55 protein-coding genes and 2 pseudogenes (2 of these 57 running past the window's edge) are annotated in these 56241 nt (G+C 70.0%); 33 read left to right on the top strand and 24 right to left on the bottom strand.

Annotated elements, in window-relative coordinates:
• The 5 genes and pseudogenes from M3Q35_RS05670 to M3Q35_RS05690 all read right to left on the bottom strand — a co-directional run.
• Positions 1-235, bottom strand: the beginning of a protein-coding gene (locus M3Q35_RS05670; RefSeq protein WP_273940564.1) for an ABC transporter substrate-binding protein. Its footprint begins 1418 nt before the window's first position; only the first 235 of its 1653 coding nucleotides appear in the window; the start codon lies at positions 233-235; the stop codon falls past the left edge of the window.
• Positions 232-1242 carry an ABC transporter ATP-binding protein gene (locus M3Q35_RS05675; RefSeq protein ID WP_273940565.1) on the bottom strand — a complete coding sequence of 337 codons (1011 nt, stop codon included), beginning with the start codon at positions 1240-1242 and terminating at the stop codon, positions 232-234. The genes M3Q35_RS05670 and M3Q35_RS05675 overlap by 4 nt, the downstream gene beginning before the upstream one ends.
• Complete coding sequence (locus tag M3Q35_RS05680; protein ID WP_273940566.1) at positions 1239-2096, bottom strand: ABC transporter ATP-binding protein; 858 nt, start codon at positions 2094-2096, stop codon at positions 1239-1241. The genes M3Q35_RS05675 and M3Q35_RS05680 overlap by 4 nt, the downstream gene beginning before the upstream one ends.
• A gap of 266 nt (positions 2097-2362) precedes the next feature.
• A pseudogene (locus M3Q35_RS05685) lies at positions 2363-3238 on the bottom strand (ABC transporter permease); the annotation flags it as partial.
• Positions 3239-3241: 3 nt separating this feature from the next.
• A complete protein-coding gene (locus tag M3Q35_RS05690; RefSeq protein WP_273940567.1) occupies positions 3242-4216 on the bottom strand; it encodes an ABC transporter permease in 975 nt (324 codons plus the stop codon).
• Between the two features lie 205 nt (positions 4217-4421).
• Between M3Q35_RS05690 and M3Q35_RS05695 the strand changes: the two genes are divergently transcribed.
• Complete coding sequence (locus M3Q35_RS05695) at positions 4422-5375, top strand: zinc-dependent alcohol dehydrogenase (RefSeq protein WP_273940568.1); 954 nt, start codon at positions 4422-4424, stop codon at positions 5373-5375.
• Here the strand turns inward: M3Q35_RS05695 and M3Q35_RS05700 are convergent.
• Entirely contained in the window at positions 5356-6108 is a 753-nt protein-coding gene (locus M3Q35_RS05700) for a GntR family transcriptional regulator (RefSeq protein WP_273940569.1), read from the bottom strand. The two genes, M3Q35_RS05695 and M3Q35_RS05700, sit on opposite strands and share 20 nt — an antisense overlap.
• A 120-nt stretch (positions 6109-6228) precedes the next feature.
• On the opposite strand from M3Q35_RS05700, the gene M3Q35_RS05705 reads away from it, so the two are divergent.
• From M3Q35_RS05705 to mgrA, 3 genes are all read left to right on the top strand, one after another.
• Positions 6229-7152: an aldo/keto reductase gene (locus tag M3Q35_RS05705; protein ID WP_273944265.1), complete on the top strand. Its 924-nt coding sequence runs from the start codon at positions 6229-6231 to the stop codon at positions 7150-7152.
• Positions 7153-7219: 67 nt separating this feature from the next.
• Positions 7220-7876: a Crp/Fnr family transcriptional regulator gene (locus M3Q35_RS05710; protein ID WP_273940570.1), complete on the top strand. Its 657-nt coding sequence runs from the start codon at positions 7220-7222 to the stop codon at positions 7874-7876.
• A 40-nt stretch (positions 7877-7916) separates the two neighbouring features.
• On the top strand, positions 7917-8897 hold the full coding sequence (mgrA, locus tag M3Q35_RS05715) for an L-glyceraldehyde 3-phosphate reductase (protein ID WP_273940572.1): 981 nt from the start codon (positions 7917-7919) through the stop codon (positions 8895-8897).
• Between the two features lie 252 nt (positions 8898-9149).
• Here mgrA and M3Q35_RS05720 read toward each other — a convergent pair whose 3' ends face one another.
• Positions 9150-9977, bottom strand: coding sequence for a glycosyltransferase family 2 protein (locus tag M3Q35_RS05720; protein WP_273940573.1), 828 nt, complete (start codon positions 9975-9977; stop codon positions 9150-9152).
• A 249-nt stretch (positions 9978-10226) separates the two neighbouring features.
• Between M3Q35_RS05720 and M3Q35_RS05725 the strand changes: the two genes are divergently transcribed.
• From M3Q35_RS05725 to M3Q35_RS05765, 9 genes are all read left to right on the top strand, one after another.
• The gene (locus M3Q35_RS05725; protein ID WP_273940574.1) at positions 10227-11042 is read left to right on the top strand and encodes a glycosyltransferase family 2 protein; all 816 of its coding nucleotides are present in this window, start codon (positions 10227-10229) and stop codon (positions 11040-11042) included.
• Positions 11039-13042, top strand: coding sequence for a glycosyltransferase family 2 protein (locus M3Q35_RS05730; RefSeq protein WP_273940575.1), 2004 nt, complete (start codon positions 11039-11041; stop codon positions 13040-13042). The genes M3Q35_RS05725 and M3Q35_RS05730 overlap by 4 nt, the downstream gene beginning before the upstream one ends.
• A 136-nt stretch (positions 13043-13178) precedes the next feature.
• Complete coding sequence (locus tag M3Q35_RS05735) at positions 13179-13508, top strand: hypothetical protein (RefSeq protein WP_273940577.1); 330 nt, start codon at positions 13179-13181, stop codon at positions 13506-13508.
• A gap of 23 nt (positions 13509-13531) precedes the next feature.
• Complete coding sequence (locus M3Q35_RS05740; protein WP_273940578.1) at positions 13532-14743, top strand: lipopolysaccharide biosynthesis protein; 1212 nt, start codon at positions 13532-13534, stop codon at positions 14741-14743.
• Positions 14744-14754: 11 nt separating this feature from the next.
• A complete protein-coding gene (locus M3Q35_RS05745; RefSeq protein WP_273940579.1) occupies positions 14755-15558 on the top strand; it encodes a hypothetical protein in 804 nt (267 codons plus the stop codon).
• Complete coding sequence (locus tag M3Q35_RS05750; RefSeq protein ID WP_273940580.1) at positions 15519-16466, top strand: hypothetical protein; 948 nt, start codon at positions 15519-15521, stop codon at positions 16464-16466. The genes M3Q35_RS05745 and M3Q35_RS05750 overlap by 40 nt, the downstream gene beginning before the upstream one ends.
• Positions 16463-16990 (top strand): acyltransferase, encoded by a 528-nt coding sequence (locus M3Q35_RS05755; RefSeq protein WP_273940582.1) that lies wholly within the window; start codon positions 16463-16465, stop codon positions 16988-16990. The genes M3Q35_RS05750 and M3Q35_RS05755 overlap by 4 nt, the downstream gene beginning before the upstream one ends.
• Positions 16987-17202, top strand: coding sequence for a hypothetical protein (locus M3Q35_RS05760; protein WP_273940584.1), 216 nt, complete (start codon positions 16987-16989; stop codon positions 17200-17202). The genes M3Q35_RS05755 and M3Q35_RS05760 overlap by 4 nt, the downstream gene beginning before the upstream one ends.
• Before the next feature lie 18 nt (positions 17203-17220).
• A complete protein-coding gene (locus tag M3Q35_RS05765; protein ID WP_273940586.1) occupies positions 17221-17373 on the top strand; it encodes a hypothetical protein in 153 nt (50 codons plus the stop codon).
• Here the strand turns inward: M3Q35_RS05765 and M3Q35_RS05770 are convergent.
• The gene (locus M3Q35_RS05770) at positions 17363-20407 is read right to left on the bottom strand and encodes an ATP-binding protein (protein WP_337960627.1); all 3045 of its coding nucleotides are present in this window, start codon (positions 20405-20407) and stop codon (positions 17363-17365) included. The genes M3Q35_RS05765 and M3Q35_RS05770 overlap by 11 nt on opposite strands.
• Entirely contained in the window at positions 20350-20808 is a 459-nt protein-coding gene (locus M3Q35_RS05775; RefSeq protein WP_273940587.1) for an AfsR/SARP family transcriptional regulator, read from the bottom strand. Before M3Q35_RS05775 ends, M3Q35_RS05770 begins: the two co-directional genes overlap by 58 nt.
• A gap of 148 nt (positions 20809-20956) precedes the next feature.
• Between M3Q35_RS05775 and M3Q35_RS05780 the strand changes: the two genes are divergently transcribed.
• Positions 20957-21658 (top strand): hypothetical protein, encoded by a 702-nt coding sequence (locus M3Q35_RS05780; protein WP_273940588.1) that lies wholly within the window; start codon positions 20957-20959, stop codon positions 21656-21658.
• On the opposite strand, the gene M3Q35_RS05785 is transcribed toward M3Q35_RS05780, so the two are convergent.
• Complete coding sequence (locus tag M3Q35_RS05785; RefSeq protein WP_273940590.1) at positions 21642-23303, bottom strand: methyltransferase; 1662 nt, start codon at positions 23301-23303, stop codon at positions 21642-21644. The two genes, M3Q35_RS05780 and M3Q35_RS05785, sit on opposite strands and share 17 nt — an antisense overlap.
• A gap of 16 nt (positions 23304-23319) precedes the next feature.
• A complete protein-coding gene (locus M3Q35_RS05790; RefSeq protein WP_273940591.1) occupies positions 23320-24474 on the bottom strand; it encodes a 4-hydroxybenzoate 3-monooxygenase in 1155 nt (384 codons plus the stop codon).
• A 258-nt stretch (positions 24475-24732) separates the two neighbouring features.
• Here M3Q35_RS05790 and M3Q35_RS05795 point away from each other — a divergent pair, with 258 nt between their 5' ends.
• Both M3Q35_RS05795 and M3Q35_RS05800 read left to right on the top strand, forming a co-directional pair.
• A complete protein-coding gene (locus M3Q35_RS05795; protein WP_273940592.1) occupies positions 24733-26094 on the top strand; it encodes an NAD-dependent succinate-semialdehyde dehydrogenase in 1362 nt (453 codons plus the stop codon).
• Positions 26095-26189: 95 nt separating this feature from the next.
• The gene (locus M3Q35_RS05800; protein WP_273940593.1) at positions 26190-26738 is read left to right on the top strand and encodes a hemerythrin domain-containing protein; all 549 of its coding nucleotides are present in this window, start codon (positions 26190-26192) and stop codon (positions 26736-26738) included.
• A gap of 100 nt (positions 26739-26838) precedes the next feature.
• On the opposite strand, the gene M3Q35_RS05805 is transcribed toward M3Q35_RS05800, so the two are convergent.
• Positions 26839-27411: an HAD family acid phosphatase gene (locus M3Q35_RS05805; protein ID WP_273940595.1), complete on the bottom strand. Its 573-nt coding sequence runs from the start codon at positions 27409-27411 to the stop codon at positions 26839-26841.
• A 158-nt stretch (positions 27412-27569) separates the two neighbouring features.
• Positions 27570-28202 (bottom strand): envelope integrity protein Cei, encoded by a 633-nt coding sequence (gene cei / locus M3Q35_RS05810; protein WP_273940597.1) that lies wholly within the window; start codon positions 28200-28202, stop codon positions 27570-27572.
• A 321-nt stretch (positions 28203-28523) separates the two neighbouring features.
• Between cei and M3Q35_RS05815 the strand changes: the two genes are divergently transcribed.
• From M3Q35_RS05815 to M3Q35_RS05835, 5 genes are all read left to right on the top strand, one after another.
• Positions 28524-29246 (top strand): G1 family glutamic endopeptidase, encoded by a 723-nt coding sequence (locus M3Q35_RS05815; protein WP_273940598.1) that lies wholly within the window; start codon positions 28524-28526, stop codon positions 29244-29246.
• Positions 29247-29390: 144 nt separating this feature from the next.
• The gene (locus M3Q35_RS05820; RefSeq protein ID WP_273940600.1) at positions 29391-30422 is read left to right on the top strand and encodes a glycoside hydrolase family 18 protein; all 1032 of its coding nucleotides are present in this window, start codon (positions 29391-29393) and stop codon (positions 30420-30422) included.
• A 214-nt stretch (positions 30423-30636) separates the two neighbouring features.
• A complete protein-coding gene (locus M3Q35_RS05825; protein WP_273940601.1) occupies positions 30637-30876 on the top strand; it encodes a hypothetical protein in 240 nt (79 codons plus the stop codon).
• Positions 30877-31104: 228 nt separating this feature from the next.
• Complete coding sequence (locus tag M3Q35_RS05830; RefSeq protein WP_273940602.1) at positions 31105-33552, top strand: AfsR/SARP family transcriptional regulator; 2448 nt, start codon at positions 31105-31107, stop codon at positions 33550-33552.
• Between the two features lie 60 nt (positions 33553-33612).
• On the top strand, positions 33613-34137 hold the full coding sequence (locus M3Q35_RS05835; protein WP_273940603.1) for a MarR family winged helix-turn-helix transcriptional regulator: 525 nt from the start codon (positions 33613-33615) through the stop codon (positions 34135-34137).
• Between the two features lie 22 nt (positions 34138-34159).
• Here the strand turns inward: M3Q35_RS05835 and M3Q35_RS05840 are convergent, their stop codons facing one another.
• Entirely contained in the window at positions 34160-34771 is a 612-nt protein-coding gene (locus M3Q35_RS05840; protein ID WP_273940604.1) for a helix-turn-helix transcriptional regulator, read from the bottom strand.
• A 172-nt stretch (positions 34772-34943) separates the two neighbouring features.
• Between M3Q35_RS05840 and M3Q35_RS05845 the strand changes: the two genes are divergently transcribed.
• The 3 genes from M3Q35_RS05845 to M3Q35_RS05855 are packed head-to-tail and all read left to right on the top strand — an operon-like array spanning position 34944 to position 38812.
• A complete protein-coding gene (locus M3Q35_RS05845) occupies positions 34944-35354 on the top strand; it encodes a PaaI family thioesterase (RefSeq protein ID WP_273940605.1) in 411 nt (136 codons plus the stop codon).
• Positions 35351-36436: a cytochrome P450 gene (locus tag M3Q35_RS05850; RefSeq protein WP_273940606.1), complete on the top strand. Its 1086-nt coding sequence runs from the start codon at positions 35351-35353 to the stop codon at positions 36434-36436. The genes M3Q35_RS05845 and M3Q35_RS05850 overlap by 4 nt, the downstream gene beginning before the upstream one ends.
• 54 nt (positions 36437-36490) lie before the next feature.
• A complete protein-coding gene (locus M3Q35_RS05855) occupies positions 36491-38812 on the top strand; it encodes an AfsR/SARP family transcriptional regulator (protein WP_273940607.1) in 2322 nt (773 codons plus the stop codon).
• A 113-nt stretch (positions 38813-38925) separates the two neighbouring features.
• Here the strand turns inward: M3Q35_RS05855 and M3Q35_RS05860 are convergent, their stop codons facing one another.
• Together M3Q35_RS05860 and M3Q35_RS05865 are read right to left on the bottom strand one after the other, a co-directional pair.
• Positions 38926-39090, bottom strand: coding sequence for a LuxR C-terminal-related transcriptional regulator (locus M3Q35_RS05860; protein WP_273940608.1), 165 nt, complete (start codon positions 39088-39090; stop codon positions 38926-38928).
• Positions 39041-39577 (bottom strand): hypothetical protein, encoded by a 537-nt coding sequence (locus tag M3Q35_RS05865; RefSeq protein WP_273940609.1) that lies wholly within the window; start codon positions 39575-39577, stop codon positions 39041-39043. Before M3Q35_RS05865 ends, M3Q35_RS05860 begins: the two co-directional genes overlap by 50 nt.
• Before the next feature lie 122 nt (positions 39578-39699).
• On the opposite strand from M3Q35_RS05865, the gene M3Q35_RS05870 reads away from it, so the two are divergent.
• Positions 39700-40212, top strand: coding sequence for a M15 family metallopeptidase (locus tag M3Q35_RS05870; protein WP_273940611.1), 513 nt, complete (start codon positions 39700-39702; stop codon positions 40210-40212).
• Positions 40213-40231: 19 nt separating this feature from the next.
• Here the strand turns inward: M3Q35_RS05870 and M3Q35_RS05875 are convergent, their stop codons facing one another.
• On the bottom strand, positions 40232-40510 hold the full coding sequence (locus M3Q35_RS05875; protein ID WP_273940612.1) for a DUF3040 domain-containing protein: 279 nt from the start codon (positions 40508-40510) through the stop codon (positions 40232-40234).
• A 229-nt stretch (positions 40511-40739) separates the two neighbouring features.
• On the opposite strand from M3Q35_RS05875, the gene M3Q35_RS05880 reads away from it, so the two are divergent.
• A complete protein-coding gene (locus M3Q35_RS05880; protein ID WP_273940613.1) occupies positions 40740-41264 on the top strand; it encodes a lytic polysaccharide monooxygenase auxiliary activity family 9 protein in 525 nt (174 codons plus the stop codon).
• A gap of 42 nt (positions 41265-41306) precedes the next feature.
• On the opposite strand, the gene M3Q35_RS05885 is transcribed toward M3Q35_RS05880, so the two are convergent.
• Positions 41307-41987, bottom strand: coding sequence for a TetR/AcrR family transcriptional regulator (locus tag M3Q35_RS05885; RefSeq protein WP_273940614.1), 681 nt, complete (start codon positions 41985-41987; stop codon positions 41307-41309).
• Between the two features lie 121 nt (positions 41988-42108).
• Between M3Q35_RS05885 and M3Q35_RS05890 the strand changes: the two genes are divergently transcribed.
• Together M3Q35_RS05890 and M3Q35_RS05895 are read left to right on the top strand one after the other, a co-directional pair.
• Positions 42109-43275 carry an FAD-dependent monooxygenase gene (locus M3Q35_RS05890; RefSeq protein ID WP_273940615.1) on the top strand — a complete coding sequence of 389 codons (1167 nt, stop codon included), beginning with the start codon at positions 42109-42111 and terminating at the stop codon, positions 43273-43275.
• A gap of 285 nt (positions 43276-43560) precedes the next feature.
• The gene (locus M3Q35_RS05895; protein ID WP_273940616.1) at positions 43561-44271 is read left to right on the top strand and encodes a glycoside hydrolase family 75 protein; all 711 of its coding nucleotides are present in this window, start codon (positions 43561-43563) and stop codon (positions 44269-44271) included.
• Between the two features lie 58 nt (positions 44272-44329).
• Here the strand turns inward: M3Q35_RS05895 and M3Q35_RS05900 are convergent, their stop codons facing one another.
• Entirely contained in the window at positions 44330-44908 is a 579-nt protein-coding gene (locus tag M3Q35_RS05900) for a TetR/AcrR family transcriptional regulator (protein ID WP_273940618.1), read from the bottom strand.
• Between the two features lie 143 nt (positions 44909-45051).
• Between M3Q35_RS05900 and M3Q35_RS05905 the strand changes: the two genes are divergently transcribed.
• The 3 genes and pseudogenes from M3Q35_RS05905 to M3Q35_RS05915 form a co-directional block, all read left to right on the top strand.
• Complete coding sequence (locus M3Q35_RS05905; protein ID WP_273940619.1) at positions 45052-46308, top strand: MFS transporter; 1257 nt, start codon at positions 45052-45054, stop codon at positions 46306-46308.
• 203 nt (positions 46309-46511) lie between these two features.
• Positions 46512-49196 carry a pyruvate, phosphate dikinase gene (gene ppdK / locus M3Q35_RS05910; protein WP_273940620.1) on the top strand — a complete coding sequence of 895 codons (2685 nt, stop codon included), beginning with the start codon at positions 46512-46514 and terminating at the stop codon, positions 49194-49196.
• A 230-nt stretch (positions 49197-49426) separates the two neighbouring features.
• Positions 49427-50810 (top strand): annotated as a pseudogene (locus tag M3Q35_RS05915) (FAD-binding dehydrogenase); the annotation flags it as partial.
• On the opposite strand, the gene M3Q35_RS05920 reads toward M3Q35_RS05915, so the two are convergent.
• Both M3Q35_RS05920 and M3Q35_RS05925 read right to left on the bottom strand, forming a co-directional pair.
• The gene (locus tag M3Q35_RS05920; protein ID WP_273940621.1) at positions 50790-51917 is read right to left on the bottom strand and encodes a YbfB/YjiJ family MFS transporter; all 1128 of its coding nucleotides are present in this window, start codon (positions 51915-51917) and stop codon (positions 50790-50792) included. The pseudogene M3Q35_RS05915 and the gene M3Q35_RS05920 sit on opposite strands and share 21 nt — an antisense overlap.
• Positions 51911-52207, bottom strand: a complete 297-nt coding sequence (locus tag M3Q35_RS05925; RefSeq protein ID WP_273940622.1) for a muconolactone Delta-isomerase family protein — start codon at positions 52205-52207, stop codon at positions 51911-51913. The genes M3Q35_RS05920 and M3Q35_RS05925 overlap by 7 nt, the downstream gene beginning before the upstream one ends.
• An 83-nt stretch (positions 52208-52290) precedes the next feature.
• On the opposite strand from M3Q35_RS05925, the gene M3Q35_RS05930 reads away from it, so the two are divergent.
• A complete protein-coding gene (locus M3Q35_RS05930) occupies positions 52291-53193 on the top strand; it encodes a LysR family transcriptional regulator (protein ID WP_273940623.1) in 903 nt (300 codons plus the stop codon).
• A 65-nt stretch (positions 53194-53258) separates the two neighbouring features.
• Here the strand turns inward: M3Q35_RS05930 and M3Q35_RS05935 are convergent, their stop codons facing one another.
• From M3Q35_RS05935 to M3Q35_RS05945, 3 genes are all read right to left on the bottom strand, one after another.
• On the bottom strand, positions 53259-54413 hold the full coding sequence (locus M3Q35_RS05935) for an IS30 family transposase (protein WP_420704705.1): 1155 nt from the start codon (positions 54411-54413) through the stop codon (positions 53259-53261).
• Between the two features lie 198 nt (positions 54414-54611).
• A complete protein-coding gene (locus M3Q35_RS05940; RefSeq protein ID WP_273940624.1) occupies positions 54612-55142 on the bottom strand; it encodes an RICIN domain-containing protein in 531 nt (176 codons plus the stop codon).
• Positions 55143-55239: 97 nt separating this feature from the next.
• Positions 55240-55893, bottom strand: coding sequence for a GntR family transcriptional regulator (locus tag M3Q35_RS05945; protein WP_273940626.1), 654 nt, complete (start codon positions 55891-55893; stop codon positions 55240-55242).
• A 45-nt stretch (positions 55894-55938) separates the two neighbouring features.
• Between M3Q35_RS05945 and M3Q35_RS05950 the strand changes: the two genes are divergently transcribed.
• Positions 55939-56241, top strand: partial view of a VOC family protein gene (locus M3Q35_RS05950; RefSeq protein WP_273940628.1) — the 5' portion only. The gene runs 120 nt beyond the window's last position; only the first 303 of its 423 coding nucleotides appear in the window; the start codon lies at positions 55939-55941; its stop codon lies off the right edge, out of view.

The raw sequence follows: 56241 nt of genomic DNA on the forward strand, positions 1-56241 counted from the left end.
CCAGCGGCTCGTAGATGAAGGAGCCGTTGTAGGTGACGCCGAGCGCGGTGTTCTCCAGGAACGGGTTGAACACCTGGGTCAGGTTGTCGGACTGGCCGGCGACGGTGACCGTCAGGCCGTTGGCCGACGACCCCGAGCCGCCGCCGGGCGAGCAGGCGGCGACGGCGAGACCACCCGCGGTGGCGAGCATGCCCGCCAGCAGGGTCCTTCTGGTGATGTGAACCTCGTTGGTCACTGGGCATCGGCCCTTTCCGGCGTGTCGGGCTTGTCCGCGTACAGCCAGCACCGGGCGGTGTGGCCGTCGGCGAGTTCGAAGGTCGGCGGCTTCTCCTGCTTGCAGCGGTCCATCGCGAACGGGCAGCGCGGATGGAACCGGCAGCCGCTCGGCGGCGAGATCAGGCTGGGCGGCTGGCCGATGTCCTTGACCCGGTTGGCATCCTTGCGTGATGGGTCGGGCGCAGAGGAGATCAGCAGCTGCGTGTACGGGTGGGCGGCCTGCTGGGTCACGGTCTCCGACGGCCCGGTCTCGACGATCTCGCCCGCGTACATCACGGCCGTGTCGGCGGCGAAGTAACGGGCCGACGCGATGTCGTGCGTGACGTAGAGCATGGCCACGTCGCGCTCTTCGGTCAAGCGCCGCAACAGGTTCAGGATGCCGAGCCGGATGGAGACGTCCAAACTGGACACCGGCTCGTCGGCCAGGAACACGTCCGGGCTGGCGGCCAGCGCGCGGGCGATGGACACCCGCTGGAGCTGCCCGCCGGACAGCTCGTGCGGGAACTTCTGGGTGAACTGGCGCGGTGGCACCAGGTTCGTCTGCGTGAGCAGGTCGTCGATCACGGCGAGCTGCTCGTCGCCGCGCTTGTCGCCGTGATGGATGGACACCGCGCGGCGCAGCGTGCTGAGGATCGAGGCGACCGGATTGAACGAGGCGAACGGGTCCTGGAGGATCAGCTGAACCTTGCTGGCGTGGTCGCGGAACGCCTTGCCCCGGGTGGCCTGCACGGGCGTGCCGTGCAGGCGGATCTCGCCGCTGGTCACCGGGTACAGCTGGGCCAGCAGACGGGCCAAAGTGGACTTTCCCGAGCCGGATTCACCGACCAGGGCGGTGATCCGGCCCGCGTACAGCTTCAGCGACACGTTGTCCACGGCGTGCACGACCCGCCCGCCGCCCCGCTTGACCAGGCCGCGCACCGGGAAGTGCTTCGTGACGTCGACGGCCTCCAACACCGGTGCGGTCATGCGCTCTCACCCATCTTCACGGCGTGATCATCGGAATACAGCAGGCAGGCGGCCGACGACGCGCCGATCCGGTACAGCCGCGGCTCGTGCTCGGCGCAGGCCTCGAAGACGGCTGGGCAGCGCGGCCGGAACGAGCAGCCGCTGGGCAGCCGCCGTAGGTCCGGCGGCGAGCCGGGAATGCCGGACAGCTCCTTCTTCGGGCCGCTCAGCGTGGGGAACGACTCCAGCAGACCGCGGCTGTAGGGATGTTGCGGCCGCTCGTGGAAGTCGTCGGCCGCGGCCATCTCCACGATCCGGCCGCCGTACATCACGGCGATCGTGTCGGACATCTCGATCAGCAGCGACAGGTCGTGGGTGATGAAGATGACCGAGAAGCCCAGCCGGTCCTTGAGCTCCATGATCTTGTCGATGATCTGCCGCTGGATCACCACGTCCAGCGCGGTGGTCGGCTCGTCCATGACGATGATCTCCGGGTCGAGGGCCAGCCCGACCGCGATCATCGCCCGCTGCCGCATGCCGCCGGAGAGCTCGTGCGGGTAGGAGTTGGCGCGGTCGGCCGGAATGCCCACGATGCCGAGGAGTTCGACGATCCGCGCGGCCCGTTCCGGCGCGGTGCTGCCGGGCCGGTGGGCCACCAGCGCGTCCTCGATCTGCTCGCCGATGCGCATGATCGGGTTGAGCGCGTGCATCGCCGACTGGAAGACGATGGACAGCTCCTCCCAGCGGAACGCGCGCAGCTGCTCGTCGTCCATGGCCAAAACGTCCACAGTGGACCCGTCCGGGTTGGTGTACCGGATCTCGCCTTGCGGTATCGCGGCCGGCGGCTTGTGCAGCCGAGTGATGGCGTAGGCCAAAGTGGACTTTCCCGAGCCGGACTCGCCGGCGATACCCAGGACTTCCCCCGCCTCAAGGTGAACGAGACGTCGTCGACGGCGGTGACGGCGCCGTAGTTCACCTTGAGGCCGCGGACGTCCAGGATGACGTCCGTGCTGTCGGCCGTGAACGGCGTGCCCGCCGGTCGCGGCTGCCGCGGCCCGGATCGCTTGACCCGTTTGCCGCGCTTACGGGCGATCTGGGCCTTCTGCGCCTTCCTGGTGCCGATGCCGGCCTGCCGCAGCCGCGGGTTGATGAACTCGTCGATGCCGAAGTTGACCAGCGACAGGGCAGTCCCGATCAGGGCGATGGCCAGGCCGGCCGGCCCGAACCACCACCACGAGTTGGTCAGCAGCGCGCTGTCGGCCTGGGCCCAGTACAGGATCGTGCCCCACGACCACTGCGTGACGTCGGTCAGGCCGAGGAACGCCAGGCTGGCCTGGGTCAGGATGGCCCCGGTCACCGTGCCGAGGAAGGACGCGGCGATCACCGCGAGCTGGTTGGGCAGGATGTCCCGCAGGATGATCTTCGACGTACGTTCGCCGGTGGCCCGCGCCGCTTCGACGAAATCCCGCTTGCGCAAGGACAACGTTTGCGCGCGCAGCACCCGGGCGCCCCAGGCCCAGCCGGTCAGCGCGATCACCAGGATGATGCCCAGTGAGCCGCTGTGCGGCAGGTAAGCAGCCAGGATGATGGTCAGCGGCAGGCCCGGCAGCACGAGGAACACGTTGGCCAGCAAGGAAAGCAGCTCGTCGCTGGTGCCGCCCAGATAGCCGGCGGTGACGCCGACCAGCACCGACAGGATGGTGGTGATCACCGCGGCGCCGAGACCGACGAACATCGATGCCTGTGCGCCGTAGAGCATCTGGGACAGGATGTCCTGGCCGTTCTGGGTGGTGCCCAGCCAGTGGTCGACCGACGGTGGAGCGGTGGCCGCGTCGCTGACCGCCGACGGGTCGTAGGGCGCGATCCACGGCCCGATCACCGCCAGCACGATGAAAACGAGGGTGATGATCACGCCGGTCAGGGTCAGCGGGGCGCGCAGCGCGCGCAGCCACAGCCGACCGGCCTCGGGTTCACCGGGTTCGGTCGCTTCGGCGAGGACCGCGGGTTGCATCGCCATCTCTCAGGCCTCCCTCGTCCTCGGGTCGAGGAACACGTAGACGACGTCCGCGAGCAGGTTGGCCACCAGCACCATGATCGTGATCAGCAGGAAGATGGCCGACATCAGCGGGTAGTCCGCGGCCTGCGCCGCCTTGAACAACGTGGTGCCGAGGCCGGGGTAGTTGAAGACCACTTCGGTGACGATCGAGCCGCCGATCACGAAGCCCAGCGACATCGCGAAACCCGACAGCGACGGCAGCATCGCGTTGCGGGCCGCGTACTTGTACATGACCCGGCGCTTCGAGAGCCCCTTGGCCTCGGCCAGCCGCACGTAGTCCTCGGACAGCGTGGTCACCATCATGTTCCGCATGCTGATCAGCCAGCCGCCGACCGAGGTGATCACGATGGTCGCCGCCGGCAGCACCGCGTAGTACAGCGCGCTGGCGATGAAGTCGCCGCTGAAGCCGATGGTGGTGTCGACCGAGTAGCCACCGGACAACGGGAACCAGTTCAGCGTGATGGCGAAGACCAGCACGATGATGATGGCGAACCAGAAGTACGGGATGGACGACAGGAACGTGGTCACCGGTATCAGCGAGTCCAGCCAGCTGCCCCGTTTCCAGCCGGCCACGATGCCGAGGCCGGTGCCGATCAGGAAGCCGAGGATGGTGCACGCGGTGATCAGACCGAGCGTCCAGTACATGCTCTGGCCCAGCACGGTGCTCACGTCGGCCGGGTAGTAGGCGTAGGAGATGCCGAAGTCGCCGGTCAGGATGCTGCGCCAGTAGTTGAGGTACTGGGTCCACATGCTGGCGTCCGGCTGTCCGAACAGGACCCGCAGGGCCTGGATGGCCGCCGGGCTGAGCTTGCCGTGGAACTGGTTGATCAGGTGCTCGGCCGGATCGCCCGGCATGATCCGGGGGATCAGGAAGTTCAGGCTGATCGCGACCCAGGCGGTGAGCAGGTAGAAGCCGAGCTTCCTGAGCACCGTGCGCATGGGTCGGCTCCCTTCACGCCCTGACGGACGACGTACCAGATGCATACCACGGCATACCAGCGTGGTCAGACGGCACGCTACTGTCTAGCGGCTGAATAGAGTAGTGACGCTATGGAAACGTGATGCGAGCATGTGGTGCGGCGGTTGAGCGGTGGGACAGGTCACCAGTCCACCGCATACCACTTCAAACCACTCGGAGACGAGCATGAGACTCAGCCAGTTGGTCGGCCCGCGTAAGTCGGAGGTCGCCGAGCTGCCCGATCCGGCGCCGGCGGCCGACCAGGTGCTGGTCGAGGTGCTGGCGTGCGGTGTCTGCACGTCCGACCTGTCGGCCTGGCGTGATCATGACCCCGCGGCGGCGCCGCTGCGCCTCGGCCACGAGATCGCCGGTCGCGTCGTGGCGGTCGGAAATCAGGCCACACGCTGGACCGAAGGCGATCTTGTCACCGGTCTCGGCGGCGAGGGCTTCGCTTCACTGTCCGTAATGGACGCTGCCGCGTTGCTGCCCGTGCCGGCCGGCATCGAGCCCGCCCACGCCTTCGGCGAGCCGATCGCCGTCCTTGAGGAAGCGCTCTCACGATCGCCGGTGGCGGCCGGCAGTCGGGTCGCCGTGGTCGGTCTGGGCTTCATGGGTCTCGGTCTGCTGCAACTGGCCAAACGTCATGCGCCAGGCCTCATCCTGGGCGTCGACCCCGATCCCGTTCGCCGCGAGAGAGCGCTCTCGCAAGGCGCGGATGTCGTCTTCGCGCCGGACGAGCTGCCGGCCGAGTACGTCGGAAAGTCCGGCCATGTCGCCGATGCCCGTTTCGACGTGGTGCTCGAAGCCACCGGCGTGACGCCCGGCCTGGCCACTGCCGGCCGACTCGTACGTCCCTTCGGCACGCTCAACGTCATCGGCTATCACCACGCCGGCGACGCCAAGATGGACATGGACCTCTGGTACAAGGGCGTCACCGTGGTCAACGGCTTCTGTCCCGACCGCACCCGCACCATCGCCGCCATGGCCGTGACCCTGGACCTGATCGCCCAGCGCCGCTTCAGCTACGCGCCGCTGGTCACCCACCGGTACGCCCTTGACCAGGTCGACCAGGCCTTCGCCGACATGGAAACGGCCGGTCCGGACTTCGTGAAAGGGGTGGTCAGTTCGACACGCGGCTGAACGAGGTCCGCAGGCGGTAGCGCTCGCCGACGTAGCGGATGGTCGATGTGAACAGTGGTTCGCCGTTGGCGTTGAGGGCCACCTGATGCATGGCCAGTATCGGCTCGCCGGGGTCGATCTCCAGGTGTCGGGCGGTGCGGTCGTCGGCCTTGGTCGCCTCGATGGTCGAGTCGGCCCGCACCGGCTCGATGCCGGCTTCGGCCAGCGCGGCATAGAGAGAGCGCTCTCCGAAGTCGAGCGACGGCAGCTCCGGGGCCAGGGCGAAGGCCATGCGGGTCAGGTCGAGGCCGATCGGCATGTCGTTGAGCAGCCGGACCCGCTCCAGCGTGTACAGCTGCGTGCCGGGCGCGATGGCCAGCTGTTCGGCCTGGTCGATCGTCGCCGGGTCGACGCGGTTCTGCACCACCTCGGACCGCGCTCGCAGGCCCATCCGCGCCGCGGTCTCGGTGAACGACTCCAGGGTGTTCGGCCACTCTTTACGCGGCTGTGCAGTCTGGCTGACGTACCAGCCGCGGCCGCGCGACGCGCTCAGCACGCCTTCCTCGACCAGGTGGCCCAGCGCCCGGCGCAGCGTCACCCGGCTGATGCCCAGCTGCTGGCACAGCTCGCGTTCCGGGGCCAGTCGCATGCCCGGCTTGAGGATGCCGCGTTCGATCTCCCCGCGCACCAGCGTCACCGCCTGGATCCACAGCGGGTCCGGATATCCCGGCAGGACGGCGGACGAGTCGCTCATGCTTCGGCAAACCCCATGGTCGGCGGCGAACAACGGCGCGCGATCCAGAATAGCCGTGCCGGATCTCGCCTTCCAGGAGGCGCGCGGGCCGGGCCGCCGCTCTAGAGTCGGGGCGTGACCATGATCTACGGCTGCATGGGCCTCGGCGGCACCTGGGACGACGCGCCGTTCACCGGCGCCGACGTGGAGGCGGCCGAGCGGGCCGTGCACGCGGCGGTGGAGATCGGCATCGACTGGTTCGACCACGCCGACATCTACCGGGTCGGCAAGGCCGAGCAGGTTTTCGGCGAGGTGTTGCGGCGCGACCCGGCGCTGGCCGGCCGGGTCAAGATCCAGACCAAGTGCGGGATCCGGCTCGGGGAAAGCGGTCTCCAGGCGTACTACGACCTGTCGAAACCGGCGATCCTGGAACGGGTCGATGCCAGCCTGCGCCGTCTCGGCGTGGCGCGGGTCGACGTCCTGCTGCTGCACCGCCCGGATCCGCTGCTCGACCCGGCCGAGGTCGCCGACGCGTACGGCGAGCTCCGGGACGCCGGCAAGGTCGGGGCGCTGGGCGTGTCGAACATGTCGGCCGGCCAGATGTCCTTGCTGCAACGGCATCTCGACGAGCCGCTGGTGGCCAACCAGCTGGAGATGAGCCTGCACCGGCGCGACTGGGTCGAGTCCGGCGTGCTGGTCAACCACCCGGAGGGCAGCGGCCTGAGCTTCCCCGAGGGCACGATCGAGTACTGCCGGGCCAACAACGTGCGGATCCAGGCGTGGGGCTCGCTGGCCCAGGGCATCTACAGCGGCGCGCCGCGGGCGGCGAGCGACGAGGCCGCGTACGAGCTGGTCAACGCCATGGCGGCGGAGAAGGGAACCACCGCCGAGGCCATCGTGCTGGCCTGGCTGATGCGGCATCCGGCCGGCATCGAACCCGTGCTCGGCACGTCCAACCCGGACCGCATCCGGGCCTGCGCCGACGCCGAGGCGCAGGCTGCGGCGATGACCACCGTCGAGTGGTACCGGCTGTGGACGGCGGCCCGCGGGCACGCCGTGCCGTGACCGCCGCTCGGGGGAAGCCGGTGCGTACCGCTCCCATGCCGGCCGCTGACCTGGTAGCAAACAGAGCGTGGACTTCGAGACCGTGAGGGCCAAGCTCCGGGCGCATGGGCGGCCGGCGGCGTTTCGCGGCGGGGACCTGCTGTGCGTCGCCGGCGAGGAGAGCGACGAGGTGCTGCTGATCGAGACCGGCTCGGTGAAGGTGGTGCTGCCCGGTCAGAACGGCGTCGATTCGATACTCGGCTTCTACGGACCGGGTGCGGTGCTGGGCGAGATCGGCGTGCTGTCCGGGGCCAGTCGGTCGGCGACCATCGTGGCCCGCACGCCCGGCCGCGCCGTGCACGTGGAGGGACACCGGTTCCTGACGCTGGCCGAGGAAGACCCGGACGTGCTGCGGTTCGTCACGGATCTGTTGCGGCACAGGCTTTCGCTGGCCGATCGGCGTCAGGAGTACCGGGCCTCGCTCGACGTGCCGGCGCGCCTGGCCCGGCAGCTGCTCGACCTGGCTCGGGAACTGGGCGAGCCACTGGGCGACGGCTGGGTCGTGCGCGGCGTGACGCAGGCGGAGCTGGCCCAGCTGGTGACAGCGTCGCCGAAGTCGGTGGAGTACGGCCTGGCCCTGCTGCGCCAGGAAGGCGTGTTGATCACCGATCGCCGCTATTACCGGATCGTCGACGCCGATCTGCTGGAACGCAAGCTCGCCGACCCGGAGTGGCGGCCGGGTTAGGCTTCCACGCGGATGATCCGCAGCTGATCGGGAGTGTCGAATGCCGTACGTCGCCGATGGGGCGAGATACCAGGCCATGCCCTACCGCCGGGTGGGCCGCAGCGGGCTGAAACTGCCGGCCGTGTCGCTGGGACTGTGGCACAACTTCGGTGACGTGGACCGGATCGAGAACCAGCGGGCGATCCTGCGCCGGGCTTTCGACCTCGGCGTCACGCACTTCGACCTGGCCAACAACTACGGCCCGCCGCCCGGCTCGGCCGAGCAGAACTTCGGCCGGCTGTTCGCCGAGGACTTCAGGCCGTACCGGGACGAGATCCTGGTGTCCACCAAGGCCGGCTACCTGATGTGGGACGGCCCGTACGGCGAGTGGGGCTCCCGCAAGTACCTGGTGTCCAGCCTGGACGCGAGCCTGCGGCGCATGGGTCTGGACTATGTGGACATCTTCTACCACCACCGCCCCGACCCCGAGACACCCGTCGAAGAGACCATGGGCGCGCTGCATTCCCTTGTGCAGCAAGGAAAGGCGCTCTACGTCGGCGTGTCGAACTACTCGGCCGAGCAGACCCGCCAGGCCGCCGCCGTGTTGCGGGAGCTGGGCACGCCGCTGCTGATCCACCAGCCGTCGTACTCCATGGTGAACCGCTGGGTGGAGGACGGTCTGCTCGACGCCCTGGACGAGGCCGGCGCCGGCTCCATCGCGTTTTCCCCGCTGGCGCAGGGCTTGCTGACCGGCCGCTACCTCAACGGCATCCCCGAGGACTCGCGGGCCGCCGGTGACAGCCCCTTCCTCACCAGCGAAGGCGTTGCCGCGCAACTGGATCGGGTGCGGGCGTTGAACGAGGTCGCACAGGGCCGCGGCCAGACCTTGGCGCAGATGGCCATCGCGTGGGTGCTGCGCAACGTGACGTCCGCGTTGGTCGGGGCGAGCAGCGTCCGTCAGATCGAGGACAGCGTCGGCGCGGCCGCCAACCTCGACTTCAGCGCGGAGGAGCTGGCGCTGATCGAGAAGCTGCTGGCCTAACCAAACCCGCACCCCCGCGCACACCGCCCGTGTCACATGCGGACCGGACGTGCCGCATGGAGGCAAGTATGACGCGCATGTGACGTTTGCTTCCGCGATTTGGGTGGGTTTGGTGGGTGCGGTCACGCGTCGGCCCGGAGGGGTGTGTCGGGCTGTGAGTCGGACGCCCGCCCACCTCGTCCGGGTCGGCGGTGTCAAGTGTGATGCCCGTTCGACCGGCGAAGGGCATGCCGCTGATCAGCTCGTCCAGGGTCACGGTTGCCGAGCGTAGTGGCCGGCCAGCAGGAACAGCCCCTGTCGGCGCAATCGCGACGCCGGCGCGTTGACGGAGCTCAGTGCCCGGTCCACCGGCCGAACTCCGTCGATTCGCCGGGTGTACGAGCGTTGCTCGACATATTCGGCCCGACCGGCCTTGCCGGACAACGAACCCGGCCGCACGCGGAACGCGGCCAGGCTGTCGGCGGTGCCGTGGAAGTCGCCGTGGTCGAGCAGCCGCAGCCACAGGTCGAGGTCCATCGGGAAGCGCAGCCGCCCGTCGAAGCCGCCCACCGCGTCGAAGTGCTCCCGGCGGAACAGGACCGAGCCGGGCTCGCCGACCGGATTTCCGCCGTCGCGCACGATCCGGCGGGCCACCGCCGTCCGATCGTGCCGACCGATCAGTCCGCGCAGCCCCCGACCGGCCACCAGCCGCCGACCGGCGTCGTCCACGAAATCACGCCGGCAGGCGGTCAGGGACAGATCGGGCCGGCCGATTAGCGTCTGATGTTGTAACCGCAAACAATCAGGCCTGAGAAGATCGTCCGCGCACAGCAGTTTCACCAGCGGGGCCCGGCTGGAATGGACGGCCAGGTTCCAGTTCTCGGCCAGTGGGAGAACCTTCGGGTTCCGTATCACCCGTATGCGGTAATCGTCGAATGAATGTGCAACAACGTCGGTGCCGTCGGTCGACGCGTTGTCGACCACGAGCAGCTCGAAGTCGCCGAAATTCTGCGCCAACACACTGCGCATCGTCGCGCCCAGGAAGCGTTCCGCCTGGTAGGCGGGCACGCAGACGGACACGGCAGGCGTCGCGGCCCTCATCGCGCCCTCACATCCCGCGTATCGACTTCCCGGCTCAGACGTTACCTCCGATCGCCGGCATAAGTCACGTGAACAGGGTCACAGATGTCGTCCACCCTGGCTAATGGCCGGACGAGCTGGGGGTTCATTCCACGTTCACGCGTCCGATCCGGTTGTTACTTAACGTCACCTCTGGACGTCACGTTCACTCGTCAGCATTATTCGGAACGTGCCATGCGAAACCCGTTCGTCGAGGCAGGCAGCCGAGCTATGACGCGTACCGAACGCCCCACCGTGACCATCGTCGTCCCCGCCCGCAACGAGGCCCGCAACCTGGAACGGGTGCTGCCCGAGTTACCCGACGGGCACGAGGTCGTCCTGGTCGACGGGGACTCGGTCGATGACACCGTGGCCACCGCGCGCCGGCTGTTACCCGGCATCCGGGTGGTGCGGCAGACCCGCCGCGGCAAGGGCAACGCGCTGGCCTGCGGCTTCCTCGCGGCGACCGGCGACGTGATCGTCATGTTCGATGCCGACGGCTCGGCCGACCCGGCCGAGATCCCGGACTTCCTGACCGCACTGACCGCCGGCGCGGACTTCGCCAAGGGCACCCGCTACGGCGCGGCCGGCGGCAGCGAGGACATCACGCCGCTGCGCAACCTCGGCAACGCCGGCCTCAACGGCATGTCCAACGTGCTGTTCGGGACCCGGTTCTCCGACCTGTGCTACGGCTACAACGCCTTCTGGCGCGACATCGTGCCGGTGCTGGACCTGCCGGCCGTCGAGCGCGTCGCGCCGCGCGGCGGCCTGCTGTGGGGCGACGGCTTCGAGATCGAGACGGTGATCAGCTGCCGCGTGGTCGCGGCCGGCCTGAAGGTCACCGAGGTGCCCAGCGTCGAGCGCCGCCGCATCCACGGCGAGAGTAACCTGCGCACCTTCAGCGACGGCTTCCGTGTGCTCAAAACCCTTGTCGCGGAACGGAGACGGGCGACGCTGCTCGGACGGGCGCAAAGAGCCGGCATCACCACCCTGCGGCCGCACCTGCCGACGCCGCGGTTCGACCTGGCGGAAGACCGCGCATCGTGAGGATTACCGTCGTCATCTGTGCCTATACCGAACGGCGCTGGCCCGATCTGGTCGCGGCCGTGGAATCCGTTGCCGCGCAGACTGTTCCGGTCGACCAGGTGCTCCTGGTGATCGACCACAATCCCTCCTTGGCCGCCCGTGCGGCGGCCGAGATCGGCGGCGTTTCCGTGCTGGCCAACGAGAATCGCCGTGGGCTGTCCGGGGCGCGCAACACCGCGTTGGCCCACGCCACCGGCGACATTGTGGTTTTCCTCGACGACGACGCGTCGGCCGCTTCGCCTGACTGGCTCGATCTGCTGCTGGCGCCGTACTCGGATCCCTCGGTCGCGGCCGTCGGCGGTGCGGCGACACCGCTGTGGCCGGATGAACGGCCGGCGACTCTGCCGGCGGGCTCCGAACGCGGCGAGCTGGACTGGGTCGTGGGCTGCACCTATACCGGGCAACCGGTCCAGCTCGCCGAGGTCCGCAACCTCATGGGCTGCAACATGTCCTTTCGCCGCACGGTGTTCGCGGCCGTCGGCGGGTTCACCGAGGACATGGGCCGGGTCGGCACCGTGCCGGTCGGCTGCGAGGAGACCGAGCTGTGCATCCGGCTGCGGCAGCACGATCCGTCGGCGCGGATCGTGTTCGAGCCGCGGGCGCTGGTACGGCACCGGGTCAGCCCGGACCGGCTGAGCTGGTCGTATCTGCGGCGAAGGTCTTGGGGCGAAGGAATTTCCAAGGCGGCAGTGTCCCGGTTGGTCGGTGCCGGGGACGCGTTGTCGACCGAACGTGCTTACACCACGCGGATCATCCCGGCGGCGTTCTTCCGTGAGCTGCTGCGGCTGCACGTCGCCGGCGCGTTGGCCCTGGTCGTGTCGGTGTTGTTCGCCGCCGCGGGGTACGCGCGGGGCAAGTTGACGCGGGCCAACCGTGAACTGGGGCCGGTGTCGGTGGGGGAGTGGGATAGGTCCGCCGAAGATCCACCCCGATTCCCTTATCCGGCAAGGGTTCTGGTGCGCGACAGGCTGACCGTGCTGGGCGAGGTGACGGTGGCTGCCGGCGCCGAACCCGACGGGCTGTGGGATCGGCCGGCCACCGAGGACGAGCGTTTCGCGACGCCGTCGGTGACCGTGGTCGTGCCCAGTGCCGGACGGCCGGAGCTGGCGGCGCGGTGCGTCCGTTCGCTGCTGGCCACAGGGTATCCGCAGCTTGAGATCATCGTCGTCGACAACCGGCCGGAAGTGCCGGCGCTGCGCCGGCTGGCCGCGTCGGACGACCGGATTCGCTATGTGCCGGAACCGGTGCGTGGGCTCAGCAACGCCCGTAACCGGGGCGCGGCCGAGGCCTCCGGGGAGATCATCGCCTTTACCGATGACGACGCCGTCGTCGATCGGCTGTGGCTGGACCGATTGGTCGCCGAGTTCGCCGATCCGGCCGTCGACTGTGTCACCGGGTTGGTCCTGCCGTACGCGTTGGAGACCCCGGCACAGCAGTGGTTCGAGCAGTGGGGTGGCTTCGGCAAGGGCTTCCGCCGCACCAGGTTCGACGCCCGCGGCGCGTCCGGTTCGGACGATATCCGCACTGGGCCGCTCTATCCCTTCGCCGCCGGGCTTTTCGGCTCCGGCAACAGCATGGCCTGGCGGGCCATGTCCTACCGTGAGCTCGGCGGCTGCGATCCGCTGCTCGGCGCCGGCAGCTCGACCAAGTCCGGCGAGGACCTCGAGTTGTTCATCCGCTTGCTGCGCACCGGCGGTGTGCTGGTCTACACCCTCATGCCGTTGTGCGGCACGAACATCGCCGCGGTCTGGACGACCTCATCGGCCAGATGCGGGGCTACGGCACCGGTTTGCTGCCGTTGTTCGCCGTGTATGTGGGCCGTCGTCCCACCGAGCTGCTCGCCGTGGCTCGCCGCATGCCCGGCGGCATCCGGCACTTCCTGTCCGACGACTCGACGCGGAAGCGTGGCCGTGGCGAGGATTTCCCGCCCGAACTGTCCAAAGCGGAGCTTCGCGGCGTGATCATCGGGCCGTTCGCCTTGCTGCGCGGACTTGTTACCGCCCCTCGACGCCGGCTCGGATTGCCCGAGCCCTTGGCCACCGCGGCCGTGCGGGCGGCGGAGGAAAGGGTGCCGCTGAAGTTGTTGCGGGGTAGTCGATGACGCGGCGGCGAACGGCGTTGATCCTGTTGGCGGTGGCTGCCGCGAATGCGCTCGCGGTGTTGATCGGCGTGGGTGGACCTTGGCGGCTGGTGCTGACCGTCCTGTTCGCGCTGACGGTGCCGGGATGGGCAATCGTGGCGTATCTCCGGCCGGTGCGGCAGTCGTATGTGTGGACGGTGGCGGTGGCGGTGAGCCTGGCGCTGTCGATCCTGCTGAGCCAGGCGATGTTGTCGCTGCACTACTGGCATCCGGAAGCGGCGCTGCTGGTGTTTGCGCTGGTGTGCATGGTGCCGCTGGCGCATCACGTGGTGCGGGCGGCGCAGTGACGGCGACGGTATCCGACGGCCGCATGGTGCGTGACGGCATCGCGCTGTCGGTGGGGGCGGCGTTCACGTCGGTGGCGGGACTGGTCGGCTGGGTGATCTCGGCGAGGCTGGTGCCGACTGCGGAAGTGGGCCTGACAGCGGCATTCACCTCGGGCTTTCTGCTGGTGTCGGGCGTGACGCAGGTCAGCCTGGGCCCGGCGGTGCTGCGCTGGCTGCCGAGGGCGGGTGGTCGCAGCGGGACGTTGCTGCTGCGCACGTACGGCGTGGTGATGGCGGGGGCGGTGCTGGGGGCCTTGGTGTTCCTGGCTTTCCCGGCGGGGCGGCAAGCGGCGTCGGCGGTGCCGGGCTGGGGTGCGCCGCTGTTCGTGATCGTCACGTTGGCCTGGGCGGTGTTGCAGTTCCAGGACCCGGTGCTGACGGGCCTGGACCGCGCCGGCACGGTACTGGTGAAGAACCTGGGCTTCGGCGTCGGGCGCATTGCGGTGCTGGTGCTGGCGGCATCCCTTGGGGCGCTGGGGATTCTCCTGTCGTGGGCGATACCGACGATCCTTGCGGTGCTGGGGGCGACGGTCGTGGTCGTGATGGCGTCGAACCAGAGAGACCGAAAAACTTCCGGCGGTGTCCTGCCGAATCGGCCGGAGGTGGTGGGGCTGCTCGGGCCGACCTACCTCGCCTCGATCGGGCAGTCGCTGATGTACTACCTGGTCCCGCTGATCGTCACCGCCCGCTACGGCCCGGCGCCGGGAGCGGTGTTCTTCGTGGTCTGGACGGCCGTGAACGCGGTCGACGTGGCGGCCACCGGGTTCGTCAACTCGCTGGTGGTCCGCATCGCCGGCGAACCCGAGCGTGCCGGTGACCTGGTGCGTCTGGCCGGCAAACGCTTGGCGATGTTGTTCGGGCCGATGATCGTCGCGGGCGTGCTGCTGGCGCGGCCGTTGCTGAGTATCTTCGGCCCGGACTATGCCGAGCTGGGGAGCACGGCCCTGATGGTGGTGCTGATCGGCTTCGCGCCGCGGCTTCTCATTCTCGTAGTCATCGGCGTGTTCCAGGCCGACGGCAGTGGCGTGCCGGTCGCGGCCTTCCAGTTGGCCGGCGCGGCGGTGATGTTGCCGGTGGCCCTGCTGCTGCCGACCGACAGCTTGGTGCCGCTAGCACTCGGATTCCTTGCTGTGCAAGGTGTTGTGGCGGCCGTCGCGGCTGTGAGCCTGCGTCGACGACTGGAGATCGTGGCGTGACACTGTCGACAATGGAGCGTCCGGTCGAGACGGAAGGCACAAGGTCCACCCGGGACTGGTGGCCGTTCGCCCTGACCGCTGCGGCGATCCTGTGCTGGGTGCTGGGCTTCCGCGAGATCGACCCGACGAAGCTGGGCAGCCTGGGGATCCTGCCGGGCCTGTCGCCGGTGCTGCTCGCGGCGTATCCGCTGCTGGTGGCGGCGTTTGTGCTGGAGCTGACCGGCAGCCACCGGACGGCGGTGCTGACGGGGATCACGGTCATCGCGGTGTTCGCGGTGTACGGGCTGCAGCCGGCGGCGGAACCGGCGGCGCGGTTGCCGGTGGCGTGGCTGCACTCGGGCTTCGCGAACTACATCGCGGCGCACGGGGACGTGCTGCACAACTTCGACACGAGGTTCAGCTGGCCGGGATTCTTCGCGCTGCTGGCCTTTCTGACCGAAGCGAGCGGCATGCACGACACGTCGGTGCTGCTGAACTGGGCGCCGGTGCTGCTGTCGGGCGTGGCGGTGTTGGGCGTGCGGGCGATCGCGGTGGCGATCGTGGGACCAGGCAGGACGTCGTGGATCGCGGCGTGGATCTTCCTGGTGGCCAACTGGACCGAGCAGGATTACGCGTCGCCGCAAGGCACGACGTACATCCTGCTGCTGGCGGCGCTGGCGATCACCTTCCAACACCTGGTGGCACCGAGCCCGCTGGCCACCGGCCGAGCCGACATCAAACGGCCGCCGGCACCGAACAGCACGGCGGGGAGCGGCTCCAGGCCGAGGGACTGGTGGTGCTGCTGGCGATGGCGCTGGCCCCGACCCACCAGCTGACGCCGTACCTGTTGGGCGGCCTGCTGATCGTGCTCACCCTCTGGGGAAGGCTGTGGCCGCGCTGGCTGCCGGTGGTGGTGCTGGCGCTGGCGGTCGGCTGGTTCGTGTTGGCGGCGCGGGAGTTCTGGATCGGACAGCTGAGCGTGATCACGGGCGGCCTGGGTGACCTGAACTCCAGTGTGAGCCAAGGAATCGGCCAACGGTTCGTGGGAAACCCGGGCCGGCAGACGATTCTGCTCACCCGGATGGGGATCACCTGCGCGGTGGCGCTGCTGGCCGCTGCCGGAGTCCTGGTGTTACGGCGTCAAGGCAGCAAGTCGTTGGTGTTGCCGGCGCTCGCGCTGGCGTCGTTCGGCTTGGCGGTGTTGCAGCCGTACGGCGGCGAGATCTTCATCCGCTGCTACCTGTTCGCCCTGCCGTTCTTCGCCGTACTCGGCGGCATCGCCCTCAACGCCCTGACCACCCGCTTCTACGTAACGGCTATAGCGCTATCAATGACGATCCTGACCACAGTCATGGTCCGAGGCGGCAACGATGCGTACGTGGCGTTCACCAAGGCGGACACGGACATCGTGCAGAGGGCCTACGACCTGGCCAAGAACGGCCAGAGCATCGGCACGGTCGTGTCCTACGCGCCACTGGAGTGGCAACGGGTCGGCGACGTGCGCCAAGTGTCCGCAGAGGACAGTTGCACCGTCTTCCCGAACCCGGAATCCTGCGTCACCAAAGCGAACCTGGACTACCTCGTGATCAACCAGGCCCAGGACGCCTACGGGACTGTCTACTTCGGAGCGCCGAAGGGCTGGACGGCCCAGCTGGCCGACCAGCTGATCGCCGACGGCCGCTACGAGCGAGTAGCGCAGGAGAACGGCAGCCAGCTGTTGGCCCGCAAGGAAGGAAAGCGATGAACAGCCTGGCCCGGCGGCTGGTCCGCGAAGCCCGCATCGACCTGTGGGCGGCCACGATCGGCGTGCTGGTGAACACGGTCCTTGGCAGCAACGTGGTGCCCCGGCCGATCAGGTGGCTGGGCTACAGGGCGTTCGGCACGAAGATCGACACGCCGAACATCTTCCCCGGGGCCAAGCTGCTCGGCCCGATGCGGCACATCAGCATCGCGGCCGGCACGTTCGCCAACCGCGAGCTCTACCTCGAAGCGGTGGCCCCGATCGCGATCGGCCGCGACTGCCAGCTCGGTCCGCAGGTGATGATCGTGACCTCGCACCATGACCGGACCGCCGACGGAGTGTCCAAAGTGCCCCGTGCCCGGCCGGTGACGATCGGCGACCGGGCGTGGATCGGCGCGAGGGCGATGATCCTGCCCGGGGTGACGGTGGGCGACGACGTGGTGATCGGGGCCGGCAGCGTCGTGACGAGGGACTGCCTCGAACCCGGTGTCTACGTCGGCTCGCCGGCGAGGAAGGTCGGGCCGTGAGCGAGACGACCTTCGTCACCGTGGCCGCGGTGCTCGGGCCGGTGTGGCTGGCGGTGATCGTGGTGCGCACGGTGCTGGCCGAGAAGGCGGCGGTGCCCGGACTGCCGCTGCGGCGCACGCTGAGAATTCGGGCGCTCGACCACGCCGGCATCGTGCTCGGCACGCTGCTGTTCCTGGCCCTGATCGGCAGGATGATCGCCGCGCTGGCGTGACCCGTATGCTCAGGCCTCGTGGGAACGACCTGCGTGTGCGGCCACGCCGCCGCGGCGCACGAGCACTACCGGCCCGGCAGCGACTGCGCCCTGTGCGACTGCCCGCGCTTCCGTGACCCCGAGCAGCCGACCAGCTGGTGGGCTCGGCTCAGGAAGCTGCTCAGCCGCTGACTGCCGCCTCGGCCCGCCGGATGTCCCACGCCGCGCCGAATCCCCGGTACAGCTCGACGCATTCCGCCAGCACGCCGGACGCTTCCTCGCCCCGCCCGGAACGGGCCAGCACCACGGCCCGTTCCTCCAAGGTCTGGGCCAGCTCGAACACGCGCCCGACCGCCCGGTAGTGCGTCGCCACCGCCAGCAGAGCATCGGCGTCACGCTCGATCACGGCCCGACACCGTTGCGCCGCCGCGGCAGCACGAGCCGCAGTCGTCTCCCGATGCGCCTCCGCCTCACACGCCGCGACAGCCGCCCGTGCAGTAGCCATGTCGTCGTTGTCGATACACATCCGCACCAACTCAGGCAGCCATTGGTGCCGCAGCATCATGCCCTCATACCGCGAATCGAGAATGACGCCCAGCTCGGCAATGGCATCGCCCAACCGGTCCTCACGCGCGGCGGCCATCGCCTTGGCGGCGATCAGGAAGTCGTTGTTCTCCCGCTCCGCCTCGCTCACCACCGGCAGGTTCATCCCGACCGACAAATGCCGCTGCACCCGCGCCGCGTCGTCACGGTGCGCGGCGATCAACGCCCCACAACCGTGCAGCAACAACACCGGACCGCCTTCACGCAGCCCATATCCGGTGAAATCGGGGGAGTCGTCCAGCGCGGCGGCCAGATCGTGCTCGGCCTCGTCCCACTGCCCCAGCCAGTACCGGTGCACGGCCCCGGCGACGTGCAGCCCGGCCAGCGGCGCGCCGTGGCCGGCGATCTCGAAGGCCATCCGCAGGTCCTCGCCGGCCTCCTGGAGCCGGTCAAGGCACTGCAACGTGAACATGCGGTTGTCCAGCAGGACCAGCCGCAGGTCGGTGAGGCTGATGTCGGTGCCGACGATGTCCATGGCCCGGTTGAGGTACTCGACGCCACGCGCGTAGTCCCGCCGCACGGCCTCGACCTGCCACAGCACCTCGAGCGACTGCCCGACGGAGAAGGCGTCGCCGACCTCCTCGCCGACCTCGACGGCCCGCTGCGCGGTCCCGGCCGACAGCTCCAGCTCACCCGCACCGGCCCGCTGCACCAACGCCAGCAGCGACATCAGCCGCGCCCGCCACAGCTGCGGCAGCGACGGATCGGCCAGCGCCTCGTCCAGCATGGCCACGGCGCGCTCGGCCTGCGACGCCCGGTACGGCACGTACGCCAGCACCCAGCGCACCTCCGCCGCCAGGTGAGCATCCCGCAGGTGCGTCAGCGCCTTGCGTCCCCACTGCTCCGCCTCGGCGTCGCGCCCGATCCGGAACAGCACGCTGGTCAGGTGGGCCATCAGCGCCGCCCGCCGCGTCTCCGCCATGTGCACGGTCTCCAGCACGCGCTGGAGTAGCTCCACCACGACCAGCGGCGCACGGTGGTGCAGCACCGGCGCGGCGTCCTCCAGCCACTGCGCCGCCCACGGCCCCATGCCCGCCTCGGCGGCCAGCAGCTGCTCCGCGACGTGCTCCTCGGGCACGCCAGCGTCGGCCAGCGCCTGCGCCGCCTGGTAGTGCAGCGCTACGCGCAGCGCCGACGGCGTGCCCTCGTACAGCGACTGCCGGATCAGCGGATGCCGGAACGCCAGCCGCAGGCCGGCGTCACGCAGCACGCCCGCCGCGATGGCCTCCTCGAACGGCTGCACGAGCGCCGACACCGACTTGCCGACGACCACGGACAGGTCGACCACGCCGAACTCGCCGCCCAGCAGCGCCGCCCACCGCAGCACCTCACGCGTCGCGTCCGACAGGAAGCTGAGCCGGCCGGTGACGGCCTGCACCAGTGACGCCGGCACGCGTTCGAATGCCTCCGGCGCCACCTCCGCGGTGTCCGCGACGTCCACGATGCGCTCACGCACCAGGGCGTCGGCCATCTCCCGCAGGTACAGCGGGTTGCCGCCGGAGCGGCGGGCGATCTCACGCAGCCGCGGCCCCGGCGGCGCGCCGACCAGCGTGCCGACCATGCCGGCGACGGCGTCGATGGTCAGCGGCGCCAGCCGCAGCACGGTCCCGCCCAGGCTCTCCGTGTCGCGGCGCAGCTGGTCCACCTCGGGACGCTGGTGCCCCGGCCGCGTCACGCCGATCAGCAGCAGCGGCAGCTTGGCCGTGAGCAGGCACAGCCGGTGCCACACCTCGAGGCTGGACTCGTCGGCCCACTGCACGTCGTCCAGGCCCACGGCCAGCGGACCGTCCGCGCACAGCTCCTCGACCAGCGCCACCAACCGGTCGATGGTGCTGAAGATGCTGTTGCCGCCGCCGACGATCGACTGGTTGGCCTCGCTGTCACGCAGCGCGTGCGCCAGCGCCACGCGGCGCGGGTCGGTCGACTGCGGCGTCACGTCGAGACAGTCCAGCATGGCGCGCAGCGGGAAGCGCTGGCCGAGCGTGTCGGCCACCGCGTGCGACACGCTGCACCCGGCCCACGCGGCGTACGCGAGGCCGGCGGCGAGCAGCGCCGACTTGCCGATGCCGAGCTCGCCCTCGATCCACACGGTCTGCCCGTGCCCGGCGCTGACCTCGGTGACCGCCGCACGCAGCGCGTCCATCTCGGCGTCGCGTCCCACCAGTGTTGCCGTGGGCGGCGGGGTGGTGGGCGTCGGAACGCGTGGCGCGGCGGCTGGCACGGGAACGACGGACAGTTCCAACAGCAGACCCGGGTCGTTGGCGAGGATGCGTTCCTGTAGCTCCTGGAGCTGCGGACCGGGCTCGACGCCGAGCTCGTCGATCAGCACCTGTCTGGCCTCGCGGAACGCCGTCAGCGCCTCGGCCTGCCGCCCGCAGCGGTACAGCGCCAGCATGAGCAGCGACCGCGGCCGCTCACGGATCGGGTACTCGTGCACCAGCGCCGCGATGTCGGCCACGGCGGTCGTGTGCTGCCCGTTGGCCAGCGCCGCCTCCTGCCGCAGCTCACGCGCGACCACGCGCAGCTCGCCGAGCCGGTTGCGCTGCGACTGCGCGTACGGCCCCGTCACGCCCGAGAACGCTTCGCCCTGCCACAGGGACAGCGCCTCGTCGATGGACCGCAGCGCCCCAGGGCGTCGCCGCCGGCCAGTTGGCGCTCGGACTGCTCACGCAGCCGGTCGAACTCCACGACGTCCAGGTTGTGCGGCGCGAGCAGCAGTCGGTAGCCCGCGCCCTCCGACACCAGCAGCCCCGACGACTCGCGCCGGCCGCGGTCCGGCTCCAACGCCTTACGCAGCGAGGAGATGTACGTGTAGAGGCTGCCTTCCACGGTGGCGGGCGGGTTCTCGCCCCAGACGCCGTCGATGAGCTCCTCTCGGGAAACGACCGTGGACGTGCGCATGGCCAGCATGGCGATGACGGCCCGCGGCAGCGGGGAGCCCAGGGTGACGTCCCTCGACCCCACCCGCAGGCGCACCGGCCCGAGCAGCTTGGCCCGCAGCTCGGGTGTCGGTTGGCTCGTCATCAGGAATCACTCCGCCGGTCTGCTGGTCACGATCACCGCACAGTGTCACGTATCGGGCGTCGCCTGTGCCACAGCGGCCGGTCTGGAGACGGCGTCGAGAGCCTTTGGAGATCGACGGGCAACGCTGGCCGACGTGGGTGGATGTGGATTGTGCGTTGAGGCGGGCGGCCCGGCGGACGCGCCGGTCGGCGGCCGGCCGGACGGGCACGCTTTTCTGACCGCGCGTACGACGCTCGGCGATGTCGTGGGCTTCTCCACCGGCTGCTTCGAGCCGCCGGAGTTCACGGTCGCGGCGCTGGCCTGCCAGGCCCACGGCGGCAACGCCGTGGAGATCGCCTGCGGCGAGTCGCCCCGCCTTGACGCCCTGGTGCACGCCCGTGACCAGCTCAGACTGCACGGCCTGCGGCCCTCCCTGCACGCCATCGGCTCGCTCGACCGCCTCGTCCACCTCGACATGCCGGTCGTCGTGCCGGCCGACCTGGCCTTCGGCACGGCGACCCGGGCCGTGCTGCTGCGCAACACCTGCGACCCCGACCTGCTGGACAAGGCGCTGGCCGCGCACCCGGCCGCCTCCTTCTGCCTGGACGCCTCCCTGGCCCACGCGATGGGCGGCTTCACCGAGGTCAAGGCGTTCGCCTCGCGGCACGCCGACCGGCTGGCCCAGGTCAACATCGGCGGCGTCGACACCGACACCGAGCCGGTCGACCTGGTCCGGGCCTGTTTCGACGCGGGCGGCCGGGCCGTCCCGGTGATCGTGGAACGGTCCGGCTCGGTCTGGTCGGAGGACCTGTCCGGCGAGGTGGAGCGGCTGCGGGCGCTGGCCCGCCGCTTCCTCACGCCGTACCGGTGACCCTGCTGGCGCGCAGTACATAGGTGTCGAGCGGCAGCGCGATGGTCGCGGTGAGCTCGAAGCCGGCACCGGCCAGCAGTGCGCGGTAGTGCGACTCCGTGCGCTCACGGCCGCCCACGTTGCACAGCATGTGCACGTCCCACGCGACCGCGAGCGACTCGACGTCGCCGTCCGGCAGCAGGCGCTCGATCACCAGCAGCTCGGCGTGCGCGGGCATGGCCTCGGCCAGCGTGGCCAGGATGCCGCGGCACTGCTCGTCGTCCCAGTCGTGCAGCACGCGTGACAGCAGGTAGACGTCGCCGTGGCCCGGCACGCTCTCCGTGAAGTCACCGGCGACGAGGCGGCACCGGTCGGCCACGGCCGCCAGCGTCGTCTCGGCGGAGGCCAGGGCGTGCGGGCGCTCGACCAGCGTGCCGCGCGCGGCCGGGTTGGCGGCGAGCACGCGGGACAGCAGCTCGCCGTTGCCGCCGGCGACGTCCACGACCTCACGAGCGTCGCTCAGGTCGACCACGCGCACCAGGTCGGCGAACACGGCGTTGCTGGCCGCCATGGACTGGTGGAACAGCTCGGCCAGCACGGGGTCGGCGGCCATGTGCTTGAAGTGGTGGGCGCCGAAGACCTTGGCGTACGACTCCTCGCCCGTGCGGACGGCGTCGGTGAGTGCCCCGAACGACTGGTAGAACGGCCCGCCGTACATCAGGGCCAGTGGCCGCAGCGAGCCCTCCACGTCCGAGCGCAGCAGCGCGCCCATGTCCGTGAGCAGGTAGTGCTCGCCGTGCGCGCGGACCAGGCCGAGCGTGGCGAGGTAGCGCAGCAGGCGGCCGAGGGCGTCGCGGTCGGCGCCGGTCTCGGCGGCCAGCGCCTGAAGGCCCGAGATGGTCATCAGGTGGTCCGGCAGCCGCAGCGCCGCGGCGGCGGCGATGGCCTGCGTGGCCCACGCCCCGGTCATCAGCCCCAGCAGCCGCGTGCCGGCGGCGGACTCACGCTGGTGCGCGGCCAGCACCTGCGGGAACCGGCCGGCGCTGATCAGCTCCAGTCGGCGGTACGCCGGCACGGCGTGCTGGGCGTCCCGGAAGTACAGGATGGTGCTGTCTTCGTGCTCGTTGTAGCCGCCGCCGTCGGGCAGCATCCGGGTGGAGACGGCCGTGCGCAGTCCGCTGAGCAGCACGGGATCGGCGTGCGGCACGGCCAGCGCGAAGTGGTTCTCCCGTCCGTGCAGGCGCTCGTCGGCGGCGATGTGGTCGAACTCCTCCGGCGTGGCCATGGCGAAGATCTCCAGCTCGCACCGGGCGCCGTGGCGATCGGTCAGCCGGGCCCGCAGGATGCCGACGGCCAGGTTCTCCACCGGCACGCCGTAGCGGGCGCTGAGCCGGTCGCGCACGACCACGCTCGGCGTCATCGCGCCGACCCGCACGCCCAGGTGTGTCAGCTCCTCACGCAGTCCGTCGAATGTCCGCGGGAAGATCAGCACCGCGGCGTGCGTGAAGCGGGTGTAGCGGGTCAGCGCGGTCCGCTCGGCCGTGCCCAGCGACGGCATCGCCGCGGCCAGCACGGAATCGGTGTCGCCGGCGCCGATCAGCGCGGCCGCCGAGGTCAGGCGGTCGAGGTCCTCCGGGGCGAGCGCGGGGGCGATCGTCGCGGTCATGTGCAACTCCAACTGGTCAGATACCGACGTAGTTCTCAGCGAAGAAGTCCTGGTGGGAGCGGGAGTCGCGGAGGCTGTCCAGCCGGGCGCGGCGCAGCACCCGCTGGAAGCCGGCATCGGGCCCGTTCGACGGCCCGTGCAGCAGCGTGATCATCCAGTGCGAGAACTCCTGTGCGCGCCAGATGCGCGGCAGGCAGGTGCTCGAGTACGCCTCCAGTCCGCGCTCGTCGCCGGTGGCCACGGCATCGGTCAGGGCTTTGGCCAGCACCTCGGCCTGCATGATCGCCAGGTTCGCGCCCTTGGCCGCGGACGGGCTGATCAGGCTGGCGGCGTCGCCGGCCAGGAACATCCGGCCGTGCCGCATCGGGTCCACGACGTCGGAGCGCAGCCGCACGACCCGGCGCTCCACGATCGGGCCCTGCCGCAGCGGGCCGAAGCGGTCGACCCGCATCCGGGTGTTGAGCTCGGCCCAGACGCGCTCGTCGGGCCAGGCCGCCGGGCTGTCGTCGGGGGAGACCTGGAGGTAGTAGCGGGTGATCTCCGGGCTGCGGGCCATGTGGCCGGCGAAACCGTTGTCGTGCATGGCGTACGTGACGGCCGACATGCTCGGCGGGGCCTGCGCCAGCACGGCCAGCCAGGCGATGCCGTGGTCACGGGCGTGGCGGACGGCCGAGGCGGGCATGGCCGCGCGGGTGACGCCGTTGCTGCCGTCGCAGCCGATCAGGAACCGGCCTTTCGACTGGCCGTCAAGGTGACGGACAGTGGCCGTCTTCGGGTCCACCCCGGTGACGGTGACGTCGAAGCGCAGCCGGCCGCCGCGGTCGAGGTACTCGGCGATGAGGTCGGTGACGAGGTCCTGCTGCGGGTAGACGGTGTGCACCTCGCCGCGGCCGAGCGCGGCGTAGTTCAGCTCGAACTGCCCGTCGGAGTCCCGAAAAGCGCACTTGTAGTGCCACTGCCCGCGTTGCCGAAGGCCGGCGTCGAGGCCGTGCTCGGCGAGCACGCGGGCGCTGTTGGCGCCGAGAAAGCCTGCCCTGGCCCGGGTCTGTACCCGCTCACGGCTGCCGCGTTCCAGGATGAGCGTGTCGATTCCGTTGGCCCGCAACAGATTGCCCAGCACGAGGCCGGCCGGTCCGGCACCGACGATGAGCACGGTCGCCTGATCGGCCATGATCGTCCTTTGTCTGCAGGGGAACGACACGGCCGTCACGGACCGTGTTTGATCTGACAACTATCGGTGACCCTTGATGATCTTTTCGGGGCGAGACTTAACAGCGCCGCCGCGCGGCCCGTCCAGCCGCACCACTCCTTGGCGCGGAGTTGATCACCTGACCGAGCTACGTCCGGCGCGTTGTGGATCAGTGCCCTGTGAGGTGCATACGGTATACAGTAGCCATCCCGGTGTGAGTGAACGGAGGCGCGCGTCCCCATGTACACAGTCACCAACCCCGCGACCGGCGAGCTGGTCGAGCAGATCGAGAACGCGACGGACGAGCAGGTCGATGCCGCGATCGGGCGGGTGCACAACGCCTTCGCGGCCTGGCGCCGTCGCTCGGCCACGGACCGGGCGAAGATCGTCCTGCGGGCCGCCGAGCTGTTCGCCGAGCGTGCGGACGAGCTGGCCGAGATCATGACCCTGGAGATGGGCAAGCGGATCAACGAGGGCCGCGGCGAGGTCGGCGTGGTCGTCGACATCTTCACCTACTACGGGCAGCACGGCCCCGACCTGGTCGCCGACCAGCCGATGACCGTGCGCGGCGGCGAGGCCGTCATCCAGAAGACGCCGCTGGGCGCGCTGCTGGGCGTGATGCCGTGGAACTTCCCGTGCTACCAGGTGGCTCGGTTCGTCGCGCCCAACCTGGTGCTGGGCAACACGATCCTGCTCAAGCACGCGTCGATCTGCCCGCGCTCGGCGCTGGCCATCGAGCAGATCCTGCACGACGCCGGCGTGCCGGAGGACGTGTACGTCAACACCTTCGCCGCCAGCCGCCAGGTGCCGGCGATCCTGGCCGATCCACGCATCCAGGGCGTCTCGCTGACCGGCTCCGAGGCCGCCGGCATCTCCGTCGCCGCCGAGGCCGGCCGCAACCTGAAGAAGGCCGTGCTGGAGCTCGGCGGCTCCGACCCGTTGATCGTGCTGGACACCGCCGACATGGACGAGACGGTGGCCCGGACGGCGACCGCCCGGATGCGCAACTGCGGCCAGTCGTGCAACGCGCCCAAGCGGATGATCGTGCTGGCCGACATCTACGACGAGTTCGTCGAGAAGCTCACGCGGCGGGTTGCCGACTTCTTCAAGCCCGGCGATCCCAGGGACCCCGACACCAAGCTGCCGCCGCTGGCCTCGACGGCCGCCCGGGACGAGGTCGCGGCCCAGGTCGCGCAGGCCATCGAGCAGGGCGCGACGCTGCGGGCCGGCGGGCACGTCGTCGACGGGCCCGGCGCGTACCTCGAGGCGACGGTGCTGACCGACGTCACGCCGGAGATGAACGCCTACTACGAGGAGATCTTCGGGCCGGTGGTGCTGGTGTTCAAGGCGGAGACCGAGGAGCAGGCGATCGAGATCGCCAACGACTCGCCGTTCGGGCTCGGGGCCAGCGTGTGGGGCACCGATCCGGCGCGGCTGCGCCGGGTCGCCGAGCAGATCGAGTCCGGCATGGTCTACCTGAACAGCGCCGGCGGGTCGCAGGCCGACCTGCCCTTCGGCGGCATCAAGCGATCCGGCATGGGCCGTGAGCTCGGACCGGCCGGCATCGAGGAATTTATGAACCAGAAGTCCATCCGCCTTTAGACCGTTCGGGTAAGTCGGGGCGGACTTTCGCTCCGGAACACATCCGCTGAGGCGATTCCTGCGTGTGTCAAGACATCCGAAAGAGGGAGGGTGTCATGACAGCCGCTACGGAGCGTCGCAGCTTCGACAGCCGTCGGGTGTTCCGGTTGCACGCCATGTTCCGCCGCGAAGTCGGCCGCGGCGCCGGCCTGGTCCGGGCCGTCGCGGCCGGCGACCGCGCGCACGCGCTGGTCGTCGCCGAGCGGGTTCGGCTGGTCGACAACGCCGTGTACCGGCACAACTGCGCCGAGGACGCCGTGCTGTGGCCGAAGCTGGTGAGCGACAAGCCCAGCGAGGCCGACATCATGGTCGACGTCATGCACCGCCAGCACCGGGCCCTGGACGCCATGTCCCTCGGCGTGCAGGCCGCCATCCTGGCGTGGGAGGACGAGCCCGGCGAGGACCGCCGCGAGATGCTGGCCGACGCACTCGACCGCATCGGCGATGCCCTCGGCGAGCACATCTGCGCCACCGAGCTGTTCCTCGTGCCGCTGTTGGAGCGCTTCCTGTGCGCCGGCGACTGGCGCGACGTGATCCGCCGCGGCATCGCCGACTGCGACCCGGAGACTTCGGCGGCCCTGGCCGGCCTGATCCGCCTGGCCTGAGGGCCCGCGCCGGTCTCCCCCTCTCCGGCGCGTCAGATTCTGGCCGGTCGGGTCACCACCCCCACCCGACCGGCCAGTCCGGTGTCAGCCCGGTCCGCTCTCAGCTCAGGGCGCCGTTGTAGTCCGGCAGCTTGAACGTGCGCTCGGCGTGGCCGCCGTCCAGGTCCGTCGTGTTGTTGCCGATGTTGGCGACGATCGTGTAGCCCTGGGCCTCGATCGCCGCCCGCGCCTTGGTCTTGTTGACCTGCACCGGGTCGAAGTTGAACAGCGGCCGCATGGACAGCCCGTCCACCGGATAGCCGACGCCGGTCAGGTTGCTCTGGGTGAGCGAGCGGATGAACTCGGTGCGGTCGGTGACGAAGAAGACCGCGGCGCCGTCGGCCTTGGCCAGCTTGGCCAACGCCAGCACGGGCGGGGTCGCCGGAGTGGTCAGCGACGGGTGGTAGTAGCTCTCCAGCGACGTGTTGTCGATGTCCAACACGATGGCGTTCTTGCCGGGGCTCGACAGTCGCTGCTCGAGATAGCTGGTCGCCTGGTCGGTCACGGTGGTGACGTCGGTGATCCAGGTGGCCTCGCTGGGCGCGGCGGCGGGGGCGGCCTCAGCCGTGCCCGCGCCCAGGAGCAGCAGCCCGGCGGTCAGGCCGGCGGCGGCGAAACGAAGGGTGATCGTCATGCCCGGCAGTCCAGCAGCTGCCGACCGCCGCCACGAGTGCCGAATAGGTGAAATTTCTTCATATAGAGGGTGTGGGCTGCGTCGATACAGTCGATGGCGCACCGGGTCTGTGGGCAGCGGACAACAGGGCGCCGGGCATCGGTGAGCGGCGGACAGCGTCAGCAGTGGCCCGGGCGGGCGGCAGTCAGCAAGGGCATGGCCAGGCTGGGCCGGGCCTGATCCTGGGTGAGCAGGCCGCCGGGCGGGATGGGGTTCTGGCGGGCCCACGCGGTGAGCTGGCTGAGCGCCAGGCGCGCGGACGGGCTCACGATCAGGCCGTTGAAGTTGGTGCCGACGGAGAAGTCGACGGTGGCGTCGGTCCGCTTGTCCCGCATGAGCTGCGCGCACGGCACGAGCAGGCTCAGTGTCCTGGCGGCGGCCGCGCCTTGCGGACCGAAGCGGATCTGGCCGACGCAGTTCATGTTGCCCAGCGGATAGGCCGGGTCGTCGGCGGCGTCGGCGGCCAGCGGGAAGCCGAGGTCGGCCAGCTGCAAGGACATCAGCCGGGCGGCGCCGCGCAACGAGCTGCCGTTGAAGACGCGAACGGCCATCCGGTCGGGCGGGGACGGCGCGACGGCGTCGAGATCGTGGTAGCCGACGGGGGACAGCCCGGCGGCCGCCGGCGTGCAGCCGACGGACTGGTCGATCGTGGGCACGGTGAGGAAAACCCGCACCCACACCACCATCGAGGTGATCAGCAGCAGGCTCAGCAGCACCAGCGAACGAGTCCGCCGCCAGCGTTTCGACCGCACGTCACCACCCCTGCCCCGAACCCGGTCCGTGCGCCGCCGAATAGTAGTGACTGTTGATCACTATCGGGTGACGATCCTGTGCAGAACGCAAGGGTAGGCCCGGGATCGCGGCCGCTGTCACCTCAGTGGCGGTCGAAATCGACCATAACTCACCAACGTGACAAGCCGACCTGGGTGAATTGCCAAGAGGGTGGAGTACCCACCTGCGATAACCGAGAAACCCTCCGAACGCAGGGTGTCTGGTGACCGAGCGTTCGGTCAGAGTCGGTGCCACCGGCGGGGCCACCCGGCCCCAACCCTGCATCCGGAGGTCCAACCACCATGCGAGCACGCCTTCTCGCGTTCGCCGCGGCCGGCGCCGCCACCCTGCTGGCCGGCGCCGCCCCCGCACTGGCCACACCCGCGGGTTTCGCCCCGCAGCACTCGAATCACGTGAAGCACCACTCGGTGGGCGGCACGTTCAACCAGGACGGCGGCAACTGGTCGGGCTGGGTGTCCCAGGGCAGCGGCTTCAGCTCGGTGAGCGCCAGCTGGACCGAGCCCGCGGTCACCTGCAACTCGTCCAACGACCTCTACGCCCCGTGGGTCGGCATCGACGGCTACGGCAGCCAGTCGGTCGAGCAGACCGGCGTGGCAACCGACTGCTCGTCGGGATCGCCCAACTACCAGGCCTGGTACGAGATGTACCCGGACTCACCGGTCTACTACGACAACCCCGTCCAGGCCGGCGACAACTTCACCGCCAGCGTGCAGCGCAGCGGCACCAACTACACGCTGACCATCACCGACAACACGGCGGGCTGGACCCAGCACGTCACCAAGTCCTACAACGGCGCGAACTCCTCGGCCGAGTTCATCCTCGAGTCGCCGACCGGGGCCTACCCGAACTTCGGCACGGTGACCTTCACCGGGGCGAAGGTCGACGGCTCCACGTACACCGGTGAGGGTGGCGTCGCCCTGGACGCCAGCAACAACTCCGGGTTCGAGGACCAGACCGGGCAGATCTCCAACGGCTCCTTCGACGTGAACTACGTCCAGGAGTGATCGAACCGGCGGGCGGCGCGTTCTCGACAGCGTTGTCGGCATCGCGCCGCTCGCCGGCAATTCGGACAGCAATCCCGTTCCACCGCACACCATCGGCCCGGTTCCGGGCTGTTGCCGGACGGGTGACTCGGCAACTCTTTCCGCGTGCGAAACCTGATCACACTCGGCGCGATCGCGGCGCTCGTCGCGACGACGACGTCGACCGGCACGGCGGGCGCGGCCACCGGCCGGCCGGCGCCGATTCCGCCGCACGTCTTCGCGCCCTACTTCCAGGCCTACCTACCCGGAGATCCGGCCGATTTCGCCGCCCGGTCCGGCGCGCGCTTCCAGAACCTGGCCTTTCTCGAGACCGACAAGCCCGGCTCGTGCCAGGTCTATCCGAACGGCGTGGCCAACGGCCCCGACTACGCCGACGCCGCGGCCAAGCTGAGCGCGTCCGGCGGGCAGCTGATCCCGTCCTTCGGCGGCGCCTACGCCGGCGACAACGGCATCGAGATCGCCGACAGCTGCACCGACGTCCATGCCATTGCGCTGGCTTATGAACAAGCCTTGGTCAAGTACAACGCGACCCAGCTCGACATGGACATCGAGGACGCGTCGCTGACCAACGCCGCGGGCATCGACCGCCGCAACAAGGCGCTGCGCGAGGCCGAGGACTGGGCCGCCGCGCAGGGCCGCCCGCTCAAGGTCGTCTACACCATGGGCACCGGCCCGACCGCGCCCAACGGCGACGCGGTGAAGATGCTGGTGAACGCCGTGGCCAACGGCACCCGGGTCGACGTGGTCAACATCATGACCTTCGACTACTACGACGGCAAGCAGCACGAGATGGCCACCGACGCCAGGTCGGCCGCCGCCGCGCTGGTGTCCACGCTGCACGGCTTGTGGCCGGACAAGTCGCCGTCGCAGCTGTGGGGCATGGTCGGCATCACCGCGATGATCGGACTCGACGACTACGGCTCCGGCGGCGAGACCGGGCCGGTGGAGGAGTTCACCCCGGCCGACGCCGTCGACATCACGGTGTGGGCCTGGCAGCACGGCATCGCCCTGCTGTCGTTCTGGGGCCTGCACCGGGACAACGGCAGCTGCCCCGGCCAGCACCTGGAGGCGTGCTCCGGCGTGCGGCAGCTGCCATGGGAGTACTCGACGATCATGGGAGCTTTCACCCATCGGTAGTTCCGATCGGTGACCGAAGCCGGTCGCGGGGCCTACAGGGCGGGTCCCGGGGCCGAAACGGGTCGTCCGGCGGCCGCACGTGGACGGTGGCCGCCGGGCGACCCCCTTTTTTGTCACACGCGGTCCGGATGTGCCTCAGGGAGGCAAGTATGACGCGTATGTGACAAAGGCCGATGGGTAGAAAGGGTTTTCTGCGCGTCGTTGAGCGGTCTTGGTGGCGTCGCTCGGGTTGGACCGCGGCCGGCCCGTAGAGCGCGAAATCGATCAGGCCGGCGGTCCTCGCGGTGGCAATCAGGCCGGCCGTCGGGCCTTCCGTGCCGGCGAACAGGGCCGGATCGGCCGTGAGTGCCGGGCCGACAGGTTCGGCCCCGTTCCGTTCATCATCGTGAACAGCGACAAAAATTCCGGTTCCTTGCTGAAACCGCCGCAATATTCGGTCGGAAAGCTGCCCTGAACGAAGCCGCGCTGCTGGTCGGACCAGCCGTGGCCTCGGGCGGCGAAGCAATCGCGGGCATGTCCTGATACGTGGCCTTGCCTACGCTGAAACCCATTTCATCCGCCCGGTCAGGGCCTTCCGTGTCACCGTTCCTCGACAATCGGACGGGGTCGAACGAATTGTGAACTCCTTCGTATAGTTTGACGGGCCTGAGGTCGTGTTCGCATGGGTTGATGAGGCAGGGCCGTGGAGTCGTCGTTCTGGTGGACTGTGCTGGGGCCGGTGCGCGGCCGGCGCGCGGGCCGCGAGGCGCGGCTGGGCTCGCCCCAGCGGCGTGCCCTGATGGCGCTGCTGCTGGCCCGGGCCGGCCAACCGCTGACGATGGCCGAGATCACCCGTGCGCTGTGGCGCTGCGATCCGCCGGAGCTCGCGGCCAACGTGGTGCAGGGGCACGTCGGTGCGATCCGGCGCATGCTGGAGCCCGAGCTGCCGCGCCGCGCGACCGGGCGTTGGCTGTTGCCGGCGCCGGGCGGCTATCGGCTGGCCATGACCGCGGAAACCCTTGACCTGCTTCAATTCCGTGAGCTGACGGCCGGTCGGCCGCCGCTGGGCAACCTGGTCGCGGCGCTGGCCCTGGCCACCGGCGAGATTGCCGAGGACGTGCCGGCCGAGGTTCGCTCACATCCCATTTTCACCGCGCTGGCCGAGGAGTACGACGGCGTGCTGCGAGCCGCCGCCGACCGCGCCCTGGCCGACGGCATGGCCGCCGTGGTGCTGCCGACGATCCGTGCCGCCGCCGGCCGCCGGCCGCTCGACGAGGAACTCCACGCGAGCCTGATGCTGTTGCTGCACGCCGACGGGCAGCAGGCCGCCGCCCTGGAGCTGTTCGGCGAGGTGCGGGATCGGCTGCGCCAGGAACTCGGCGTGCATCCCGGCCGACGGCTGCGTGAGGCGTACCGCCAGGTGCTGTCCGACCGGCCGGCCGAGACCACGCGGTTCGTCGGCCGCGAGGAGGAGCTGGCGGCGTTGCTGGCCCGGTTGCCGGAGCCGTTCGAGCCGGCGGCGGTGATCGCCGTGACCGGGCTGGCCGGCGTCGGAAAGACCAGCCTGGCCACGCACGCCGCGCAGCTGGCCGCCGACCGGTTCCCCGACGGCGTGCTGCACGTCGACCTGCGCGGCTTCGACCCGGACCACCCGGCGCTGACCACCGGCGAAGCGGTCCGCTCGCTGCTCGGCGTGCCGGACACGGGCGACCCGGCCGCGCTGTACCGCAGCTCGCTGTCCGGCCGGCGGATGCTCGTGGTGCTGGACAACGCCCGCGACGCCGAGCAGGCCCGTGAGCTGCTGCCCGGCTCCGACGGCTGCGCGGCCATCGTCACCAGCCGCGACGACCTGACCGGGCTGGTGGCGTTCAACGACGCGTACCCGATCCGGCTGGGCTTGCCGGCCACGACCGCGCCGATGACCGTGGACGTGCGGTCCTCGTTCGCCCGTTCCTACGAGGCGTTGACGCCGGCCGCCACCACCATGTTCCATGCGCTGGCGCTGCACCCGACCCGGGAGATCGAGCCGGTCGCGGCGGCCGCCATGGTCGGCGGCGAGCCGCGGCAGGCCCGGGGCCTGCTGACCGAGTTGACCTCGGCCCACCTGCTCGACGAGCACCGCCCCGGCCGCTTCAGCTGGCACAGCCTCGTGCACGACTACGGCGTGGAGATGGCCGCGTCGCGGCTGCCCGACGACGAGCGGGATCGCCTGCGCCGCCGCATGTTCGACCACTACCTGTTCAACAACCGGCAGTCCGGCGCGATCGCCCGGATGAAGCTGGCGCTGGTGCCGCCGGAGGAGCGCGTCATGCCGGCCTGCCCCGGCTACGAGGCCGAAAGCCGAATGCTGCGCACGTTGATGACGCAGGCCCTGGTCGAGGGGTACGGGGAGTACGTGTGGCGGTTCGCCGCCGTGATCGGCGACCACCTCGACCGGTCGGAGCTGTGGCCGGAGCTTCGGGCCGCCGGCGCGGCGGCGCTGGTCTGCGCCGAGCGGTCCGGGGATCCGCGACGGACGGCCGAGGCGATGCGCGGCCTGGCCCGCGTGCATGCCGGGCTACGCGACTACGGCACGGCGATCGACCTGATGACCGCGGCGATCCCGCTGTTCGCCGAGCTCGACGACCGCAAGTCGCTGGCCCGTCAACACCTCGGCTCGGCCTGGCTGCGAGCCACCGCCGGCCGACCGGCCGCCGCCGCGCTGCATGCCGACCAGACGCTGGCCATCAGCCGCCAGGACGCCGAGCCGGCCGATGTGGCCTCGGTGCTCAACGCCGTCGGCTGGTTCGCGGCGCGGCAGGGCCGGTACGAGGCGGCGGTCGGGCACTGCCGCGAGGCGTTGGGCCTGCTGTCCGGGCTGGGCCTGCGCCGGGCCGGCGCCGACACCTGGGACACCCTCGGTTTTGTCAACCAGCGGCTCGGACGGCACCGCGAGGCCCTGGCCAGCTACCGGCGCGCGCTGACGCTGCACCGCGAGTTCGGCGACCGGGCGGCCGAGGCGACGACGCTGCGCCGCATCGCGTCGGTCGCGCGGGTCCACGACGTGCCGGCCGCGCGCAAGGCGCTGGACGAGGCCGTGGCGATCCTGCGTGAGCTGGGCCATCCCGCCGTTCATCGAATGGTGCCCGCCGCTGACAGTCACTGTTGTTGACCGTCACCCGTCCGACCGTGTGGGATGATCACCACCGACGGCGACGGGACGGGAGGCACGGTGGGCACGAGGACCGAGCGCAACAAGACCAATCCCGACCTGGGCATACTGTCGGCCCGGCTGCTGTTCGGCATCCAGCAGGAGCTGTTCGGCACCTTGGCCGCGCAGGGCTTCGACGACCTCCAACCGCGGCATGGTGCCGTGCTGGCCTACCTTGACGTGGACGGCGTGCGGGCCACCGACCTTTCCCGGCTGTCCGGCCAGCACAAGCAGGTCATCGGCACCATCATCGACGAGTTGGAAGCGCTGGGCTACGTGCACCGCCAGCCCGACCCGGCCGACCGGCGGGCCAAGCTGGTGTGCCCCACCGAGCGCGGGCTGGCCCAGCAGCGGGCGGCCGACAAGATCATGACCGCCATCCAGGACCGGCACGCCCGCCGCCTCGGTCGCGAGGCCTACGCCCAGTTCAAGTCGGCCTTCATCGACGTGACCGACCACCAGCGCCGCCGCCAAACCCCTGAACCCCCGCGAGTCCCGCCCAGCGTCACACCGAAAGCACGAAACGGATTCAGCATTTCGGTGTGACGGTAAGCGGGACTCGCGGGGGTTAGATCAGGTTGGTCTGGAGGGCGTGGGCGACGATGTGCGCGCGGTTGCGGGCGTGGTAGCGCTGCAACAGATCCCGCACCAACCGCTTCACGGTGTGGTTGGAGCAGTGCAGTTCCCGGGCGATCGTCGCGGTGTCGGCCCCGTCCGCCAACAGGTTCAGCAGCCGCACCTCACGTGAGTCCAGGCCGCGCGGGCGGGGGGACTGCCGGCGCAGATCGGACAGCAGCCGGTCCAGATGCATGGCCGCGGGCTCACCCCGCTCGGCGGCGACAACGTGCAGCATTGCCGCGATGCCTTGGGTTGTCGCGTCCCGCCGGGGCACCAACCGAACCGGTCCGGACGCCATCTCGGCCGCCAGCGGCTGGCCCAGCACCGTCTCCGTGACGACGAGAACCGCGGGCCTGCGGCGGGAATCGGCGGCGAACACCAGGTTCGAGGCGATCTCCTCGGTCAGGTCCATGGTCACCGCCAGCAGGGCGTCGGCCTGCTCCGGCGCGGTCGCGGCGTGGCGCAGCCGCGCCCCGGCGGCGGCGATCCCCTCCGCGGCCAGGACATCGTCCCCGAACATCGAGAAACACACCGTCGGCACGGCCTGCAGTGCGGTGTCCATCGCGCCCTCACCAGTCCTTCCCAGCGAACGCCATCGACGCTAGCCGCCGGAACTGACGAACGAGTGACCGTGGTGCGCCGGGCGGATCGGATCGCCTACCCGTTGGTAGTGCGCACTGTTGCGTGCCGTCGCGGCTGTGGCCTGATCGGTGTCAGGACACGGGAGGACGCCGATGGAGGCGGTCGAACAGCCGTCCGGTCTGGACGTGCTGCGCACGACGTCGTGCCCGCCGCTGCCGGCGGGCGGCGAACCGCGCTGGGTGTGTGTTGAGGAGGGCGACGTGGTCATCGCGACCGAACTGCGGCGTGCTCCGGCGATGGCCGGGCTGCTGGAAGCGGTGCTGGGCTTCGCCGTCCGCAGCACGCTCCGGCCCGGCGGCGACTTCGCCATGCTCGACCTGCGGGTCAGCTACGTGCGCCCGGCGAGCCGGGCGCAGGGCGAGGTCTTCGCCCGCGGCTGGGTCCGCGAGTCCTGCCACCAGGTCCGGTTCGCCGAGGCCGACGTCTGCGACGCGGCCGGCGACGTGCTGGCCACCGCGTCGACCACCTGCCTCGTGGTGTCCCCTGAGGAGAGGACCCGATGAACACCATCCCGTTGCGCCGGCCCGCGCACTGCCCGTTCGACCCGCCGGCCGAGTTCGCCCGGCTGCGCCGCGACGAGCCCGTCTCACTGGTCGTGACCCCGGCCGGCACGCAGGCCTGGCTGGTCACCCGGCACGAGGACGCCCGTGCCGTGCTCGCCGACCCGCGGTTCACCGCCCGCGGCCCGCTCGAGACCCGCGGCGTGATCGACGTCGACGGGCCCGAGCACCGGCGGCTGCGCCAACTGCTGATCCCCGAGCTGACCATCCGCCGGGCCGAGGGCTGGCGGCTGCGCGTGCGCAAGGCGGCCGAGGAGCGTTCCGCCGCCCTGGAGTCGCCGGCCGACCTCGTCGCCGACTACGCCCGGCCGCTGACCGGACGCGTGCTCGGCGAGCTGATCGGCCTGCCGGAGGGCTTCCCGGTCGGGCTGGAGGCGGCGCTGCTGCGGCCGATGCTGACCGACGTCGTCGACCAGCGCCGCCGCGAGCCCACCACCGACCTGATCTCGGGTCTGCTGCGGCAGGCGGCCGTGATGGCGCAGCCGCCGTCCACCGCGGAGATGGTCACCCTCGCGATGACCGTGCTGAACGCCGGCTACGAGACCTCGGTCGGCATGCTGACGCTCAGCGCGCTGGTGCTGATGGACGATCCGCAGCGGGTGGAGTCGCTGACCGAGGGCGAGGTCGCCGTGTCGGTGGCCGTCGAGGAGCTGCTGCGCTACCTGTCCGTGGTCCAGCAGGGCCTGCCGCGCTACGCCACCGAGGACGTGCGGATCGGCGAGCACCTGGTGCGCCGGGGGGAGTGCGTGATCGTGTCGATCAGCTCGGCCAACCGCGACCCGTCGGTGTTCCACCACCCGGACGAGCTGCGCCTGGTGCGGCCGACGTCGCGAGCACACCTCGCTTTCGGTTACGGACCGCACCAGTGCCTCGGCAGTCAGCTGGCCCGTGTGCTCGTGCAGGAGGGCCTGGCCACGTTGTTCGGCCTGCGACCGCAGCTGCGGCTGGCCAAGCCGCGGGCCGAGCTGGTGTTCACGGACCGGTCGCCGGTGCACGGAGTGCGGTCGCTGCCGGTGATGTGGTGAGGATGGTCAGCGTCGCTGACTGTCCCGTCTCATGACTGTCGTAGAATCCCGGGGGTGTTGACGTTCACGGTGTTCGGCCAGGTGACGGCCGCCCGGGACGGCCACCCCGTTGACCTGGGGCCGCCGCAGCAGCGCGCGGTGCTGGCCCTGCTGCTGGCCAAGGCGGGCAAGCCGGCCGGCCAGTCCGAGCTGATCGACCTGGTCTGGGGCGAACAGGCCCCGGCCAGTGCGGCCAACCTGGTGCACCGCTATGTCGGTGCCCTGCGGCGGGTGCTCGAACCCGGGCTGACGGCACGCAGCCAGGGTGAGCTGCTGAGCCGGCAGGCCGGCGGCTACGAGCTGCTGGTCGATCCGGACGCGTGCGACCTGTCCCGGTTCCGTGCGCTGGTCGCCAAAGCCGGCATGGCCGACGGCCTCGACGAGTACGTCGCCGCGTTGGACCTGGTCCGGGGCCGCTGTGCCGCCGAAGTCGGCCGCCCGCATCCCGTCTTCGCCGAGGTCGACCACGAGATCGCCGACGTCGCGCGGGCCGCCGCCGACCGGGCGTTGACCCTCGGCACGCCCGAGGTCGTGCACGACGCCGTACGCCGGATCGCCTGTTGGCTGCCGTTGGACGAGGCGTTGCACGTACGGCTGATGAAGCTGCTGGTGGCGATGGGTCGGCCCGGTGTGGCCGAGGACGTCTACCGGGACATCGCGCTGCGGCTCGTCGACCAGCTCGGCATCGACCCCGGCAAGGAGCTGCGGGCCGCGTTGCGCCTGGCCGACGTTCGCTCCGCCGTGCTCCGGCCGGCCCAGCTGCCGGCCGACGTGCGGTCCTTCGCCGGCCGTGATCGTGAGCTGGCCGAGCTCGACCGACTTGCCGACCTGCCCGTGGACATCTTGTCCCTGGACGGCATGCCTGGCGCCGGCAAGTCCACGTTGGCCGTGCATTGGGCGCATCGGCGCAAGCTCCGCTTTCGCGACGGGCAGCTGTACGTGAACCTGCACCACGGCGGTCCCGACAGCGGCGTGCCGATGCTGCGGTCCTTCTTGCGGGCGCTCGGTCTGCCGGGCGAGGAGGTGCCGGAATCGTATGACGAGCTGTCGGCCGAGTACCGACGGATGACCGCCGGCAAGCAGCTGCTGGTCGTGGTGGACGGCGCTTGCACCGTCGAGCAGGTCCGTGGACTCGTGCCGGCGCAGGCCGGTTCGCTCGTGTTGTTGACGCTCAAGCGCCGGCTGCCGGAACTGTCCGAGGTCGGCAAGGTAGGGGTGGTATCCGTCGGCATGCTGGACCCCGGCCAGTCCCGGGAACTGTTGGTGCGGCGGCTCGGCGCCGCCCGGGTCGACGCGGAACCCGCTGCCGCCGATCAGATCGTGCAGGCCTGTGGCGGATTGCCGTTGGCGTTGTCGCTGGTTGCCGCGCGGCTGTTGATGAATCCCGGTTTCACGCTCGCCGCCGTGGTCGAGGACCTGACCAGCGTGTTCGGCGGCGGCGGTCTGCGCACCGTGTTCTCGTGGTCGTACGAGCGGCTCGGTCCCACCGCCGCCCGCTTGTTCCGCTTGCTCAGCCTGCACCCCTTGGACGGTTTCTCCGCCCCCGTCACCGCCCGGCTGCTCGACGTCGACGCCCCGACCGCCGAGGCCGCGCTGGCCGAGCTCGTCGAGTCGTGGCTGGTCGACGAGCCGCGCCCCGGCCGCTACCAGGCGCATGAGCTCGTGATGGCCTACGCCGACGACCTCTGCCGTGAGCTCGACTCCGACGACGACCGTGCCGGGGCGCGGGCGCGCATGGTCGAGCACTACGTGCAGGGCGCGCAGTGGGCGCACGACAGCCTCGCCGCCGACCGTAACGAGCGGGAGGCCGTCGCTTGGTACACGCGGGAGTACGAGGTCGTCGAGACGCTCATTCGTGAGGTCGACGAGCCGTGGCGGCTCACCATTCCCATGCAGCGCTTCTACCTGCGGCGGGGGCTGTTGCAGGATTGGGAGGACAGCGTTCGCTACAGCTTGGCCAAGGCCGTCGAGCCCGGCCCTCGGGCACGGCTCCTGATGGGCCTCGCCGGCGTCGCCCAGTGCACCGGCCGTTTCGACGAATCCGTGACCCTGTACCGGGAATCCCTCATCGTCGGCAAGGACGTCGACGACCCTCGCCGGGTCGTGATCACCCTCATCGGCCTCGCCGGCGTCGAGGAATCCCGCGGCGACCGCAAGACCGCCGGCGTGGTGATCGCCGAGGCCATGCAGATCATGGAGACCCGCCTCGGCGTCGGCGGCGGCCCCATCTCCGAGGACACCCGCACCCTGCTGCGTTACCTGCTCGACGCGGGGGCGGAGATCGGCCTGTTCGAGAGCGAGGTCGTTCGCGCCCGGCTGTCAGCGGCGTTGGACTAGCTCGCGGCCCGGTTGGAGCGTCAGTAAGGGCCCTTCCTGACGTTCAACGTCAGTATCGGTCCCTTGATCTTGGCGGTGAGGCGGTTGACAGCTGCCTGGGCGGAAACCGCGGACTAGATGGCGCCGATGCGCAGGGCGTAGGCGACGGCGTGGGCGCGGTTCTGGAGGTTGTGGCGGCTCAACAGGTCCTTGAGGATGCGCTTGATCGTGTGCTCCGAATACTTGAGCTCACGGGCGATGTCGGCGTTCTCGGCGCCCTGCGCGACCAGTCGGAGCACCTCGACCTCGCGGGCGTCGAGGCCGGCGACGCCGTAGCCGGTGGTGGTGATCAACACCTGGTCGATGTGGCGCAGGTGGTCGACCAGGAGGCGGGCGACGGACGGGGAGCACGGAGCGGCCCTCGGCGGTGGTGACGAGGGCCTTGGTGATGGTGGCCAGGTCAGTGGATCGCCGTGGCAAGAAGCTGACGACGCCGGCGTGCAGGCTGCGCAGCAGCTGCCGGCCGCCGAGACGGTCGGCGACCAACAACACGGGGGCGGTGGTGTTGGCGGTGATGTCGGCCAACAGCTCGTCGGTGACCTCGTTGGTGATGGCCAACAGCACCTCGCCGGGCCCGGCGGCGTCGATGAGGCGGAGCCGGGGGTGGGCGGCGATCGCCTGGGCCACCGCGTCCCGCGTGAGCGCGTCCTGGACGGCCAAGCGCACCGGGAAGACCGGCTCGGTACGCGGACCGATCGTGGACACGGTCGCGAGTGCGGTGTTCATGCGGCAAACGGTAGGACCGTTCACTGACGAACGAGTGACCGTCGCGGGGTTGTCGGCCAGTGCGCACAGAACTGTCACACAAGCCGGCGAGTGTGGAGAGTACCGACTCCTGGGGGTGCTCGTTGTTCGCTCGTCCGTTGTTCGCCGTGGTCACGGCCGCGCTGCTGGTGTCGGCGTGCGGGACCAGTGCCGCGGCGCCGCTGGGCGACGCCGACGGCGTGATCGCGGACAGCGTCAGCCCGTTCGACACGGCCAAGGCGGCGATCCACAACCTCGATCCGGCGCTGCTGGCGGCCGTGCAACAGGCGGCGAAGGACGCGCGGCAGCACGGCATCGACGTGAAGATCACCTCCGGCTGGCGCAGCAAGGCCTACCAACAGCAGCTGCTGGACGACGCGGTGCACAAGTACGGCACGCTCGAGGCCGCGCGGCAGTACGTGAACACGCCGGACAGGTCGACCCATGTCACGGGCAAGGCCGTGGACATCGGGCCGACCGACGCGGACGACTGGGTGAACCGACATGGCACCGACTACGGGCTGTGCCAGGCCTACGCCAACGAGATGTGGCACTTCGAGCTGCTGACCACGCCGGGCGGCCGGTGCCCGGCGCAGCGGCCGGACGCCGCCGGCTGATCAGTCCACTGTGGACGGATCAGCGGCGGCGCCACCACAGGTGCCACACGGCGAGCGCGGGGAAGCCGACGGCTAAGACCGAGCCGATCGCGACCGTGGCCGGCGAGCCGATGCCCGCGCCGGACACCGCGATCACGATGCCGCTGGCGTGCATGGCCAGGCTGCCGCTGATCAGCGCCGCCGTCGAGCCGGGCGTCAGCGGCCGCAGCTCGGCCAGCCGGGACAGCTTGGGGTCGGTCTCCGTCAACAGTCGTTCGATCTCCGCGAGCGATCGCAGCTCGTCGTCACGCAGCGTCATGGCTCCCCCTGCCGGTTGACCGACTGACGCTCTCTATTATTCCAGCCCGAGGCTGCTCTGTCGAACATGTTTTCGAGTCTGCTCCGTCGTACCTGTGAACGAACGTGTCTTGACGGTGATCGGCAGCCATCGCTATGGTCTGAACCACATTTTCGTCTCTTTCGTCCCGCTCCCCGCCCCCCTTGGCGCTCGCGACGCCAGTTCCGGGGCAACCCTGCAAGGAGTCGGCATGAATCTGAACAAAAGGCTGGTCGCTGCCCTCGTGGGCGCGATCGCGGCGCCCCTGATCGTCGTGATCGGCCCGGCGGCAATCGCCAGCGCCCACGGATACGTCAACGCACCGGCCAGTAGGCAGGCGCAGTGCGCCGCCGGCACGGTGAGCTGCGGCGACATCAAGTACGAGCCGCAGAGTGTGGAGGGCCCCAAGGGTTTGCGCAGCTGCAACGGCGGCGTTGCCCGGTTCGCGGAGCTCAACGACAACAAGAAACCGTGGCAGGCGGCCGGTGTCGGCCAGACGGTGACCTTCAACTGGACGTTCACCGCGCGGCATCGCACCGCCAGCTACCAGTACTTCATCGGCAACACCAAGATCGCCGAGATCAACGGCAACAACCAGCAGCCGCCGGCGACGGTGTCCCACAAGGTCAGCATGGGCGGCCGCACCGGCCGGATCACCGTGCTCGCCGTCTGGAACATCGGTGACACGGCCAACGCGTTCTACAGCTGTATCGACCTGAACGTCGGCAAGAGCTAGCTTTACCGGCGGCCCGTCCGTCCGAAATGGACGGACGGGCCGTCACTGCCGGCCGAGATAGAGCTCGACACCGTCCAGAATGCGTTCCAGGCCGAATTCCAGGCCCTGGTCGCGGGTTCCGTGCTGCTCGGCCGACGCCAGCGCCTCGGCCACGTGCGGGAACCGGTCCGCGTGCGTGGCCAGCACCTTGGCCCAGCCCTGGGCGATCTCCTCTTCCGAGGTGCTCGCCGTCTGCTCGACCAGTGAGCGGATCTGACCGGTCAGCACCACGATCACGTCCATCATCTGGCCGCCGTTCATCGGCTGCCCGGCCAGCGCCGCCAGCGCTTCCTCGACCCAGGCCAGCTCGTTCGGGCCGGTCACGCGTCGGCCGACGGTCGCGCTCAAAGCCCACGGGTGCGCGCTCATCCGCTCGTACATGGCGAGCGTCCACGTCCTCAGCCGCGGCCGCCAGCCGCCCTCGATCTCCTTGAGCTCCGGCGGTTCCCCCATCGCCGTGTCCACCATCAGGGCGACGAGCTCGTCCTTGCCCGGCACATAGCGGTACGTGGCCATCTTGGTCACGCCCAGCGCCTCGGCGACGCGCTGCATGGTGACCGCGGCCAGGCCTTCCCGGTCGGCCAGCTCGATGCCCGCGCGGGCCAGGTCGCTCACCGTCAGCGTCGGCCTCGGCCCCCGTCGGGGCGCGCTCCGCTCGCCCCACAGCACCTCGAACGCGTCCATCGCCACTCCCGTCTGTGCGGTGTCAGCTTCTCAGTCCGTCCTCCGTGACCGCCTCTTGCCATGGCGCAAAACTGTGTCTACCGTACACTGTGTCGCAGGGACACAATTAACGGAGGCGATCATGCGGGTGTTGGTGTCGGGGGCGGGCGTTGCCGGGCCGGCGGTGGCGACGGCGTTGGGGCGGCACGGGATCGAGGTCACCGTGGTCGAGGCGGCGGCCAAGCTGCGGACCAGCGGCTTCGCCGTGGACTTCCGAGGCGAGACGCACATGAAGGTGCTGCGGGCCCTCGGCGTGCTGGACGAGCTGAAAGCGGTCCAGACGCACGGCGGCGCGATGGAGGCCGTCGACGAGCACGGCCGGCGCATCTTCCGGCTGCCGGAGGAGTTCGCCGGCGGCGAGATCGAGGTCCGGCGCAGCGACCTGTCGAGAATCCTGTACGAGCGCAGCCTGACCCACGCGGACTACCTCTTCGGCGACACGATCACCGCTCTGACCGAGACGGCCGACGGGGTGCGGGCGGACTTCGCCCGGGCCGAGTCGCGGACGGTCGACCTGGTGATCGGCGCGGACGGCCTGCACTCGGGCGTGCGGCGGCTGGCCTTCGGACCGGAACGGGACCACGTCAAGCACCTGGGCTACTACATCGCGGGCTGGGACCTGGCCAACGGCCGCGGCTACGGCACCACGCAGACCTCGTACAACATCCCGGGGCGGATGGCCGCCGTGAACGCGGACTTCCGTGACCCGAGCAGGGCCGGGGCGCTGTTCGTGTTCGCCGGCCCGCGGGCGGACGTGGACTGGCGCGACCTGGACCGGCAGAAGCGGATGATCGGCGAGGCGTTCGCCGGAATGCGTTGGCACGTCCCGTATCTGCTGGACACGCTGCGCGACGTGGACGAGATGTACTTCGACTCGATCAGCCGGGTCCACGCGCTGCGGTGGACGCAGGGCCGAGTCGCGCTGCTCGGTGACGCGGCGTGGGGCGTCACGCTCGGTGGCATGGGCGTCGGTACCGGCATCGTCGGTGCGTACGTGCTGGCCGGCGAGTTGGCCCAGGCGCGCGGCGATCACCAGGCGGCGCTGGCGGCGTACGAGCGGCGGATGCGCGGCTACGCCGGCCGGTGGCAGAAGGGTGCGAGCCCGGGTCAGTTCCTGGCGCCGTCCAACGCCGCGCTGTTGTGGCTGCGCAACGCCATGTTCAGCACCAAGACCGTGCAGAAGATGATGGTCGCCGGCACCACCAGGCTGGCCAGTGACGTGGAGCTGCCGGACTACGCGGTGGCCTGAGCCGTCCTTGACGGTCGCCGCGCGGGACGGCTACTCTGCCGACAATAGGAAGGTAACTTTCCTAACTGCCGATGTGAGGCGGCCTCGGCCGTCGAACCGGAAATCACTGCCGCCACAGGGGTTTCTACTCGAGCGAAGCATCTTCGCGGAGGGAATCCTGATGGCCGCTCCCGTTGTCGGACCCGCCTGTGGCGCGCCGTCCAGACCGGTCTGCTGATCACCTCCACCGCTCGCTCGCGTTGACTCCGCCGCGGTACCCCCTGCCCATCCCTGTGGAGGAAGTCCATGATCAGAAGACTGCTGGTCGCCCTGTTCGCGGTCCTGCTCGGCACGTCGCTGGCGGCCGCGTCGTACGCGTCCACCGCGCCGCGGCCGAACACCGTCACCGTACCGGCGGCCACGCCGAAGTCGGACGACGGCAATCCCACCGCGGCCCAGCTGCTGGCCAAGACCGCGCACTGCAACCAGGTCTCGCACGGGACCTACTCGGACAAGAACGGCGGCCAGACCCCGATCTGCGGTACCGCAAGCGCGTACTTCTGGACCTCCGGCATGGCCATCGACTGCGACGGCCAGCGCACCAGCCAGTGCAACGAGCAGACCGACTGCTGCTTCTACAACGACACGTCGTTCCACCAGTCCGACGGCAAGCCGTTCAACGCCGCCCAGGTGCCCTACGTTGTCATCCCGCTGCCCAGCTCCCGGTGGAACTACGAGACCGCCGGCATCAAGGGCGGTGACGTGCTTGCCGTGATCTACAAGGGACACGTCGAATACGCCGTGTTCGGCGACGAGGGTCCGGACGACTCCATCGGCGAGGCCTCCTACGCCACCGCCAAGGCGCTCGGCATCGACCCCGACCCGTCCAACGGCGGCACCTCGGACAAGGTCACCTATATCGTGTTCAAGAACTCCAAGGTCTCGCCCATCGAGAACCACGGCAGCGCCGTGACCCAGGGCCGAAAGTTCGCCCAGCAGTTCGTGAACGGCAGCTGACAAACCAGCAGTAGCAAGAGAAATCGCGGTGGCGGTCCCCGAAGGGGCCGCCACCTCCTTACTGTGCCAGGAAATCATCGACGAGTGCGTCGGTGAATGAGCGGTCGACGGGCTCGCCGGTGACGAGCACGCGGTAGTGGATGACGGCGATCAACCGCTGCGCGGCGGCGTCGATGTCCACATCGGACGGAAGTTCGCCACGGGCGATGGCGCGCTCGAACGGGAGGCGGTCGCGCACGCGCTGATCGGCGAGGTGGGTGGAGCGCAGGCGGTCGGCCAGGACCGGATCGTGCTGGGCCTGGCCGACCAGGGCGCGGTAGACGGCGCCGGCGTCGGACGTGGTGAGGAAGGACGCGACGGTGGCCAGATGGGCCCGCAGGTCGGCGTCCAGCGAGCCGAGGTCGGCGGGTGTGAGGTCCCGGGCCTGGTCGGGGCCGTAGGCGTCCAGCAGGATGTCCACTTTGGACGGCCACCAGCGGTAGATGGTCTGCTTGGCCACGCCGGCCTTGGCGGCGATCTTCTCGATGGTCAGCCCGGCGAAGCCGTGCTCGACGAGCAGGTCGTCGGCGGCGTGCAGGACGGCGGTCCGCGCCTGCTCGCTGCGGCCGTAGCGGTTGCCGTGATGATCGGAGCCCACGGGGGCACAGCCTAGCGAGGGATAGACAAGACGCAACGTTGCGTCTACGCTAGCCGAGCCTCGACACCGCCCGATCCGGGCCGACCTGTCCGATGATGTGATGATTCTCGACGTCTGAGGCGACGCGAGAGGGGAGTGTCCACATGTGCGCCACCTGCGGCGTGCCAACGCATGTCCCGGCGCCGCCGGCCCGCAAGTTCGCGGCGCTGCGCAACGCCGACTGCCGCACCTACCTGATCGGCGCGGCGCTGGCCATGATGGCCGACAACATCGAGCACGTCATCACCTACTGGGTGCTCTGGGAGAAGTTCCACTCGCCCGCGCTGACCGGCTTCGAGGTGATCAGCCACTGGGTGCCGTTCCTGCTCGGCTCGGTCTACTTCGGCGGCCTGGCCGACCGGCACGACTGCCGCCGGGTGATCCAGGCGGCGCAGGTGCTGTTCATGGCGGTTTCCGTGGCCTGGGGCGTCCTGTTCCTCACCGGCACGCTCGAGGTGTGGGAGGCGTGCCTGCTGCTCGTGCTGCACGGTTGCGCCGGCGCCATCTGGGGCCCGGGGGAGCAGCTGATGCTGCACGACTTCGTCGGCGACAAGGAGCTGCCCAGCGCGGTCCGGCTCAACGCCACGTTCCGCAGCCTGGGCATCCTGTTCGGGCCGGTGGTCGGCTCGGCGCTGCTGCTGGGCCTCGGCCCGGAGGCCGGCATCTTCGTGAACGTGCTGTTCTACCTGCCGCTGACGCTGTTCCTGTTCCGTACCAAGGTGACCGGCCACAGCCGGGACGGCGGCGTGCCGCGCACCCGGATGGGCCTGATGGACTCGGTCCGGGTGTTCAAGGAGGTGCGTTCCGACCCGACCATCGTCAGCATGATCATCCTGGGCGGCCTCGGCGCGTTCTTCGTCGGCGCGTCCTTGCAGACGTCGATGCCGATTTATGCCCAGGACCTGGGCGCGGGTGCGGCCGGCACGGCCTACGGCGTGCTCCTGTTCGCCAACGGTGCCGGCGGCGTGATCGGCGGCATCCTGCTCGAAGCCACCGGACGCATCAAACCGAGCGTCAGGGCCGCCGTGATCAGCACCGGTATCTACGGCTTGACCAGCCTGTTCTTCGCCGTCACGACCAGTTGGGCGCTGGCCGTGGTCGCCCTGTTGATCGGCGGTGTGGCCAATCTGGCCTCGATGTCCATCGGCCAGACGGTCGTGCAGCTGCGGGCCAATCCGGCCGACCGCGGCCGCGTGATCGGCGTGTACGGCGTCGCCGCCAACGGCCTGCGCGCCGGGAGCGGCTTCACGGTGGGGCTGCTGGGCTCGGCGGTCGGCGTGCACTGGTCGCTGGGGATGTCGGCGACCGCGCTGACGCTCGGCACCGGCGTGGCCGGCTGGCACGCGCTGCGCCGGCGCTAGTGCGATTTCCGGAATTCGCAAGGTGTATTTCCGGAAGTGGGGGATATCCCGGAATGACCTTCGCTACACCCGTTCGGCGAACTGTATCGAGAACTGAACCGATGCGGTTCGCGAACGGGTGTTAGCGGGGCCACGACCGATTGCGGGGTGCGTTGTCCGGCCCAACACTGGACGGTCTGTCGCCCACGTCGAGGAGCCCCGAAATGCCCAAGTTCGTGTACGCCTTCGCCGAAGCCAACAAGGACATGAAGGACCTGCTGGGCGGCAAGGGGGCGAACCTGGGCGAGATGACGCGGCTCGGCCTTCCGGTGCCGCCGGGCTTCACCATCACCACCGAGGCCTGCCTGGCCTACCTGGCCGACCGCGACTTCCCGGCCGGGCTGTCCGACGAGGTGTCCGAGCAGCTGGCCGCGCTAGAGAAATCGATGGGCAAGACCCTTGGCGACGCGGCCGATCCACTGCTCGTATCGGTGCGCAGCGGGGCCAAGTTCTCGATGCCGGGCATGATGGAAACGGTACTGAACGTGGGGCTGAACGACGAGTCCGTGCACGGACTGGTCAGCCAGTCCGGTGACGAGCGGTTCGCGTTCGACTCGTACCGGCGGCTCATCCAGATGTTCGGCAAGACCGTGCTCGGTATCGACGGCGAGCACTTCGAGGACGCCATCGACGAGGCCAAGCGGGTCAAGGGCGTGACGAACGACCTCGACCTGGACGCCGAGGACCTCAAGCAGCTGGTCGAGGTGTTCAAGAAGGTCGTGCTCGAGCACGCCGGCCGGCCGTTCCCGCAGCCGCCCCGCGAGCAGATGGACCTGGCCGTGCGGGCGGTGTTCGACTCGTGGAACACGCCGCGCGCGGTCATCTACCGCCGCCAGGAGCGCATCCCGTCCGACCTGGGCACCGCGGTCAACATCGTGGCGATGGTCTTCGGCAACCTGGGCATGGACTCCGGCACCGGCGTGGCCTTCACCCGCGACCCGGCCAGCGGGGCGCAGGGCATCTACGGCGACTACCTCCAGAACGCGCAGGGCGAGGACGTGGTGGCCGGCATCCGCAACACGGTGCCGCTGCGTGACCTCGAGCAGATCGACAAGCGGGTCTACGACGAGCTGCTGCGGATCATGCAGACCCTGGAGGAGCACTACCGGGACCTGTGCGACATCGAGTTCACCGTCGAGCGCGGCAAGCTCTGGATGCTCCAGACCCGTGTCGGCAAGCGCACCGCGGCGGCGGCCTTCCGCATCGCCACCCAGCTGGTCGACCAGGGCCTGATCGACATGAACGAGGCGCTCAACCGGGTCACCGGCGCGCAGCTGGCCCAGCTGATGTTCCCGCGTTTCGACGAGAAGGCCTCGGGACGGCGCAAGATTGCGCAGGGCATGAACGCCTCGCCCGGCGCGGCGGTCGGCAAGGTCGTGTTCGACTCGTACACCGCGGTCAAGTGGTCGCGCTCCGGCGAGAAGGTCATCCTGGTGCGGCGCGAGACCAACCCGGACGACCTGAACGGCATGATCGCCGCCTCCGGCATCCTGACCAGCCGCGGCGGCAAGACCTCGCACGCGGCCGTCGTGGCCCGCGGCATGGGCAAGACCTGTGTCTGCGGCGCCGAGGAACTGGACGTCAACACCAAGGAGCGCGTGTTCCGCGCGCCGCACGGCGTCACCGTGCACGAGGGCGACGTGATCTCCATCGACGGCGCGACCGGCGAAGTGTTCCTGGGCGAGGTGCCGGTCGTGGACTCCCCGGTGGTGCGGTACTTCGAGGGCGAGCTGGACCCGGAGGAGGCCGGCGACCTGGTCAAGGCCGTGCACCGGGTGATCGGCCACGCCGACGGCGTGCGGCGGATGGCCGTGCGCACCAACGCCGACACGCCCGAGGACGCCTTGCGGGCCCGTCGCTTCGGCGCGCAGGGCATCGGCCTGTGCCGTACCGAGCACATGTTCCTCGGCGAGCGGCGGTCGCTGGTCGAGCAGCTGATCCTGGCCGACACCGACGAAGAGCGCGAGCGGCAGCTGGGTGAGCTGCTTCCGTTGCAGCGTCAGGACTTCGTCGAGCTGCTGGAGGCGATGGACGGGCTGCCGGTGACCATCCGGCTGCTCGACCCGCCGCTGCACGAGTTCCTGCCCGACATCACCGAGCTGTCGGTGCGGGTCGCCGTGGCCGAGTCCCGTGGCGAGGCACGGGAGAACGACCTGCGGCTGTTGCAGGCCGTGCACAAGCTGCATGAGCAGAACCCGATGCTGGGCCTGCGCGGCGTGCGGCTCGGCGTGGTCATCCCCGGCCTGTTCCAGATGCAGGCCCGGGCCATCCTGGAGGCGGCCGCGCTGCGGATCAGGGCCGGGGCCGTGCCGCGGGTGGAGATCATGGTGCCGCTGGTGGCCAACGTGCAGGAGTTCGAGACGGTCAAGCAGGACATCATCCAGGTGGCCCGCGAGGTGCGGGAGGCCGAGTCGACGCACCTGGAGTTCCTCATCGGCACCATGATCGAGCTGCCGAGGGCCGCGCTGACCGCCGACCAGATCGCCGAGGCGGCCGAGTTCTTCTCCTTCGGCACCAACGACCTCACCCAGACCACCTGGGGCTTCTCCCGTGACGACGTGGAGGCCGCGTTCTTCTCGGCCTACCTGGAGCGCGGCATCTTCGGCATCAGCCCGTTCGAGTCGATCGACCGGGACGGCGTCGGCGAGCTGGTCCGGATCGCCGCGGAGAAGGGCCGGGCCCAGCGGTCGGGCCTCAAGCTGGGCGTGTGCGGCGAGCACGGTGGAGATCCGGACAGCGTGCACTTCTTCAACGAGGTCGGCCTGGACTACGTGTCCTGCTCGCCGTTCCGGGTGCCGGTAGCACGGTTGGAGGCCGGCCGGGCGACGTTGGCCGGACGCGCGCGCTGAACTGCTGTGTTTGTTGGCGCCGCCTTCGGCGTCGCGGCTCGGCCCCCGGGTAGCCGGTGCCTCGCCCTTGCTGGATTTCGACCGCCGCGTCGGCTTGAGTGGTCGGTTGCGTCGGTTGGCGGCGGCCGAAATCCAGCAACCGTGCGAAGCACCGGCGGGGCCTCGCGAAGCCAAGCACCGGCCGACATGACCGGAAGGCCAATCACCGGTGGTGCCAGCCGGCACGCCCAAAGGAATCTGTGGAGCTGGCGCGGCAGGACTGGTTGGGCAGCGCGGCCTTCGACCGTGGCGTGGGCGACAAGCTCGGTGAGGACTTCTGGGCTCGGCAGTGGGCCAACTTGCCGACGGGCACGGGAATTCCGTGCCGCGTTTCCACGTCACGTGGGGCACCGGGCCCGCGGTGATCGATCCGTTCGTGCGGCGCGTGCGTGCCGCCGCCGAGCGCGGCTTGGTGGAATTCCGCTTCCGGCACCGGGTTGACGAGGTCACCGTGTCCAACGGCGTGGTCGACGGCGTGCGGGGTGCCGTGCTGGAACCGAGTTCCGCCCCCGGGGCACGGCCAGTTCTCGGGTCGTGGTCGGGGATTTCGAGCTGCACGCCCAGGCCGTGCTGGTGGCGTCCGGCGGTATCGGGGCCAACCACGACCTGGTGCGCGCCAACTGGCCGGTGGATCGGCTCGGCCCTGTGCCGCGACGGATGTTGACCGGCGTACCGGCCCATGTGGACGGTCGTATGCTGGCGATCAGCGAGAAGGCCGGCGGCCGGATCGTCAACCATGACCGGATGTGGCACTACACCGAGGGCGTGCGGGACTGGGAGCCGATCTGGCCCAACCACGGCATCCGTATCCTGCCCGGGCCCTCTTCGCTGTGGTTCGATGCTCGCGGAAACCGTTTCGCCGCACCGGCTCTGCCCGGTTTCGACACCGTCGGCACGCTGCGGGCCATCGGGCAGACCGGCCACGACTACTCGTGGTTCGTGCTGAACGAGAAGATCATCGCCAAGGAGTTCGCGCTGTCCGGCTCCGAGCAGAACCCCGACCTGACCGGCAAGAACATCCTGGCCACGCTCGGACGCGTCTTCCACAAGGGTCCGCCGGAGCCGGTGCAGGCGTTCATGGACAAGGGTGCGGACTTCGTCGTCGCACGCAGCCTGCCGGAGTTGGTCGCCGGCATGAACCGCTTGGCCGGCAACAGTTTGCTCGATGTGGAGGTGCTGCGCCGGCAGATCGAGGCTCGGGACCGTGAGGTGACGAACGCGTTCACCAAGGACGCCCAGATGACCGCCATCCGCGGCGCTCGGCGTTACCTGGGCGACCGTTTCGTCCGCACCGCCTCGCCCGGCCGTCTTCTCGACCCGTCCGGCGGGCCGTTGATCGCCGTGCGGTTGAGCATCCTGACCCGCAAGACCTTGGGCGGTTTGCAGACCGACCTGACCGGTCAGGTCCTACGGGCCGACGGCACGCCTCTGCCGGGAATGTATGCGGCCGGCGAGGTTTCCGGCTTCGGCGGCGGGGGAGTGCACGGCTACCGGGCGTTGGAGGGCACGTTCCTCGGCGGCTGCATCTTCACCGGCCGCACCGCCGGACGTTCCCTAGCCGCGGCCCTTGGCTAGCACTCCAGCGGCGAGCGCCGCCACGACGAGGATCACGGCGGCGAGGAGCAGCGCGGGCCGATATCCGTTGTGCAGCAACGGGGCTGCGGCCAGCGGGCCGAGGATCTGGCCGACGGAGTAGCCGGCGGTGAGCAGCGCCACGGAGCGTGGGAAACGGAGCTCCGCGCCCGTGGCCAGGGCCAGGGTCGCGATGCCGATGAACGTGCCGCCGAACAGCACCGCCGCGATCAGCGCCCCGGCCGTGTCGTCCAGCAGCGCCGGCAACGCAACCCCGATCGCCTGCACCAGCAGCGCCACCACCAGCAGCCACGGCTTCACCCACCGCCGGCCCAGCCATGCCCACAGCGCCGCCGACGGAGTCGCCGCCAGGCCGACCAGCACCCACGCTCCGCTCCCCAACCATCCCGGCGAGGTCTGGTCGATGGCGGCGACGAGGAACGTGCCGGCGATGATGTAGCCGACACCTTCGAGGCTGTAGCTGGCGAAAAGTGCTGCGAATGAACGGGAACTGCCTCGCTTGACGTCTACAGTGGACTCACTTGACGGCTCCGGATGCATGGTCCACGCCCACGCGGCGAAGACGGCGGCCAGCAGCGCGGAACACCACCAGGCGGTCTGCCAATCGCCGATCGTACGGAGAACGAGCACCAACAGGCCGGACAACGCGATCCCGCCGCCGATGCCGCCCATCGCCCAACCGGGCAGGTGGGCGGGATGCTCACGGAGGTGGTGCAGCGCGGAGCCGACGGCGGCGACGAACGTGACGGCGCTGGCGAAGCCGGCGATCAAACGTAGTGCCAGCCAGAGGAAAACGCTGTGCGTCAACGGCATCGTGGCCAGCGTGAGCACGATGACGACCAACGACGCGCGGGCCACGGACGGCCGGCGGAACACGGGCAACGCGCCGGCCAAGGCCCCGATGAGGTAACCGACGTAGTTGGAGGTCGCCAGTGCGGCCCCGCCCTGCGCCGACAGCCCGGCCTGCGCGGTCATCAACGGCAGGATCGGTGTGTAGACGAACCGGCCGATGCCCATGCTGGCCGCCAACGCCGCGGCGGACCGGCCGACGTGCACCCAAGGTGGCCCGTAGCGGGCAATGGTCACCACTGGTTCAGCACGGGGTCGTTCGGGTGCGATTCGAGCTCGACGATCTCGGCCGACATCCACGGCCACAGCGGCAGCGTCCCGAGCACGTTGCCGCGCAGGTCGGCCTCGTCCTCGCCGCGCCAGATGCCGATGCTGCGCTTCTCGCCGGCCGGCCGCCAGATCCGGTACAGGCGCCCGGTGGCGGCCAGCTCCCTGGCACGGACCTTCTCCGCCGCGCGGCGGCGGTCGACCTCGGCCGGGTCGGTGCCGTCCGGAATGGTGGTGGTGATGGTCACGAGGAAGTCCTTCATGCCTTCATGGTGGGCGCTGACCTGTGCGGATGCCACGACCGGTCGACTCGCCTGTGATAGGCACAGCCTCCTAGGATCAGGCTGTGGAGCTACGCCAGCTGAAGTACTTCGTCGCGGTCGCCGAGGAGCTGCACTTCGGGCGGGCGGCGGAGCGGCTGCTGATCGCCGGACCGTCGCTGTCGCAGCAGATCAAGGCGCTGGAGCGGGATCTCGGCGTGGTGCTGTTCGAGCGCAACCGGCGCGGCGTCGCGTTGACCCAGGCCGGCGCGAACCTGCTGCCGCACACCAAAGCGCTGCTGGAACAGGCCGACGACCTCCAGCGGCGGGCCGGGCGGCTGGCCGGCACCGAGCAGGTGCGGCTCGGCTACGTGAACTGGCGACCGGCCGATCTCCGCAGCCGGGCGGCCCCGGCCGCGGAGCTGATCATCGACACCTGGGTGGTGCCTTCGCACGCCCAGGCGTCACGCGTCGCCGAAGGCAGCCTGGACCTGGCGATCTGCTGGATCCGCAAGCAGGACCTGGACCGCATGGACCTGGCTTCGCGGCTGCTCGGCTTCGACCGCCTGCACGCCGTGTCGGTCGGCGAGGACGAACGGCCGGTGCGGGCGGCGGACGTGCTCGTGCCGGTCGACGACGACGAGACGTCCTGGTCGTCGTGGAATGCCTACGCCGAGGAGTTCGCCGAGCACACCGGGGCTACGGTCGTGCGGATCTCCGACGGCGGCATCACCGGTGAGGCGTTCGTGGACCATGTCCGACGGCTGCGGCGGCCGGTGCTGAACTCGCCCAAGGGACAGGAAGTCCTGCTGCCGCCGGACCTCGTGCGCCGGCCGATCGTCGACCCGAGTCCACTGTGGACGTGGTCGCTGGTGTGGCGGCGGGCTGAGGTGCGGCGGTCGGTGTTCGACACGGTCGAGGCCGTCATGCGCGGCCCGGCATCCGAATTGGACGGTTGGCTACCCGCCGACGACCCGTACCGCCCGTGATGTCAGGAAGGGCCCCTTACTGACGTTCAACGGGCGGATTCCAGGGGTCGTTGCAACACTGGTGATCAACTGGTGTTGGCCAGGAGCATAGTCAGACGCTCGGCTGGGGTGTCCCAGCCGAGCGTTTTGCGTGGTCGGCCGTTGAGTTGGGCGGCGACCGCGGCCAGGTCGGCGGGGGTGTGGACGGACAGGTCGGTGCCTTTGGGGAAGTACTGGCGTAGCAGGCCGTTGGTGTTCTCGTTGGAGCCGCGTTGCCAGGGAGAGTGCGGGTCGCAGAAGTAGACCTGGATGCCGGTGGCCGCGCTGAACTCGTGGTGGCGGGCCATCTCCACGCCCTGGTCCCAGGTCAGCGACCGTGTGAGGTGGGCGGGTAGGGCGGTGATGGTGGTGATCAGGCCGTCGCGGACGGTCTCGGCGTCGTGGCGGCCGGGTAGGTGGACCAGCATCACGTAGCGGGTGCTGCGTTCGACCAGGGTGCCGATCGCGGAGGCGTTGCCCAGGCCCATGATCAGGTCGCCTTCCCAGTTCCCGGGGTAGGCGCGGTCTTCCACCTCGGCCGGGCGGTCGCTGATCATGACCATCGGTTCGGTGAACCGGGGGCGGCGTTGGTCGGGCCGGCGTCGGGGTGTGCGGGCGGTGCGTCCGGTGCGCAGGGCGCCGGTCAGCTCGCGGCGCAGCGCGCCGCGTGTTTGGACGTAGAGGGCCTGGTAGATGGTCTCGTGGGTCACGTGCAGCTCCGGCCGGTCGGGGTGGTCACGGCGTAGCCGACAGGCGATCTGCTCGGGGCTGTGCCGATCGTCGAGCATGCCCTGCACCAGATCGCGCAGTTCGGGGCGGGCGGCGATCTTGCCGGTTTTCGGGCGTGGTCGGCGGGCCTCGGCCCGGGCCTGGGCGGCGTGGGGCCGGTAGTCGCCGCTGGCGGGGTGGCGGTTGCGGGCCAGTTCCCGGCTGATCGTGGACGGGGTGCGTCCCAGTGCGGTCGCGATGGCCCGTACGCCGGTCCCGGCCCGGTGCAGGTCGGCGATCGCGATCCGTTCCTCGACGGACAGGAACCGGGACGAGATCGCCGGCCGCGCGGCCGGCAGACACGCGGGCGGGGCGGACGACTGGCTGGTCGTCCGCCCCGGGCTGGGTGCTCGTCCGTGCCGCCACCGGTGGCCGGTGCGGCGGTTGATCCCCACGATCCGACATGCTTCGGTCGTGCCCACGCCCTGCTTCACAAGATCAAGATAGTGCTGGCGTTCAGCGTGGAGTTTCTTACGGCCCTGTGGTGAGCGGTCTTTGCGGATCTCGAACACGGCAACCCCTGAACGGGTCAGGTGTTGCAACCACCACTAGAACCCAAGCGTTCAACGCCAGTAAGGGGCCCTTCCTGACGTTCAACGCCAGGATCGGTCCCTTGATCTTGGGGGTCGAAATCAGAGGCCGATGGTGTTCCAGTACTGCTTCCAGCCGCCGACGCAGTCCGACTGTGCCAGCAGCAGGCCGTTGTCGGTGTTCCAGCCGGGCAGCTCCACGCACTTGCCGCTGTGCGCGTTCACCAGCCACGAGGATCCGCTGGCGTTGGGGAACGGGTTGACCTGGAACCGCCACTGCTGCGAGGAGTCGGCGGTGAAACAGGACGCCGTCACGATCAGCGCGCCGGCGTAGGTGGCGTCGCCGTCCACCGTCATGCACTTGCCGGTGCGCCGGCTGACCAGCTGGATGGTGCCGTTGGTCTGCAGCACCGGCGACCACTGCTGGTTGGAGACGTCGTCCTTGCACGACCACTGCTGGACGTGCGGGAAGGAGGAATTGGCCTCCTGATCACGCAGATCCATGCACTTGCCGCTCCACTTGCTCGTGATCTGGTACCAGTCCGTGTCGGCGCCGGCCGGGGCGGCGGTCAGCCCCAGCATCAGCGCCACCAGCGGCAGGACGATCAAGCCCAGTCGTCTCAGTCGGGACACCAACATGATCCTTTCGATGCGGACAGCGTGCTTCGCTGCCGGACGAAAGGCTGTCAACGTCGGGAGAAACGCACCATTAGTAGAAGTGCGTATGCCTTCACCGCTGGGCGAGGTGCCTGAGCAGGGCGCGGCGGGCGGAGTGCACGTGTTCCTCGGCGGTACGCGCCAGCAGATCGCGATCGTTGCCCCGGATCAGGGCGGCCAGCTCCGTGTGCTCGACCACCACTCGGGCGAGGTAGTCCTGCTGGTTGGTGGCGATTCGTCGCAGCTGGAACAGGTACACCTGGGAACGGACGGCCTGCCACGCCTGGATCAGCCGGCTGTTGCCGGTCGCGGCGTAAACCGTGTCGTGGAAGGCGATGTCGAGCGCCAGCAGGTGCGCCGCGCCGCGGTCGATGTCGGCGGCCATCGCCGCGACGATGTCGTCCATCGCCGCCAGGGCGTCCGGGTCGGTGGCGGTCAGCGCGGCCAGGCGGTCGAGCGCGGCGCGGACCGTGTACACCTCCTCGACGTCACGCGGGGTCACGTCGATCACGTGCGTGCCGCGGTGCCAGGCGCTGTGCACCAGGCCCTCCCGCTCCAGCAGCGCCAGCCCTTCACGCACCGAACCGCGGCTGACGTCCAGATCTTTGGCCAGGTCCACCTCACGCAGCGACGCGCCGGGCGGGAAGAAGCCGTCGAAGATCGCGTCCCGGATCCGGTCGGCCGACTCCTCGGCCAGGCCGCGGCGGGCGGCCCTGGGCAGGCTCATGTCCCAATGTTGACATTCGAACATTCGACCCGCAAGGTGGGGGCCATGACCACTCGCCCCGCCTTCCACCTGGCCATCCCCGTCGACGACCTGGCCGCCGCCCGCTCCTTCTACGGCGGCGTGCTCGGCCTGGCCGAGGGCCGTTCCGCCGAGCAGTGGGTGGACTGGGACTTCCACGGCCACCAGGTCGTCACCCACGTCGTGCCCGGTGCCCGCGCCGAGGCCGGCCGCAACCCCGTCGACGGCCACGACGTGCCGGTGCCGCACTTCGGCCTCGTGCTCACCGTTGACGACTTCCACGTGCTGGCCGGCAAGCTCCGCGCCGCCGACACGGCCTTCGTCATCGAG

Source organism: Kutzneria chonburiensis (assembly GCF_028622115.1).
Taxonomy (GTDB): Bacteria; Actinomycetota; Actinomycetes; order Mycobacteriales; family Pseudonocardiaceae; genus Kutzneria; species Kutzneria chonburiensis.

Coding starts and splice junctions, on each gene's coding strand:
- M3Q35_RS05925 (WP_273940622.1), bottom strand. CDS start 52,207: ATGAAGGACTTCCTCGTGACCATCACCACCACCATTCCGGACGGCACC.
- M3Q35_RS05845 (WP_273940605.1), top strand. CDS start 34,944: ATGGAGGCGGTCGAACAGCCGTCCGGTCTGGACGTGCTGCGCACGACG.
- M3Q35_RS05905 (WP_273940619.1), top strand. CDS start 45,052: ATGTGCGCCACCTGCGGCGTGCCAACGCATGTCCCGGCGCCGCCGGCC.
- M3Q35_RS05885 (WP_273940614.1), bottom strand. CDS start 41,987: ATGGACGCGTTCGAGGTGCTGTGGGGCGAGCGGAGCGCGCCCCGACGG.
- M3Q35_RS05705 (WP_273944265.1), top strand. CDS start 6,229: ATGATCTACGGCTGCATGGGCCTCGGCGGCACCTGGGACGACGCGCCG.
- M3Q35_RS05865 (WP_273940609.1), bottom strand. CDS start 39,577: ATGAACACCGCACTCGCGACCGTGTCCACGATCGGTCCGCGTACCGAG.
- M3Q35_RS05945 (WP_273940626.1), bottom strand. CDS start 55,893: ATGAGCCTGCCCAGGGCCGCCCGCCGCGGCCTGGCCGAGGAGTCGGCC.
- M3Q35_RS05895 (WP_273940616.1), top strand. CDS start 43,561: ATGATCAGAAGACTGCTGGTCGCCCTGTTCGCGGTCCTGCTCGGCACG.
- M3Q35_RS05700 (WP_273940569.1), bottom strand. CDS start 6,108: ATGAGCGACTCGTCCGCCGTCCTGCCGGGATATCCGGACCCGCTGTGG.
- M3Q35_RS05800 (WP_273940593.1), top strand. CDS start 26,190: ATGACAGCCGCTACGGAGCGTCGCAGCTTCGACAGCCGTCGGGTGTTC.
- M3Q35_RS05840 (WP_273940604.1), bottom strand. CDS start 34,771: ATGGACACCGCACTGCAGGCCGTGCCGACGGTGTGTTTCTCGATGTTC.
- M3Q35_RS05890 (WP_273940615.1), top strand. CDS start 42,109: ATGCGGGTGTTGGTGTCGGGGGCGGGCGTTGCCGGGCCGGCGGTGGCG.
- M3Q35_RS05725 (WP_273940574.1), top strand. CDS start 10,227: ATGACGCGTACCGAACGCCCCACCGTGACCATCGTCGTCCCCGCCCGC.
- M3Q35_RS05690 (WP_273940567.1), bottom strand. CDS start 4,216: ATGCGCACGGTGCTCAGGAAGCTCGGCTTCTACCTGCTCACCGCCTGG.
- M3Q35_RS05695 (WP_273940568.1), top strand. CDS start 4,422: ATGAGACTCAGCCAGTTGGTCGGCCCGCGTAAGTCGGAGGTCGCCGAG.
- M3Q35_RS05720 (WP_273940573.1), bottom strand. CDS start 9,977: ATGAGGGCCGCGACGCCTGCCGTGTCCGTCTGCGTGCCCGCCTACCAG.
- M3Q35_RS05850 (WP_273940606.1), top strand. CDS start 35,351: ATGAACACCATCCCGTTGCGCCGGCCCGCGCACTGCCCGTTCGACCCG.
- M3Q35_RS05875 (WP_273940612.1), bottom strand. CDS start 40,510: ATGACGCTGCGTGACGACGAGCTGCGATCGCTCGCGGAGATCGAACGA.
- M3Q35_RS05805 (WP_273940595.1), bottom strand. CDS start 27,411: ATGACGATCACCCTTCGTTTCGCCGCCGCCGGCCTGACCGCCGGGCTG.
- M3Q35_RS05775 (WP_273940587.1), bottom strand. CDS start 20,808: ATGACGAGCCAACCGACACCCGAGCTGCGGGCCAAGCTGCTCGGGCCG.
- M3Q35_RS05745 (WP_273940579.1), top strand. CDS start 14,755: ATGGAGCGTCCGGTCGAGACGGAAGGCACAAGGTCCACCCGGGACTGG.
- M3Q35_RS05815 (WP_273940598.1), top strand. CDS start 28,524: ATGCGAGCACGCCTTCTCGCGTTCGCCGCGGCCGGCGCCGCCACCCTG.
- ppdK (WP_273940620.1), top strand. CDS start 46,512: ATGCCCAAGTTCGTGTACGCCTTCGCCGAAGCCAACAAGGACATGAAG.
- M3Q35_RS05735 (WP_273940577.1), top strand. CDS start 13,179: ATGACGCGGCGGCGAACGGCGTTGATCCTGTTGGCGGTGGCTGCCGCG.
- M3Q35_RS05755 (WP_273940582.1), top strand. CDS start 16,463: ATGAACAGCCTGGCCCGGCGGCTGGTCCGCGAAGCCCGCATCGACCTG.
- mgrA (WP_273940572.1), top strand. CDS start 7,917: ATGCCGTACGTCGCCGATGGGGCGAGATACCAGGCCATGCCCTACCGC.
- M3Q35_RS05740 (WP_273940578.1), top strand. CDS start 13,532: ATGGTGCGTGACGGCATCGCGCTGTCGGTGGGGGCGGCGTTCACGTCG.
- M3Q35_RS05785 (WP_273940590.1), bottom strand. CDS start 23,303: ATGACCGCGACGATCGCCCCCGCGCTCGCCCCGGAGGACCTCGACCGC.
- M3Q35_RS05675 (WP_273940565.1), bottom strand. CDS start 1,242: ATGACCGCACCGGTGTTGGAGGCCGTCGACGTCACGAAGCACTTCCCG.
- M3Q35_RS05880 (WP_273940613.1), top strand. CDS start 40,740: ATGAATCTGAACAAAAGGCTGGTCGCTGCCCTCGTGGGCGCGATCGCG.
- M3Q35_RS05790 (WP_273940591.1), bottom strand. CDS start 24,474: ATGGCCGATCAGGCGACCGTGCTCATCGTCGGTGCCGGACCGGCCGGC.
- M3Q35_RS05795 (WP_273940592.1), top strand. CDS start 24,733: ATGTACACAGTCACCAACCCCGCGACCGGCGAGCTGGTCGAGCAGATC.